This is a genomic window from Paenibacillus sp. HJGM_3 (assembly GCF_045062745.1).
Taxonomy (GTDB): domain Bacteria; phylum Bacillota; class Bacilli; order Paenibacillales; family NBRC-103111; genus Paenibacillus_AA.
On sequence record NZ_JBJGED010000041.1, the window covers coordinates 1 to 57,000 of the forward strand.

Annotated in this window: 57 protein-coding genes, 2 pseudogenes and 1 other annotated feature (1 of these 60 only partly in view); of the genes and pseudogenes, 17 read left to right on the forward strand and 42 right to left on the reverse strand. The window is 54.3% G+C overall.

The window, feature by feature from the left end; all coding sequences use genetic code 11:
- The 6 genes and pseudogenes from ACI5FR_RS30645 to ACI5FR_RS30670 all read right to left on the reverse strand — a co-directional run.
- Positions 1-1,404: pseudogene (locus ACI5FR_RS30645) on the reverse strand (helix-turn-helix transcriptional regulator); the annotation flags it as partial.
- A gap of 74 nt (positions 1,405-1,478) precedes the next feature.
- Positions 1,479-2,360: a carbohydrate ABC transporter permease gene (locus tag ACI5FR_RS30650; protein WP_405461587.1), complete on the reverse strand. Its 882-nt coding sequence runs from the start codon at positions 2,358-2,360 to the stop codon at positions 1,479-1,481.
- The gene (locus ACI5FR_RS30655) at positions 2,354-3,319 is read right to left on the reverse strand and encodes an ABC transporter permease (protein ID WP_405461589.1); all 966 of its coding nucleotides are present in this window, start codon (positions 3,317-3,319) and stop codon (positions 2,354-2,356) included. Before ACI5FR_RS30655 ends, ACI5FR_RS30650 begins: the two co-directional genes overlap by 7 nt.
- Before the next feature lie 95 nt (positions 3,320-3,414).
- Positions 3,415-4,866 carry an extracellular solute-binding protein gene (locus tag ACI5FR_RS30660; RefSeq protein WP_405461591.1) on the reverse strand — a complete coding sequence of 484 codons (1,452 nt, stop codon included), beginning with the start codon at positions 4,864-4,866 and terminating at the stop codon, positions 3,415-3,417.
- Positions 4,867-5,327: 461 nt separating this feature from the next.
- Positions 5,328-5,807 carry a DUF2231 domain-containing protein gene (locus tag ACI5FR_RS30665; RefSeq protein WP_405461593.1) on the reverse strand — a complete coding sequence of 160 codons (480 nt, stop codon included), beginning with the start codon at positions 5,805-5,807 and terminating at the stop codon, positions 5,328-5,330.
- Positions 5,808-5,819: 12 nt separating this feature from the next.
- Positions 5,820-6,164 carry a hypothetical protein gene (locus ACI5FR_RS30670; RefSeq protein WP_405461595.1) on the reverse strand — a complete coding sequence of 115 codons (345 nt, stop codon included), beginning with the start codon at positions 6,162-6,164 and terminating at the stop codon, positions 5,820-5,822.
- 204 nt (positions 6,165-6,368) lie between these two features.
- Between ACI5FR_RS30670 and ACI5FR_RS30675 the strand changes: the two genes are divergently transcribed.
- On the forward strand, positions 6,369-7,052 hold the full coding sequence (locus ACI5FR_RS30675; RefSeq protein ID WP_405461597.1) for a helix-turn-helix transcriptional regulator: 684 nt from the start codon (positions 6,369-6,371) through the stop codon (positions 7,050-7,052).
- Between the two features lie 179 nt (positions 7,053-7,231).
- On the opposite strand, the gene ACI5FR_RS30680 is transcribed toward ACI5FR_RS30675, so the two are convergent.
- The 15 genes and pseudogenes from ACI5FR_RS30680 to ACI5FR_RS30750 form a co-directional block, all read right to left on the reverse strand.
- Complete coding sequence (locus tag ACI5FR_RS30680) at positions 7,232-7,534, reverse strand: DUF2961 domain-containing protein (protein ID WP_405461599.1); 303 nt, start codon at positions 7,532-7,534, stop codon at positions 7,232-7,234.
- Positions 7,513-10,197 (reverse strand): glycoside hydrolase domain-containing protein, encoded by a 2,685-nt coding sequence (locus ACI5FR_RS30685; protein ID WP_405461601.1) that lies wholly within the window; start codon positions 10,195-10,197, stop codon positions 7,513-7,515. The genes ACI5FR_RS30680 and ACI5FR_RS30685 overlap by 22 nt, the downstream gene beginning before the upstream one ends.
- A 93-nt stretch (positions 10,198-10,290) precedes the next feature.
- A complete protein-coding gene (locus tag ACI5FR_RS30690) occupies positions 10,291-10,482 on the reverse strand; it encodes a LamG-like jellyroll fold domain-containing protein (RefSeq protein ID WP_405461603.1) in 192 nt (63 codons plus the stop codon).
- Positions 10,431-10,679 (reverse strand): annotated as a pseudogene (locus ACI5FR_RS30695) (LamG-like jellyroll fold domain-containing protein); the annotation flags it as partial. The gene ACI5FR_RS30690 and the pseudogene ACI5FR_RS30695, both read right to left, overlap by 52 nt.
- A 21-nt stretch (positions 10,680-10,700) precedes the next feature.
- Positions 10,701-11,354, reverse strand: a complete 654-nt coding sequence (locus tag ACI5FR_RS30700; RefSeq protein ID WP_405461605.1) for a LamG-like jellyroll fold domain-containing protein — start codon at positions 11,352-11,354, stop codon at positions 10,701-10,703.
- 414 nt (positions 11,355-11,768) lie between these two features.
- Positions 11,769-12,479, reverse strand: coding sequence for a VOC family protein (locus ACI5FR_RS30705; protein ID WP_405461607.1), 711 nt, complete (start codon positions 12,477-12,479; stop codon positions 11,769-11,771).
- A gap of 24 nt (positions 12,480-12,503) precedes the next feature.
- Positions 12,504-14,150 carry an RNA polymerase sigma factor gene (locus ACI5FR_RS30710; RefSeq protein ID WP_405461609.1) on the reverse strand — a complete coding sequence of 549 codons (1,647 nt, stop codon included), beginning with the start codon at positions 14,148-14,150 and terminating at the stop codon, positions 12,504-12,506.
- 203 nt (positions 14,151-14,353) lie between these two features.
- Positions 14,354-14,806: a VOC family protein gene (locus ACI5FR_RS30715; protein ID WP_405461611.1), complete on the reverse strand. Its 453-nt coding sequence runs from the start codon at positions 14,804-14,806 to the stop codon at positions 14,354-14,356.
- 113 nt (positions 14,807-14,919) lie between these two features.
- A complete protein-coding gene (locus ACI5FR_RS30720) occupies positions 14,920-16,302 on the reverse strand; it encodes an MBL fold metallo-hydrolase (protein WP_405461613.1) in 1,383 nt (460 codons plus the stop codon).
- Positions 16,303-16,371: 69 nt separating this feature from the next.
- A complete protein-coding gene (locus ACI5FR_RS30725) occupies positions 16,372-17,250 on the reverse strand; it encodes a sugar phosphate isomerase/epimerase family protein (RefSeq protein ID WP_405461615.1) in 879 nt (292 codons plus the stop codon).
- A gap of 60 nt (positions 17,251-17,310) precedes the next feature.
- A complete protein-coding gene (locus tag ACI5FR_RS30730) occupies positions 17,311-18,141 on the reverse strand; it encodes a carbohydrate ABC transporter permease (protein WP_405461617.1) in 831 nt (276 codons plus the stop codon).
- Positions 18,138-19,100, reverse strand: coding sequence for a carbohydrate ABC transporter permease (locus ACI5FR_RS30735; RefSeq protein WP_405461619.1), 963 nt, complete (start codon positions 19,098-19,100; stop codon positions 18,138-18,140). Before ACI5FR_RS30735 ends, ACI5FR_RS30730 begins: the two co-directional genes overlap by 4 nt.
- Before the next feature lie 105 nt (positions 19,101-19,205).
- Entirely contained in the window at positions 19,206-20,684 is a 1,479-nt protein-coding gene (locus ACI5FR_RS30740; protein WP_405461621.1) for an ABC transporter substrate-binding protein, read from the reverse strand.
- 296 nt (positions 20,685-20,980) lie between these two features.
- Positions 20,981-21,850 (reverse strand): arabinose operon transcriptional regulator AraC, encoded by an 870-nt coding sequence (araC, locus tag ACI5FR_RS30745; RefSeq protein WP_405461623.1) that lies wholly within the window; start codon positions 21,848-21,850, stop codon positions 20,981-20,983.
- A 102-nt stretch (positions 21,851-21,952) separates the two neighbouring features.
- Entirely contained in the window at positions 21,953-22,657 is a 705-nt protein-coding gene (locus tag ACI5FR_RS30750; protein WP_405461625.1) for a histidine phosphatase family protein, read from the reverse strand.
- A 627-nt stretch (positions 22,658-23,284) separates the two neighbouring features.
- Here ACI5FR_RS30750 and ACI5FR_RS30755 point away from each other — a divergent pair.
- Positions 23,285-23,890: a TetR/AcrR family transcriptional regulator gene (locus tag ACI5FR_RS30755; RefSeq protein WP_405461627.1), complete on the forward strand. Its 606-nt coding sequence runs from the start codon at positions 23,285-23,287 to the stop codon at positions 23,888-23,890.
- 168 nt (positions 23,891-24,058) lie between these two features.
- Here ACI5FR_RS30755 and ACI5FR_RS30760 read toward each other — a convergent pair whose 3' ends face one another.
- The 4 genes from ACI5FR_RS30760 to ACI5FR_RS30775 all read right to left on the reverse strand — a co-directional run bounded on the left by ACI5FR_RS30760 (position 24,059) and on the right by ACI5FR_RS30775 (position 26,160).
- The gene (locus ACI5FR_RS30760; RefSeq protein ID WP_405461629.1) at positions 24,059-24,526 is read right to left on the reverse strand and encodes a phage tail protein; all 468 of its coding nucleotides are present in this window, start codon (positions 24,524-24,526) and stop codon (positions 24,059-24,061) included.
- Between the two features lie 25 nt (positions 24,527-24,551).
- Complete coding sequence (locus tag ACI5FR_RS30765) at positions 24,552-25,031, reverse strand: GyrI-like domain-containing protein (protein ID WP_405461631.1); 480 nt, start codon at positions 25,029-25,031, stop codon at positions 24,552-24,554.
- Positions 25,032-25,234: 203 nt separating this feature from the next.
- Positions 25,235-25,657, reverse strand: a complete 423-nt coding sequence (locus ACI5FR_RS30770) for a DoxX family protein (RefSeq protein WP_405461633.1) — start codon at positions 25,655-25,657, stop codon at positions 25,235-25,237.
- A gap of 23 nt (positions 25,658-25,680) precedes the next feature.
- Positions 25,681-26,160: a GyrI-like domain-containing protein gene (locus ACI5FR_RS30775; protein WP_405461635.1), complete on the reverse strand. Its 480-nt coding sequence runs from the start codon at positions 26,158-26,160 to the stop codon at positions 25,681-25,683.
- Positions 26,161-26,266: 106 nt separating this feature from the next.
- On the opposite strand from ACI5FR_RS30775, the gene ACI5FR_RS30780 reads away from it, so the two are divergent.
- Positions 26,267-27,232: a helix-turn-helix transcriptional regulator gene (locus ACI5FR_RS30780; RefSeq protein WP_405461637.1), complete on the forward strand. Its 966-nt coding sequence runs from the start codon at positions 26,267-26,269 to the stop codon at positions 27,230-27,232.
- Between the two features lie 76 nt (positions 27,233-27,308).
- Here the strand turns inward: ACI5FR_RS30780 and ACI5FR_RS30785 are convergent, their stop codons facing one another.
- The gene (locus ACI5FR_RS30785) at positions 27,309-27,950 is read right to left on the reverse strand and encodes an NAD(P)H-dependent oxidoreductase (protein WP_405461639.1); all 642 of its coding nucleotides are present in this window, start codon (positions 27,948-27,950) and stop codon (positions 27,309-27,311) included.
- A gap of 293 nt (positions 27,951-28,243) precedes the next feature.
- Positions 28,244-29,110 carry a sigma-70 family RNA polymerase sigma factor gene (locus tag ACI5FR_RS30790; RefSeq protein WP_405461641.1) on the reverse strand — a complete coding sequence of 289 codons (867 nt, stop codon included), beginning with the start codon at positions 29,108-29,110 and terminating at the stop codon, positions 28,244-28,246.
- Positions 29,111-29,436: 326 nt separating this feature from the next.
- Between ACI5FR_RS30790 and ACI5FR_RS30795 the strand changes: the two genes are divergently transcribed.
- Positions 29,437-30,225, forward strand: coding sequence for an ankyrin repeat domain-containing protein (locus ACI5FR_RS30795; RefSeq protein ID WP_405461643.1), 789 nt, complete (start codon positions 29,437-29,439; stop codon positions 30,223-30,225).
- A 403-nt stretch (positions 30,226-30,628) separates the two neighbouring features.
- Here the strand turns inward: ACI5FR_RS30795 and ACI5FR_RS30800 are convergent, their stop codons facing one another.
- The 4 genes from ACI5FR_RS30800 to ACI5FR_RS30815 form a co-directional block, all read right to left on the reverse strand.
- Positions 30,629-32,743 (reverse strand): ABC transporter ATP-binding protein, encoded by a 2,115-nt coding sequence (locus tag ACI5FR_RS30800; RefSeq protein WP_405461645.1) that lies wholly within the window; start codon positions 32,741-32,743, stop codon positions 30,629-30,631.
- Positions 32,740-34,560 carry an ABC transporter ATP-binding protein gene (locus ACI5FR_RS30805; RefSeq protein ID WP_405461647.1) on the reverse strand — a complete coding sequence of 607 codons (1,821 nt, stop codon included), beginning with the start codon at positions 34,558-34,560 and terminating at the stop codon, positions 32,740-32,742. The genes ACI5FR_RS30800 and ACI5FR_RS30805 overlap by 4 nt, the downstream gene beginning before the upstream one ends.
- Before the next feature lie 91 nt (positions 34,561-34,651).
- Entirely contained in the window at positions 34,652-36,004 is a 1,353-nt protein-coding gene (locus ACI5FR_RS30810) for a Na+/H+ antiporter NhaC family protein (RefSeq protein ID WP_405461649.1), read from the reverse strand.
- Positions 36,001-36,291 (reverse strand): hypothetical protein, encoded by a 291-nt coding sequence (locus ACI5FR_RS30815; protein WP_405461651.1) that lies wholly within the window; start codon positions 36,289-36,291, stop codon positions 36,001-36,003. The genes ACI5FR_RS30810 and ACI5FR_RS30815 overlap by 4 nt, the downstream gene beginning before the upstream one ends.
- A 95-nt stretch (positions 36,292-36,386) precedes the next feature.
- On the opposite strand from ACI5FR_RS30815, the gene ACI5FR_RS30820 reads away from it, so the two are divergent.
- Positions 36,387-37,370, forward strand: a complete 984-nt coding sequence (locus ACI5FR_RS30820) for a metal-dependent hydrolase (protein WP_405461653.1) — start codon at positions 36,387-36,389, stop codon at positions 37,368-37,370.
- A 78-nt stretch (positions 37,371-37,448) separates the two neighbouring features.
- On the opposite strand, the gene ACI5FR_RS30825 is transcribed toward ACI5FR_RS30820, so the two are convergent.
- Complete coding sequence (locus ACI5FR_RS30825) at positions 37,449-37,694, reverse strand: alpha/beta-type small acid-soluble spore protein (protein ID WP_405461655.1); 246 nt, start codon at positions 37,692-37,694, stop codon at positions 37,449-37,451.
- Positions 37,695-37,821: 127 nt separating this feature from the next.
- Here ACI5FR_RS30825 and ACI5FR_RS30830 point away from each other — a divergent pair, with 127 nt between their 5' ends.
- Positions 37,822-38,001 carry a DUF5325 family protein gene (locus ACI5FR_RS30830; RefSeq protein ID WP_405461657.1) on the forward strand — a complete coding sequence of 60 codons (180 nt, stop codon included), beginning with the start codon at positions 37,822-37,824 and terminating at the stop codon, positions 37,999-38,001.
- Positions 38,002-38,016: 15 nt separating this feature from the next.
- On the opposite strand, the gene trpS is transcribed toward ACI5FR_RS30830, so the two are convergent.
- Together trpS and rpmG are read right to left on the reverse strand one after the other, a co-directional pair.
- A complete protein-coding gene (trpS, locus tag ACI5FR_RS30835) occupies positions 38,017-39,000 on the reverse strand; it encodes a tryptophan--tRNA ligase (protein ID WP_405461659.1) in 984 nt (327 codons plus the stop codon).
- A gap of 60 nt (positions 39,001-39,060) precedes the next feature.
- Positions 39,061-39,310, reverse strand: a binding site (T-box leader).
- Between the two features lie 15 nt (positions 39,311-39,325).
- Positions 39,326-39,475, reverse strand: a complete 150-nt coding sequence (gene rpmG / locus ACI5FR_RS30840) for a 50S ribosomal protein L33 (RefSeq protein WP_405461661.1) — start codon at positions 39,473-39,475, stop codon at positions 39,326-39,328.
- Between the two features lie 185 nt (positions 39,476-39,660).
- On the opposite strand from rpmG, the gene ACI5FR_RS30845 reads away from it, so the two are divergent.
- The 6 genes from ACI5FR_RS30845 (at position 39,661) to ACI5FR_RS30870 (ending at position 45,200) form a co-directional block, all read left to right on the forward strand.
- Positions 39,661-40,176 carry a MogA/MoaB family molybdenum cofactor biosynthesis protein gene (locus ACI5FR_RS30845; protein ID WP_405461663.1) on the forward strand — a complete coding sequence of 172 codons (516 nt, stop codon included), beginning with the start codon at positions 39,661-39,663 and terminating at the stop codon, positions 40,174-40,176.
- A 113-nt stretch (positions 40,177-40,289) separates the two neighbouring features.
- A complete protein-coding gene (locus tag ACI5FR_RS30850) occupies positions 40,290-41,570 on the forward strand; it encodes a DUF2515 family protein (RefSeq protein ID WP_405461665.1) in 1,281 nt (426 codons plus the stop codon).
- A gap of 62 nt (positions 41,571-41,632) precedes the next feature.
- On the forward strand, positions 41,633-42,703 hold the full coding sequence (locus ACI5FR_RS30855; protein ID WP_405461667.1) for a permease: 1,071 nt from the start codon (positions 41,633-41,635) through the stop codon (positions 42,701-42,703).
- Between the two features lie 42 nt (positions 42,704-42,745).
- Positions 42,746-43,174 carry a DUF1980 domain-containing protein gene (locus tag ACI5FR_RS30860; protein WP_405461669.1) on the forward strand — a complete coding sequence of 143 codons (429 nt, stop codon included), beginning with the start codon at positions 42,746-42,748 and terminating at the stop codon, positions 43,172-43,174.
- Between the two features lie 63 nt (positions 43,175-43,237).
- The gene (locus ACI5FR_RS30865) at positions 43,238-44,188 is read left to right on the forward strand and encodes an aldose 1-epimerase (RefSeq protein WP_405461671.1); all 951 of its coding nucleotides are present in this window, start codon (positions 43,238-43,240) and stop codon (positions 44,186-44,188) included.
- A 46-nt stretch (positions 44,189-44,234) separates the two neighbouring features.
- The gene (locus tag ACI5FR_RS30870; RefSeq protein ID WP_405461673.1) at positions 44,235-45,200 is read left to right on the forward strand and encodes a PfkB family carbohydrate kinase; all 966 of its coding nucleotides are present in this window, start codon (positions 44,235-44,237) and stop codon (positions 45,198-45,200) included.
- Between the two features lie 12 nt (positions 45,201-45,212).
- On the opposite strand, the gene ACI5FR_RS30875 is transcribed toward ACI5FR_RS30870, so the two are convergent.
- Positions 45,213-45,716 (reverse strand): hypothetical protein, encoded by a 504-nt coding sequence (locus tag ACI5FR_RS30875; protein ID WP_405461675.1) that lies wholly within the window; start codon positions 45,714-45,716, stop codon positions 45,213-45,215.
- Positions 45,717-45,862: 146 nt separating this feature from the next.
- Here ACI5FR_RS30875 and ACI5FR_RS30880 point away from each other — a divergent pair, with 146 nt between their 5' ends.
- The 3 genes from ACI5FR_RS30880 to ACI5FR_RS30890 all read left to right on the forward strand — a co-directional run bounded on the left by ACI5FR_RS30880 (position 45,863) and on the right by ACI5FR_RS30890 (position 48,187).
- Complete coding sequence (locus tag ACI5FR_RS30880) at positions 45,863-46,117, forward strand: alpha/beta-type small acid-soluble spore protein (protein WP_405461677.1); 255 nt, start codon at positions 45,863-45,865, stop codon at positions 46,115-46,117.
- A gap of 222 nt (positions 46,118-46,339) precedes the next feature.
- On the forward strand, positions 46,340-47,092 hold the full coding sequence (locus ACI5FR_RS30885; protein ID WP_405461679.1) for a DeoR/GlpR family DNA-binding transcription regulator: 753 nt from the start codon (positions 46,340-46,342) through the stop codon (positions 47,090-47,092).
- A 264-nt stretch (positions 47,093-47,356) separates the two neighbouring features.
- Positions 47,357-48,187, forward strand: coding sequence for a glycerophosphodiester phosphodiesterase (locus ACI5FR_RS30890; protein ID WP_405461681.1), 831 nt, complete (start codon positions 47,357-47,359; stop codon positions 48,185-48,187).
- A 228-nt stretch (positions 48,188-48,415) separates the two neighbouring features.
- Here ACI5FR_RS30890 and ACI5FR_RS30895 read toward each other — a convergent pair whose 3' ends face one another.
- From ACI5FR_RS30895 to ACI5FR_RS30925, 7 genes are all read right to left on the reverse strand, one after another.
- Positions 48,416-49,825, reverse strand: coding sequence for a hypothetical protein (locus ACI5FR_RS30895; RefSeq protein WP_405461683.1), 1,410 nt, complete (start codon positions 49,823-49,825; stop codon positions 48,416-48,418).
- A complete protein-coding gene (locus tag ACI5FR_RS30900) occupies positions 49,822-50,670 on the reverse strand; it encodes a phytanoyl-CoA dioxygenase family protein (RefSeq protein WP_405461685.1) in 849 nt (282 codons plus the stop codon). Before ACI5FR_RS30900 ends, ACI5FR_RS30895 begins: the two co-directional genes overlap by 4 nt.
- A gap of 114 nt (positions 50,671-50,784) precedes the next feature.
- Positions 50,785-51,381, reverse strand: coding sequence for a sulfite oxidase-like oxidoreductase (locus tag ACI5FR_RS30905; protein WP_405461687.1), 597 nt, complete (start codon positions 51,379-51,381; stop codon positions 50,785-50,787).
- A 423-nt stretch (positions 51,382-51,804) separates the two neighbouring features.
- On the reverse strand, positions 51,805-52,470 hold the full coding sequence (locus ACI5FR_RS30910; protein ID WP_405461689.1) for a Fic/DOC family protein: 666 nt from the start codon (positions 52,468-52,470) through the stop codon (positions 51,805-51,807).
- Positions 52,470-52,700 carry an antitoxin VbhA family protein gene (locus ACI5FR_RS30915; protein ID WP_405461691.1) on the reverse strand — a complete coding sequence of 77 codons (231 nt, stop codon included), beginning with the start codon at positions 52,698-52,700 and terminating at the stop codon, positions 52,470-52,472. Before ACI5FR_RS30915 ends, ACI5FR_RS30910 begins: the two co-directional genes overlap by 1 nt.
- Before the next feature lie 36 nt (positions 52,701-52,736).
- Positions 52,737-54,329 (reverse strand): type VII secretion protein EssB/YukC, encoded by a 1,593-nt coding sequence (locus ACI5FR_RS30920; protein ID WP_405461693.1) that lies wholly within the window; start codon positions 54,327-54,329, stop codon positions 52,737-52,739.
- A 21-nt stretch (positions 54,330-54,350) separates the two neighbouring features.
- Positions 54,351-56,174 carry a VirD4-like conjugal transfer protein, CD1115 family gene (locus ACI5FR_RS30925; RefSeq protein WP_405461695.1) on the reverse strand — a complete coding sequence of 608 codons (1,824 nt, stop codon included), beginning with the start codon at positions 56,172-56,174 and terminating at the stop codon, positions 54,351-54,353.
- A 328-nt stretch (positions 56,175-56,502) separates the two neighbouring features.
- Between ACI5FR_RS30925 and ACI5FR_RS30930 the strand changes: the two genes are divergently transcribed.
- Together ACI5FR_RS30930 and ACI5FR_RS30935 are read left to right on the forward strand one after the other, a co-directional pair.
- Positions 56,503-56,772 (forward strand): hypothetical protein, encoded by a 270-nt coding sequence (locus ACI5FR_RS30930; RefSeq protein ID WP_405461697.1) that lies wholly within the window; start codon positions 56,503-56,505, stop codon positions 56,770-56,772.
- Between the two features lie 19 nt (positions 56,773-56,791).
- Positions 56,792-57,000, forward strand: the 5' portion of a protein-coding gene (locus tag ACI5FR_RS30935) for a hypothetical protein (RefSeq protein ID WP_405461699.1). 811 nt of this gene lie beyond the right edge of the window; the window shows 209 of its 1,020 coding nt (coding positions 1-209); it begins with the start codon at positions 56,792-56,794; its stop codon lies beyond the right edge, outside the window.

Genomic DNA, 57,000 nt, shown 5'->3' on the forward strand with positions numbered 1-57,000 from the left:
CCGCAACTGTTTGATCGCGTGCTCGCGGTCGGACGGTTGACGCATACTGATGACCGCCAAGTACCGCCGATTCGTGACATGGAACACAACTGTTTTGCCTAGCCGCTTGAGAAGAACGTCCTGCAATACAGCTGTATGATCCTCGATGAGTGCCTGTTCTCCCGACTGGTTCGAACCCGGATACAAATGAATGCCCGCCAAGAGAAAGTATTTGTCTTGGAAAATGTCGACCAAGTACGGCTCGATTCGATGCTCCGCTTCCTGGGAATGGCTCGACTCCTGAAGGACGAGGAGAAAAGCGCTTTTTCTCATTTCCGTGCGAATGAACGCCATCTGGCTCTTAAACGATTCGTTCTCCTGCTGAATGGTCACGATCCCGGTTTTAATGTTCCGGTAAGGGGTCCCCCCTGTCTCCCGCCCGCCGATCAGCGCCAGGATGCTTCGTACCGCTTTAAACAAGTAATAGCTGAGAAGCGCAGCCAGTAAAACCACATAGGCGATGGCGATCCAAATGATGTTGCGGCTCGTGTTTGCAACCGTTTTCAAATTCGCGAATTTGTAGGGAGATTTGATGATGTAAATAAAGCCGTTGTACTCGGATTTGATCAGGGTGTATTCGAAATCCTTGTTCTTTAGTGTCGTTTCTGATTCCGTACCGACGTTCAGATCCTTCATCGCTTCGACGAGATCCCAATCCGGCTCGGTGTTCAAGACTACACTTCGGTTCTGATCCAAGACAATTAACGATGCGCCCTTCAACATGCTCCCGGATTGATAAATATGCTGCAGCAGCTTATCCATGTTCAGGAAAACCAGGACGTTCAGGTCGGATAATTGATTGCTCCCCAGGATGGCCAGCAAGTTTCGCAGGCTGTCGGTTCCTCTCTTGCCATACAATTGGGCTTGGAACACCCGAAGCGGATGAGGGGTGCTCGCCGATGTCTTCCAAAAGTCGGCCGAGTAGCTCTTGTTGCTCAATTGCTGGTCGAACAGCTCCTCAATCGAAATAGTGCCCACCCTCGTAATGGCCAGGCTGGAGGATTTGTGATACACGGCCACCTCCTCAATGTAATCGATCGAGGTCGTGATCTCGCCGATGTCCTTATACATGCGGGACGCTTCGGGCAGATCGACCGTACCGTCGCTATGCGATCTCCATGGTTGGTATGGCAGCATCTGAATGGAATAAATCACGTCGTTAATGTCCTTGAAGCTCTCGTCGAAGGATCGGATCGTATGTTTGACACTAAGCTTGTTGTTCTCGCTGACCTGGCTGTAAATGCTTGAGAGGGAGTTTTTGTACACGAGGTAATTCGATGCAAACATAATAATCACAACCGATAGCAACGCGCCAAATATTTTCAGCAGGTCTTTATTGGCAAACAAACTGATATTCAGCTTCATGCCCGCTCCCCAATTCACTCAGAATGGATACAGGTACCAAACAGATATGCAATCCTATTCGCCAAACGCTCGCTTTATCCTTTTTCCGAGCCTAACATGATGCCTTTGGCAAAATATTTTTGGGCAAATGGATACACCATCAGCACGGGAATCATGGAGATAAAGATGGTTGCATTCTTCAAAGCCTGCGGGGTCAAGGTTGCCTGCTCGATCAAACTTGTATCTTTGACGGTGTCAAAGAACAGCATTTCCCTGAGCACGACCTGGAGCGGATACAACTCTGCGTCGTTCAAATAAATCATCGGAATGAAAAAGCTGTTCCAATGGCCCATGAAATAAAACAACCCGATGGAGGCGAGTGCAGGCTTGGCCAGCGGAATCGTAATTTGGAACAAAATGCGGTATTCCGACGCCCCGTCGACAATCGCGGATTCGCGCAAGGAGCTCGACATCGACTCGTAGAAGCTTTTCAGAATGAGCAGCTCCATCGTCCATATCGCGTTCGGCAATACAAGCGCCCATATCGTGTCGATCAAATGCAGCTTCTGCACGATCAGATACGTCGGGATCATCCCGCCGTTCAGGAACATAGTCAGCACGATGGCGACGGTGAACGATTTTCGGCCGAAGAAGCCCGGTCTCGACAAAGGATAGGCGGCCACCGCCGTCATCAGGAGATTGATTCCCGTTCCTACGGTTGTATACAGGACCGTGTTCAGGTACGCTCTTGGAATGCGGGGAGTCTCCAGAATCTCCCTGTAAGCGTCCAAGTTGAGGCCCTTCGGCCACAAGAACACCCGGTTCTGGACGATGCTCGCCGTATCGCTGAATGAGATGGCCACGATATACAACACGGGGTATACGGTGGCGATCGCTACCAGGCTGAGCAGCAGCAGCAGGAACGCATCGAATGCCGTCATCTTGGACCGCGGCCACGAGGTGCTCTTCGTTACCATAACCCTCTCCCTCCCGCCTTGGTGGTCAAGATGTTGGTAAGGGTCAGCATGATCAACGCGATAATCGATTCGAATAATCCCACTGCCGCCGCGTAGCTGTAGTTCGTATCGAGCAGCCCTTTGCGGTACACATAGGTGGAGAAGACGTCGGCCACGTCATAGGTCATGGGACTGTAGAGCAGCAGCACCTTTTCGTAGCCGATGCGGAACATCGAGCCGCTTTTGATGACGAATAGGATCAGGATGGTAGGCATGATGCTCGGCAAGGTGATGTACCGTATCATTTGGAACCGCTTGGCTCCATCCACCCGCGCGGCTTCATACAAGGTCGGATCGATGCTGGCGATCGCCGCCAAATAGATAATCGCTTCATAGCCCATGTACTGCCAGATTTCCGACGAGACATAGATGGTCCGGAACCATTCCGGGGCCGCCACAAAATAAATGCCGTCCATTCCCATAGCTGTAAGCGCCTGATTGACGAGTCCATGCGTAGGGGACAGGAAGTCGATGATCATGCTGCTGACGACCACCACCGACAGAAATGCGGGGAGATAACTGAACGTCTGGACGATTTTCTTGAACCGCAGCTGCCGCACTTCATTCAGCAGAACGGCGAAGACGATCGGAAAAGGAAACGCCCATACTAATGTGAAAAACCCGAGCAGCAGGGTGTTCTTGAACAGCAACCAGAAGTCCGGGGAGTCGAAAAAACGCCGGAAGTGCTTGAGCCCGACCCAATCGCTGTGCCAGATTCCCTCGTATACGCTGTAGTCCTTGAACGCGATGAGGATCCCATATAACGGTCCGTACCGGAACAAGACGTAGAAGACGATGCAGGGCAGGAACAAGAGGAGCAGCTGCCGGTCGCGCTTGATGTGCCGCCATACGGCAGCGAATCGGGGTGGGGATACTTGCCTTGCTGTACGCTCTATTAGCTCGTCTCGATCGGATTGCAACGGGACTCCCTCCTATCTCAAGGATTGTCTTATGGAGCGGCGCCCGAACTCAGTACATCCGGGCGCCGCTCACCGTTCAAGCGCTTTTTCTCCGGCTATTTAGCTTCGTTGTATCGTTTCTGGGCCGCCGTGTAGGCTTCCATGAACTTCGATGCCCCTAATTTGTCCACGCTTTGCTGCCATTCCTTCCAGTCGGCTTCGCCCATTTCCTTCTTCATCACATATTTGGTGCTGAATTCGTTAGCCCCTTTTTCCAGGGTCACCCGGAATTCAGCGAGCGTTTTGGTCTCTTCGTCGGTAAACTTCAAGATCGGATCCGGCGCTTCGAACTTTTTGGCCTTCACGATTTTGTCCTGGGCTTCCTGTTCTTTCTCCGTGAAGTTGAAGTACACGTTGCGTTTGTCCGGACGCAGCACCATCGACTCGATCCATAACCCATACTTGCTCTCCAGGGCATAAATATCTACATTCGGGACATCCTTCAACTCCGGATACACGGCCTTGCCGTTCTCCATCTTGAACGTTTCTCCTTCAATCCCCATCGTCACGAAGGAGCCGCCAGCCGGGCTGGTCAAATAATCCAACAGCTTCAGAGCCACTTCCTTGTTCTTGCCATCCGCTACGACAAGGCCGAAGTTATCGATTCTCGGCAAGGACCGGATATTGCCGGTAGGGCCGACCGGATTGCCGTACCGGAGGTTGTATTCCGGCATCGTGGCCTTGACCTGGTTGGCGAACAGATCCAGGCGGCCGATCCAGTCAAACGTGACGAACGATTTGTTGTTCGTAGTCATCTTGGCCGTCCAGGAAGCTTCCGTATCCGTAAGGAATTCCGGATCGATCAGCCCCTCGTTATACAATTTTTTTATGAAATCCAACATGCTTTTATATTCGGGTGTCGTGTAGGCGAGCTTCCACTCTTTCGTATTTTCATCATAGTAGGCCGGGAAGCTGGATCCGCCGATTCCCCACCCGTACGCCCAATCCCGGAAAATGTTCTCTTTGGTTTTACTCGCGTAAGGATAAGATTGCGGGTAAGCTTCCTTGAGCTTTTTGAGCGCTTGGTAAAATTCTTCCGTGTTCGTCCATTCCTTGATTCCCAGCTTGTCGAAGATGTCCTTGCGGTAGAGGAATCCATGATTGACATCGCGCTGCAGGCCATAAGAAGGCCAAGTATACAGGTTGTTCCTCTCGTCCGTCCAGGACTTCATAATCCAGTTATTGTCGGGATTGTCGATATAGAGCTTCTTGAAGTTCGGCAGATCCTTCAGGTAGGGATTGATCGGAGTGAGCGCCCCCTGACCGCCCATCTTGTTCGCTTCGGCCAACGTGAGCCCGCTGAAAATATCGGGAAGCTTGCCGGAAGCCATGACGATCTTCAGCTTGTCTTTGTACACTTGCGCGGATTGGACTTGAATATCCAGGGTGATGCCCGTTCGCTTCTCGATTTCTTTGACGAACAAAGAATTGTTAAGATTGTCGGAGGGTCTATCCATCGCGACCATCCAGGTTAGCGTAGTTGGCTTGTCTACGATGGGCAGCTTCATTCCTCCGACATCTCCGACGGGTTGGGTACTGAGCGTTGCGGAAGATGCTGATGTTGCTTTAGGCTGAGGAGTTGATGACGTTCCCCCTTTATTCCCTCCACTGCAACCTGCGATTAAAGCGGATCCTACTGTTAAGGTTAAGATGACCCTTAAAGCCTTCCGATCCATTTCTTTTACCTCCCTTTTCCGATAATCAGCCTTGCGATTGGGTTCGCCCCAACCACACCTCTCATTATAAGGAGGTCTCTCTTGATGTAAATAAAGCGTTTTCATTTCCTTCGAGCCAGAGTCGCTATTTGTGATAATCCCTGATAAACAAAGGTTTTATTGAGATAGAAATTGCTCAAGCAGTAGAAAATGAAAAAGAATAAACCGGTTGCACCTTAGTCAAAGCGAAACGGCCTCCGTCCCATGGAATTCTGGACGAAAGCCGCTTTTTCCAAAAATCACCAAAAACCGTATTAAGATTTCCCCGATTCTGACCTATCCATTATGGGCTCACTGCCCACAGAATGCCGATAAACAAGTTGCCCGCCTAGCCATCCCCCGATCAGAAGAAAGATAAGCCCTAACAAGGAGAGGGAGACCGAGCTCATGAACCGCCACCCGGATGGAATTTCAACACCGAAGCGAATAAAAAAGCTACCCGTATACATCGCTAAGGACGTAATCATAATGGTCATATGACTCATTGCAGTGCGCTCGACAGTTCCCTCCTGAGGAATGGCCAGAAAGTCGATCAGACCCGTAATTAGCGCAGGTATGGACATAACAAGTCCGATTGCAAGATTATAAAAGGAAAAACTCCACCAGAACGAAGCACCTGTCCAAACTCCAAGCAGATCACCAAGCAACGATACCGGTAATAAAGCCATTGGAAAATGCGTGACTATAGGGTGCACCGGGTGCCCGAAGAACCTCAACTTGCCCCGTTGTTTCATTGGAACCCACCCTCACAAGATTCCAATAAGCAAAAGGACAAACGCGATAACGGCCGCTAAAGCATGAATCACAATTAAACTTTTAGGATGAGGCTTCCGGCGTAAATGGTAAGAAAACAACACGAATCCGCCGAGCGCTGCGATGAGGAATAGCACCAGGGAGATGATCGGAAGTGATCCTGCATTCCCCTGTATGACCCCAAGAATTAAAGTAACTAGCCCCGCCGCTGCAATTACGCCATGTATAAGCGATAGCCACATGGGCAAATCCCTCTGACGAAGCCCTAAAACCCCAAGCACCAAACCGCCAAGTGCAGCAATTGCAAAAAGGATAACAGATAAAACCAGCATCTTCACAATCCCCTCCATTAACAAAATTATGTAATTCACTATATTCAAAACCATACAACAATAAACCTAATTAATCAATAAATTAATTGTTTAATTAGGTTTATTGAGGGGCTTTATTCTCCGCCTCATCTTTATTTTTCAATGAATTACTTGTTTAATTAATCGTTTTTTGGCATATTTGTTTTAACGGTTTTTATGGAGGTAATCGGTGTGATTATTAACTCAACTCAGTTCCCAGGCCCTCGACGCGAGATTTTGAATCATCTGAAGCAGTTTGGCCCGGCAACCGTTGCGGACCTCTCCTCACGTCTGCGGATGACTGGAGAGGCTGTGCGTCAGCATCTTCTTCAGCTAATACAAGATAGGTATATTCAACGGCAATCGGAAAGGACCCAAGCCCCCGGTGCTGGCCGGCCTTCTTTATTTTACAGTCTTACTTTGGAAGGAGAGCATCTGTTCCCCAAAAGCTACGACGGGCTAACCGTGGAATTGATTGACACGATCACGTCGCAACTTGGAGAAGAATCTTTAAAACAGGTCCTTTCTGCCATGACGGAAAGTCGGGTACAACAGTGGGAATTTCGGTTGCGAGGATTAAATCTGAATGAACGAGTGGCTGCATTAAAGGATATTTATACAGAAAACGATTCATTCATCGATATTGAACAGGATGGGGAAGAAATATTACTGATTGAACGGAATTGTCCGTTCGCCAATGTTGCCATGAAGCGTCCCGCCCTTTGCAGTGTAACGGTTAACGTGCTCACAAGGCTGCTTGGCCTGCGCGTAGTCCGGAAAGAAACATTTCAGAACGGCGACGGCCGGTGCGTTTTCAGCATACTTTCCAATCAGCCGGTTGACGCCGGGTCCTATTCCTTTTCATTTGAAAAGTAGAACATTTTACACGATAATGCGGTTGGACATTCGCGTATGGACACGCAACTCATTCAACATCGCTTCAGGACTGATCCAAGGTTATACCTTCAACACGCCGAAAATGCTTATTGTATGTTAATTGGTCGGTCATAGAAAAAATCCGTACAATTACTGTACGGACTAAATGCGCAGCTGCGTTACATTGTCAGTTGCCTGACATATCTATCTACTAATGCAGACTTTATTGGACTGCGATGGATCTTCGAATTCTGTTCACCGTTAGCAGTTTCGATTTGCTGGCTCGTGACGCGAAGGTCCTTCTCGAATCGGATCGAATCGGGCAGATGCCAGCGGTACAATCCGTGCATCGGCACGTTATGTCCGTACCAGGGATCGAGTTTAGCCGTTTCTTTATAAAACTTGTATCCTAAGTACGGGGTATTATACGACTCCGGTTCATAAGTTGCCGAACGCTCTATTATTCGGTAGGCAGCTGCCATTTGGCAACCAGCAGCCGAGCGTCCTGATTCAACCTAATCTTTACTTCTTCGCTGACGGAAGCGACCGGCTTCTCGCCGTTCAGTTCCTGAATAAAGAGACTCAGACTGTGGCTGGCTTGCTTATCTTGGCCCATCTCATGATGATGGACGGCTTGCTTGAGATGATTCGTCAATTGGCTGGCAAGCGGCTGCTTCAGAGCACCTGATGCTTTATAGGCTTCCAAATCGCTTAAAGTTATGCCGGGGGTTATGAGCTGAACGATCATGCGGGCTGCTTGGTCGCGCCACTCGCGATATACCTCGGCATTTTTCGTATAGAGCCTCTCGTTAGTTACTACGACGTCCGCGTTCAGAACGGTTTCCGCCTGGGCCAGCAGGCTGCTTGCTGCTCCATCCGTTTTTGCCCGGCCGATTGCAAACTTCAATACGTTCAGAAGGTTGTAATCCTCCATGCCGTCCCGGAAGTTTTGGATCCGCTGCGATGCGATCGGACCGCTTGCTCCCGGATAGAACAAAGAGCCGTCACCGGGGGCGTTAGGGAACGTCATCGGATCCCAGGTGCTCAATATGCCGTCATTCATCGGGCCGTGGTTCAGCCACCGAGCGACGTTATAGTACAAAAAGCCGTCCACCTTCATTTTATGCGACATCGGTCCAAGGAGAACGCGAGTGTCGCTTGGCGCATATCCATTAAACCAGTTCGGAAGAGGATCTTTGACGCCCACATGGGTGTACCAGTACACTTTGTCGCCGCGTTCCTGGGCCTGCGCTTGGGCTTCATGGTTGATCGCCTGCACGCCGGGCACCCAAATATCCACGAGGCCGGCCAGGCCGCTGTTTACGCCGAGCGAGCTGTCTAAGTAGGTGGACATGATCGGCAGATCCGGGAAGCGCTGTTTGATCTGTCCGAAAATAGCCTTGGCCAAAGCTTGCTGATTGCTTTCATCAAAACCGTAAATGTAAGCTTTGTCCGCCAATTCGGCCTGCTCGTATTGCTCCATTGCCGTAGAGATGGTTTGTAAAATCGAATCGATCTGGGGCTGCCAAGTTTCCGGCTTGTTCAAATCAAAATTCATCGAGTAAGGCGGAAGGTAGAGAATGTTGAACTGGCGCAAGCCCCACTTGTTTTGGATTTTCAGCAATGTCTCGACAGTCGGAGGTTTTACACTATAGATGAGATCCGGCTCGATCTTGAACGTTTCGAGAAATTCGTTATACCGCTCTACCAGCTGTGCAAATTCGTCCGGATCGGTAATTCCGTACACTTGCTCCAGGATGTACCAGCGTTCCGAGAACATGGGCTGGGCAAAAGGATTCGTCGATTTTGTCGTGATCGATGTCTCCAGATCGGGTCGGTCCGGAATGGAGAACGGCCAGACTTGCGCTTGGATCTCCATTGTTTCGGCCTTCTTGCCTTCGGCGGAGAACCGGACGGTGATGAGATACGTTCCCGGATCGGCGTTACGCCCGGCGTACAGCTCGATCCAGAACGGCTGCATATCCCAAGCGGAAACATCCACGCTGGAAATATCCGACCGGATCGGGTCGGGGTTCCATCCCTCGTAGCCCTTCGGTCGACCTTCCAGAGCCGGCAGAGCGGTATTCTTTACATGGACCGAGCCGAGCGGGCTGATGGACGCATGCAGCTCGGATGCCGCAGCTTCCTTGCCTTGCGGGTCTTTGATGCTAACGATTTCTGCGCTTACATGCTGCAGAGCCTCTCCGTACGGCAAGACGACAGCTTGGATGCTCTCATATTCGCCTTCAGCGAGCGAAAGCATGGCCGATGCGGCTGAGCATGCGCACGGAAGATCTCGTGGATATACCAGGCTCATGGAATCCGCCGCCAGTAAGCCGAACGCGGATGAAGGACGGGCGTTTCTGGCCTGTACGATGTTATCCAACCTTCCGATCAGCAGGGATATCCGTTCTGCTTCAATTCTCACTTCGCGCAGGGCGGATGGGTTTTCCTTCGAACTGCCCGCCTGCTCCTCCAAAGCATGGAGCCGGCTGCTCAGTTCCTCCGCTTTGCCCCTCAGCGCCTGCTCTTCAGCTGCACCGCTTGCACGAATCTTGCCGGCAACGGTTAGAAGCGCGTTCTGAGCGGAGCGGATACTGTCCGTAATCTGCTGAAATCTGGCTTCGCGATCGGATCCATTTAGCAGCATCAGTTGCATGAAAGATACAAAATAGCTGCTTGATGCTTTGTCCTTGCCCACACATTCGAAGGTAATAAGATGAGTCCCTTGCGATAGATGCATCGTCTTCAACGCTTCGAAATCGCCGGGGCCGTTGCTTGGAGCATAAAAATTACGTTCTCCCACGGGTTCGCCGTCTATTTTGATCCTGTATGTTCCGTAGCTTGTCGCCTTGTAAGCCTGCAAATCAATCTCGTAATCGTCCGCCTGATACACATCAAACGCTACGGTTACATATTGGCCCGATCCGACGGAATTTCGGAACAGCAAAGCTCCGAGAGTAAGGCCGAGCTCCGAGGGCGGCATATAACGCGTACCTTGCGTAGCCTCCGTGACCTTCAAATCTTTAAAATTGTACAGCATTCCATAGTCCGGTGATGTCGACGAACCCTCTTCCGCTGCAGCCACGGAAACGCTTCCACACAAAAGACAGAACACCAACACATAACGGATCCATTTTCGCACTTGTCAAACCTCCCTTAGCTGTTGCCAATATGTTTGATTCGAGCTGAAACCGAAGTCCGTATAAACGGACATCGGTTTCATTCGTATTCTCTGTTAATTTCCTGCCATTACCTGAGAAATTTGCGAGGCCGTGAGCGGAATATTGTAAACTCGGATATCGTCCAGCCTACCTTTAAAGAACTCGTAGGTGCCAATATGACTGCCGATCGAGAATGGAACCGTGCTCGTGCCGTTCAATTGCCGCAGCCCGCGATCGAAAGCGATGTACCGGTTGCGGAGCCGCAATACCCGCTGCCAGACGTCAACGATTGGGCATCACCGTCGACGTAAATTTGGACCGTCTGTGCGGACCGGTTGATGACTGCGGCAACATGGTGCCAACTGCCGTCGCCATAGCCTCCTGGCGTAGAGGCAAGCACACTGTTTGCTTGAACGCCGTTGGAACCAAGACCGAAGGTCACCGCGCCGTTATCGTACCAGAGAAAATAACCGGACGCATTTCCCTAGTCGCCTTTGCTGACAATCCGTCTATGGGTGGCGGTCGATGTGCTGTTGAACCAACCGGTTACAGTAAAGCTTCCGCTCCCCGTATTCAGTGTTTTGTCTCCAGAGTTGCAGACGACGGCATAATCGCCTTCTCTGTTAAATTCCAGCGCATTGCCAAACCGTCCTGTCGTCCAGTGCGGTCCGGCCGGACCTGCCAATGCAACGGAGGAGCTGTAGTGGCTGCTGTCAGCCGATACGATTCCGCGCCCTTCGTCAAACTTCCATTGCCCGATCAGTCCGGGGAAGTTATACAGACTGCCTATCTCGGAAGTATTCAACGTACGGGCATATACCCGGACATCATCGACGGAACCGGAGAAAAATTCATTCGTACCGTTGTGATTGCCGATCGTAAAGGCAGTCGTGCTGGTCCCATTGAGCAGCGAACAGCCTGCAATGGACACCGAGGTGCCGCTTGCCGTTCCGCAATAACCCGCTCCCGAAGAAACCGTTTGTGCCGTACCATCCACAAAAATCTGGATCGTCTGGGCCGAACGATTCACGACGGCGACGACGCGCACATCGTCAAGTGTTCCTGGGAAAAACTCCGCGGTTCCGTTGTAGCTGCCGATCTTACCTATCGTATCCGCCGATAGCATCACTCCTTTCACTTATCACCCCCGTTGTACTCCTTACATTGTATTGCTTCAATTCGTATTATAATATTATTATATTTCGGATAAAGACGAGAGGCCGTCCAAAGGACCCGTCGTCCCTTGAACAGCCTCTTCTCCCCATCCATTTATCATGCGGGTCATTTGTTCTACTGGTATGATATCGTCTATAGCTCCATAAAAGGCCCATATGGGGATGTCTTTTAACTGTTCTGCTTTATATATCTGCCCACCAGAACTCATTGGTACAATTGCTGCAAACATCCGCGGATTATTGATTGCTAAATCCCAAACGCCATATCTCCCCGTGCTATAAGAAAATATGGTTACAGTCTATATCATAATTTGTAGTAAGTTCTTTTACCAATGCTATAACTGCATCACGTTCCATATTCCAGTAGTAGGCGTCTGTTACATCTTAGCTTCGATAATCTCCATGAGATGGCCGTCCGGGTCGGAGAACCGAATCGCATGGCCTAGTATGGCATCTTCCATCTTTGTATGGAGCGTGGCTCCTATTGCCTGCAAATGCTGATAGGCCGCTACCAGATTGCCCGACGGAAAATACAATAAGGGACTCGCCGCCGATATACCTTCCAACTTCGGGACAACGTTAAAGCAGGAGACGTTATCACCCAGCCACGCATGATAGAAGGCTTGTGCATTCTGAATGTCGCCGGACGGTACGGCTGCGCGGCAGATCCCGCTGCCGATCGGTCCACCGCTGCTCGCAATGGCGGCCGGATAGTTGAATGGACGCTCAGCTACTACAAATTCATTCGCGTCCCGATCCCTGCACACGAAATAGGGATACTGGATGCCGCTCTCGATTGATGAAACATAAGCGAAATTCATCTTCTGCACTTGGAGGTGCTGTTCGCCCAAATCTTCCGCAGTAACAATCGCAATTGGACGGGATAGCGGCTCGCGGATGTCGGCTTGACGGATATCGTCAATGAGCAGTTTGCGGCCATCGGCCAGCAAGAACATATACAGTTCTCCGTCAGCCAGTTCCTCAATGACAGGTACACCGAATAACGCACTATAGAAACGAATAGCACGCTTGAGCCGGCGAACCCGCAGCCGGAAGCAATCGATATGGATTTGGCCAATTGCTAACATCTCCATACTCCTCTCTATAGTCGCTTACAGGATCCACATCGGATTCGGCTCAATCAATCGGGGTACATTTCCGTCCGCATTCAATCGGTTTAGAATACACTCCAATGCGAACAAACCTTGAGACTCTGCGGATTGAGCCTGGCGCAGCCATTGTATGGTTGCGTGAGCCGGGAGTAGTCCTTTCAGGTGGCGGAAGGCTTGAGCAACCTCTTCATAGCGGTCGGCCGCCTCAGCGAACAAACCGATCATCTCTGTTTCTGACGGAGCTTTCTCCTCCCATCCGAGTCGCTGCTTCCGCAGATAGGAGGCGGCGTAACTCCGCATATCGCCCACATTCCGGACACAAGCCGCATGTCCGGCCGGATCGGCCCTGCCGTTCTCCCACGCCTCGACCCAGTAGTCATAGGCCCTTAGCCCATTCGCGTAACCGCTGAAGGTCGCTTCTTCTCCGCGTCCGTGTTTGACGGCCATCGTGAGCATGCGACGCAGGCGTTCTAGCTCATCGATTGCCGCCGATTCCTCAATAACGAATCCGTACAGGTGGCGATTGCGAAACGTCAAGTAAGGGATCTCCATCTCCGTGATTGTATCCATCGCATAGAATATTTGCCTTCCATCATCGTAGCCGTGATACAGGGCGAACTGGGTATTCACACCACCTGAGAAGATGGCGGGTACCCCCCGGTCGATTGAACCTCGAATCATGTCGAGCGTGAGGGTGTACAACTCCTCTTTCAACAGACCCTCCGGCATTCTCTCGTATCCGAATTTATCGATCAACGAAGAATGCAAGCCCAGATTCAACATGCTGTTCGGAAACAGGGTCGTCCCCATGTACATATAGACGCTGCTCAGATCGATGGTACGCTTCTTAAGATTGATCTGCCAGGCGTGCCCGGTCAACGCCATGACTTCATCGTAGCCGAGATGGCCTTTTCCTACATAGGGGAGAGCATGATAAATACAATTCCGGATGGACTCGTTATACAGTCCGGTACGGGAATGAAGGATTCCCGGCTTCGATAATACGGCACGTTTGCTTGATTGCATGGAAAACGCCCCTCCGCTCTGCAGCTTTTTTCGGGATCGGGACAAGGACATGTAAACGCTCGCCGTGCTGAGGGACAGATGACGCGAGATTTCCTGAGCGGTCAATTCTTGATAGAAATGAGCTTCGAACACGGCGCGCTCTGCCGGTGACAGCTGTTTGACCATGCTACTGATCGTCGTTAACACCTCCCTGCGAAGCAGAAGCTCGCAAGGGTCTCCCTCCCGGGAACTAAGAGCGTGTGCCGAAGGCGTCATCGCCGGCCATGCCGCCCTCGGTGATTCCATTCGTAGCTGCTCCTCCCGACTCAACGGGAGAAAATCCGATATAGGCCACTCCTTCCGGTACGGTCCCCCCCGCCGAACACTGCGCAAGGCTTGATTGCGAACGATCTGATGCAGCCACGGCAAGAACCTGCTGATATTCGCCAGGGTGCCGATTCTAAGAAATGATTTCATTATAGCTTCCTGCACGACGTCTTCGGCAAGATGAGGATCTCCTACGACTCCTTTGGCCCAGAGATAGGCTTTGCTCCTATGTCTTCTGACGAGCTCTTCAAAAGCGTTTCCGTCCCCATCCTTGGCTTGTGCAACAAGAAAAATATCCTCGTTCCTCTCATACATGTCATCACCTCCTCGCCCCTTAGTGAAATAGATCCCATTTGCCTTAGATTTCTAACCACAATTCCGTCATTTTTTATAAGCCTTTAATATTGGGCTATCTTAAATCCTGATGTTGATTTTTACTATAAGAAAACCGCCTCGTTGAAGAGGCGGCTTATTAAGCTATCGGACCCGTTAACAGTTTAATCTTCTTTAAACGTCACTTATTTATTACCGAGTTGTTCCGCCAAACCGATTAGAAGTCCTTCAGCTCCACGAATGTAGCAGAGCCGATACGAGTCCTCGTACTGAACCACTTCGCCAACGAGCTGAGCACCATGCTTAGTGAGTCTGGATACCATTTCGTCAATGTCTTCAACGGTGAACATGACCCGTAGATAACCGAGGGCATTCACAGGAGCAGTTCGGTGATCTGATATTGTAGGCGGCGTGAGAAATCGCGAAAGTTCAAGTCGGCTGTGGCCATCTGGGGTAACCATCATAGCAATCTCTACACACTGTGAACCCAGCCCGGTTACGCGACCAGCCCATTCACCTTCGACAGTAGCTCGCCCTTCGAGCTTCAAGCCAATCTCCTCGAAGAAAGAGATTGCGTTATCAAGGGATTCTACAACGATGCCAACATTGTCCATTCTTAGTAATTTGTTTTTTGCCATAGTTTTATCTCCTTACGTGTACAAATTTATTACCTGATCTTTATATTTATTCTATCAGGAATTACTAATTCCTTCCATGCGATTAACAGAACCAGGTCAGGGCGACAACAATCTTAAGAGCCTAACGGAATCGGGACGAATTTCCACTGCACATTCTTGTCGATATCCGCGTTGCCGGTCAAACCGACGCGCCAGTCCTTATCCGATTGCGCGTTCAGCCGGCCCCGGACGGCTTTATTTTCGATGTACTGCCACGCCGCGTCCTTGTCGGTCAATTTCCATTTGACGGTGTCGCTCGTCTCGGTGCCCGGCGCTTGATAGACGTCGGACCCGTCAGCCGTTACAGCCAATCTCGTCCCGAATTTCATGTTCTGGATATAGTAGTACCCTTCGCCTGCATCGATCAGCTGCCAGCGGATATGATAGCCGCCCCACTGCGAGTCGCTCAGCGCCACATCCGAGCCGATCGGCTTGTCGTTATACAACCGGCGCAGGCCGTTCGTGTTCTTCTCATCGCCTTCGTGCTCAATGAAATAATACGCCGTCCCTGTATCTCCGGGCTTCCAATAAGATTGCGATTTCGTCGTCCAGTCGTTCGTGCCGTCGGTCGACAGCGTCACATCGGGTCCCTTGACGCCGTTTTGCCCTGTCGTCCAATAGGGAATCTTCCGCTCTTGCAGCGTGTTTACGATCGTGACGGCAATGTCATGCGTGCCGCTGGTGATCAACACCTTGGAAACGCCGAGCCGGTCCAGGAACGCCCTGCTGGCCGACCACTGGTCGACGTCCTTGATCCCGTGGTGGCCGATTTTCAGCACCTGAATCCCGTCCAAATCGCCGTTTCGATCGGCCATCAAATCGGATTCGGACAGCGACTTCGCGTCGCCCATCATCAGAATGGATTTCGTCCCGTACGTGATTTTGAGCATGAGCGAAGCGTCATTGGGATTCGTAAAGTCGTCTTTTCCCCCGTCGATTCTCCTGGTAAGGGGACCGATCGCTTTGACGATCAACGGTTTATCCTTGTAGGTCGTGTTCACAATATAATCGCCTTCCTTGAGATATTCGACGGTTAACCCGCGGCTCTTGGCGGCGTTCTGCAAGTTGGCGTAGTCGGAGTTGGTTCGATTGACGGCCCCGTCCGGATAATAGATCTTCGTGTTGTCGATCGGAAACCCGGAATAGAGGAAATCGAAGAAGCCGCCGATATGATCGACATGCTGGTGGGATCCGACCAGGTATTTGACCGAATCGATGCCCAGCTCGCCAAGCTTAGCGTCCAATTGTTCGCCGTTCTGATTGTCGACGACCATCACTTCACCGTTCGGCAGCTCGAATATAAACGAATCGTTCCGCCCGTCATCCTGCGACAGCATGTGCACGTTTAATGTACCGCCCGATTTCGATTCGGTCGAAGAAGATTCGCATGCGGACTGTACCAATAAGCCAACGATCAGAAATAGGGCAAGCATTATCCGGAAAGCACGGAATTTCATCGAATCACCTCATTTCACATCATGAAAGCCCCGAGAATAACCCGGGGCTTTATTCATTTTGCGTCTCGATTAGCCGTTCTTCAGCACGAATTGAGCCGTCGTGTAGGCGTATTGCAGCGCCGCGTCGCGCATGCCGTCAGGCAGCGTCCGCACCGAATTGTGCGCTTCGTACGTGAAGTCGCCCGAATAGTCGACTTCGCGCAGCGCAGATACGACTTCCTTCCAATCAATCGTGCCCAGGTACGGCAGCAAATGCTGGTCATGCATGCCGTTGTTGTCTTGTATATGCAGCGACTTCAGCCATGGGCCCAGCATGCGGATCGAAGGCGCCTGACGCAGACCCTGCCGATGGCCGTGACCGGTATCCCAGCACGCGCCGAACAGCGGGTGGTCGAGCTTCGTAAGCAGCTCCGCCAGCTGTTCGGGAATCGCGCAATAGATTCTGCGGTAAAGCCCCGTTTGGCCGCTGGTACGGTCGAAAATGTTCTCCAGGGCGATCCCGACGCCTGTCTCTTCCATGACGGGAAGCAGCTTGCGATAAAACTCGACGTTGTAATGGAGCACCTCCTGATGCGACTCTTCCCCTCGGAGCGACAGCGGGCTCGGGTGGAAGACGACCCACGGCACGCCCAGAATGCCCGCCATCCGAATCGACCGCGAAGCCATCTCGAGAAACGATTCGACATTGAGGCCCATGACCATTTCGCTAAAAGAGCCCCCATGGACAGGTCCGTGACTTTGCGTAAAGCGCACCCCGTGGGCATCGGCTATGGCCCGGATGTTTTGCGCCCACGCCTCCTCTTCTTGCCAGGTCATCTTGGCAACAGTCTCCTGATAATCCCAATAGTTGAAATCCAGCGCCAGGAAACCCGCTTCCTTGACTCTGCGAATTTGTCGATCGATCGGGTGATCGATTTCGAAAACGTTCAATGAGGTGGAAATGTTCATGTGTGTATAAGCCTCCCGGATGATGTGAATGGATAGGATCGAATGTCCAGCTCTCTCTTTCTAGCTTTTGACGGCTCCCGAAATTCCCTCGTAGAAATAACGCTGCATGAAAATGAACACCAGCATGACGGGGACGAGAGAGATCGTCGCGCCTGCGGCCATCCCGGTCCAATCGGTGCGGTACAATTGGGTAAAGTTCAGCATGCCGACCGATAGCGTCTTCAGCTCGGGCTTCGTAATGGTCAGCACGAGCGGCGTCAGGAACGAGCTCCACGTCCAGATGAACTGCATGATCGACGCAGTCGCGACGATCGGCATCGAGTTCGGCAGCGCCACGCGCGCGAACGTCTTCACGAAGCCGGCGCCGTCCATGAGCGCGGACTCCTCGATTTCTTTCGGAAACTTGGAGAAAAAGGCGGCGAACAGCAGGATAAACAACACGTGCGCACCCGACGACTCCGCAAAAATCAGGCCCAGATACGAGTTCTTGATGCCCAAATATTGGACGAGCTGGTACAGCGGGATGATTGTGTAGCCTTTCGGAATGAACTGAAGCGCCACGATAAATCCGATCATCGCGGTTCGACCGGGAAACGCCACCGTCCCGAGTGCATATCCGGTCAGACAGCTCAAGATGACGACGATCACGACGGTCGATACCGTGATGATGGCGGAGTTTCCGAAATAATGGGAGATCTTCGCCACTTCCCAGGCCCGGGTGTAATTCTCCCACATGAACACCTCGGGAATCGGATTAATGGCTGCTTTATAAAAGGTGGTGTTGTCTTTCAGCGAAGACGATACCATCCACACGAACGGATAGATCCAGACAATGCCTACGGCGATCAGCAACACGTGAATGATCAAACGAGCCGTTTTGGAGCTTGTCATCCTTCTCCTCCTCTTCCGGCGAGCTTGCTTTTCTTACCGTCGCTTCCCGCTTTCATGCCCAGCCAGCCGAAGAACAAGCTGATCACGAGCACGAACAAGCCGAGATAGACGCCCGCAGCCGATGCGTAGCCGACTCTGGCACCGCCAAAATCAGAAGCGAACGCATATTTGTATATGAACAACTCGATCGTTTCCGTATGATGATACGGGCCGCCATCGGTCAATGTTTTGACCAGGTCGAAAACATGCAGGCTGCCTCCGACGGTCAACAGAAGAATGGTTGCCGCAACCGGCTTCAATAGCGGCAGCGTAATCTTCATCAGCATTTTCCAATAGCCCGCTCCGTCAATTTTCGCGGCTTCGTACAAGTCGACCGGAATCATTTGCAAACCTGCCAACCAGTAAATCATGACGACTCCGATATGCTTCCATGAACCGACCACGATGAGCATGATCATCGCGAGCACAGGGTCCAGCCAGAACCGGATCGGTTCGTCGATCCACCCGATGCTCTGCAGGAGCTGGTTCGTGAAGCCCTGAATCCCAAAAATATTGTTAAACATGATGCCGATGATCGACGAAACGGTGACGACGGGCAGGAAATAAAGTGTGCGGTAAATCGATTTTCCCTTCATAGCCGGGTCGTTCAGCACCAGTGCCAGCAAAAACGAGACGACTACCGTCAGCGCCGTGGCGGAAAGGCCGTAGATCAAGGCGTTCTTAAAGCTGTTCCAGAACATCTCGTCGCGAAGCAGCTCGGCGTAATTGGCGAAACCGACGAAATGCTTGAGCGGCCCCAGGCCGTCCCACTCGTAGAACGAATAAACATAGCTCATCACGATCGGGTACAGGGAAGCAAGCAGAAAATACAGTAACTGAGGCAATATAAATATGTAGGCCCACATATACTTACGGCGAAGCTGCGGATTGACCTTCGTTCGTGTTTTCCCGATCCGCATGCAATCCCTCCTGATTCTTCGAAAAAGAAAGACACGGCTCCCCGCCGTACCTCGGACAGTCTGGGACTGTGAGAAGCCGTGTCTCTTTTTCTGTCTTGTTGGTCGTTACTTGTTGTAGTTTTGTCCCGGCACCCAATCCGAGAAAATAAAGTCTTCCGGCTTCACGGCGCCGCCCGACCCGTCGATAGCCCGCTTGAGTGCCGCGTTGTTATCATCCGTCAGCTTTTGGAGCGGTTTCTCCAAATCCTTAAGCTGACCCTGCAGGTAACCGAGGAAGATCGTGCCGATGTTCTCTTTCGGCGCGAAGCCGCTGTATTGCGCCATCACGTCGGTCGCGGCCGGATTGTGCTTGTAGACGGTCGGCGTTAGCCGCTTGAAGTCCAACATCATCTTGGAGATTTTCTCATATTGCTCGAACGGCGGTTTTGCATCCTTTATGAGTTCAGGTTTTTTGGAAGGCAGTGTCTGGCCGGTTTTGATAACTTCCGCGTACATATTCTCGTTCAGATACTCAAGGAATGCCTTCACTTCGGGCCAATGCTTCGTATCTTTCGAAACGTAGAGGTATTCGCCGGAACCGCCCTCGAAGTATTGGAACTGCGGACCGCCGTTTTTGGACGGGATCGGCACGACTCCCCAATCCTTGGCCGTGAATACCTCGGGGCCGCCTTTATCATCCGCGCTCAGGTATTGGCCGCTCCAGTTGCCTCCGACCATGAAGGCGACCTCGCCCGTTTTCAGCAGCGAGTAGGCTTTACCCGTATCCGCGTCGATCGTGGCGGGATGCAGCACTTTCTCGTCATACGCCTTCTTGAGGTATTGCATCGTTTCGATATAGCCAGGCGTGTTATAGTTGTATTGCCCCGTCTTGTAGTTGAATCCGGATTCCGGCGTAATGGGGGCCGAAAGCTGGTTCAGCAGGTACGACGCCATATAGTTCGTCTTTGCTCCGAAGGTTAGGGCGTACGTCTTGCCGCCGGATTTCTTGCCCAGTTCTTTGCCGAACGTAAGAAATTCGTCCCACGATTTGGGGATGTCCGCTTCCTTGTAGCCGAGACTTTCCAACACTTTTTTGTTGTAATACATCATCAGCGCGCCATGCAGGGAAGAGTACAACGGGAATGTGTAAACGACTCCTCCGATGCTGCCGTAACCTTCCGCGAACGTACCGTCCGTGTAATTGCCGTAAGTGGTCTTCGGGAATACTTCATCGAGACTGTGGACTCTGCCCAGCTTGACCAGCTGCGCGATCGTATACCCCGTCGGTCTGACGAAGACGTCCGGCAAATCGTTGCCGGTGATCGCCGCCTGGAATTGCGCAACGTCGCCTCCGCCTTCCGGCATATTTTCCAGCTTCACCGTAATATTCGGATACTTCTGCTGGAATCCGGCGATCACGGTGTTGAACGTGTCTTTCCCCAGGCGGTTCCACATCGTGATCGTCACGGGCTTCGTCGACGCCGAAGCCCCGCCCTTCGCTGGCTCGGAGGTAGCATTGCCGGAACTATCTTCCTTCGAGCATCCTGATAGAATACCGCCGACAATCATCATGACTGCTAGGATACTAAGACCGAATTTTTTCATGATTCGTGTTTCCTCCTCATGGTATTTAATGATTCAACTTGGCTTGCATTCCTTATGAAGCGCTTACGAGAAATCAATCTGCATGCCGGATTGATATGGATTCATTGTAACAACGAGCTTTCAGCCAAGTAAGTGACGAATCCGCTATTAACCTGCACGATTCGGCTGACTCTAACGGCTTTGTAAAAGGACGGTTAAGGTGTGTTAAACCGCTGTAAACAAAGGATTATCGTACAAAAATAAAAAATCTTTCAGACTGAAGCCTGAAAGATTTTTTACGTTACACTCCGATTCGGCTATGCTAACGAGCTCTCTTTCATTCCTTCCCACCTGTTCCGTTTCCGGTACATGCCGGGGCTGGTGCCGTAGAAGGACATGAACTTCCGGGTGAAGAACGCCGGCGAATTAAAGCCGACTTCCGTCCCTATATCCAGAATCGATTTGTTCGTGGATAGAAGGAGTCTCGCCGCCTGCTTCAGCCGATGCTTCTGGAGGATGTCCGTGATCGAGTGACCGACCTGCTCCTTGAACAAGTGCGTCAATCTCGACGGAGACAAGCACACCTTCTGGGCAAGGTCGTTCAACTGAATTTGCTGCGCGTAATTTTGCATGAGATATTGAACGACTTCCTGGATCCGCGGATCCAGCACAGCTTGCTCTTTCTCCCTCTGATACCTGGAGAGCAGCAAAATGATTTCCTCCAGGGCGTTCACGGCCAATTCTTCCGACATCGGACCGACGGACTGGTTGTGATGCAGCAAACGCTCGAACGCTTTGTGCACATAATCCCGGATATAAGAATCGTCCAGCCGCAAATAGAGCACGCCGTCCACATTCTCGGTGAAGGACAGCCAGCTGTAAAAGCTCGGCCGCGGGGTGAAATGGCACCACATTTTCTCCCACACGCTGCCCGCAGCGGTGTAGTATTCCTGCGGCGTTCCGGGAGCGATCAGAACGACGTCGCCGTACTTGCATTCGTACGTATGAGAAGGGCTTTCGACAATACCGGTGCCGGAAACGGTGTACATGATCAGCCAATCGCGCGTTCCTTTGGGCCGATGACAGAAGTAACCGTGCTCCTTGCGGTATAATTCCGTCGAGAGAATGCCGGGCGGCCGGTTTTTGGGCGTTACGAAATCTGCAGGATAGTAAGGTTTTCCGCTCAAAAGACCTCATCCTTTCCTCGCCGTACTGAAAGCGTTTTTATTGACCTCCGTTACTACTATAACTTATCTTAGAAGATTACGAAAACCTCTACGTGTAAAAAATCAGTAAAAATTCGCAAGGATGCCTTGGCTGCTGACCGACAGATTGGCCTCATACAGGTGGGAAACGTCGCCGACGCCCAGGCATCGCGGCACCGCCCACTGCTCGGACCGGGCATCCATCAGAATCGTCGTCACCGAGCTGGGCGCCAGCCAACATCCCGACCACAGCATCGGAAGCGGCATTTCCAGCAGGTGCGCCAGCCATGCGAGGCCGAACCCCATATGGCAGAACACGGCGATTTTGCGCTCGTTCGGCTGCAGAATGCGGTAACGCCCTTCTTCCCTGCGGAATCCCGCTGCCTCCATGAAGCGGTCCGAATGGGACCGAATTTCAGCAAAGCCCTCGCGGATGGCCGGGTTGCGGAAAGGCTCAGCCTCGTGAAAATTGTCGCTCGTCAAGAACGGCTTCCAGCCGCGAATGATTTCTCCGTCCACATTCCAGGCGGGGATCGGACGGCCCTTCGTATCGACCGTTTGCCAGTTCTGAATCTCGGCCAGCCAGTCCTGCGTTTCGAACGGCAGGCCTGTCAATTCCCGGGTGTAATTCATCGTATGTTGAGCTCTCTGCAACGGAGAGCAGAAGATACTGTCGATGTTTTCCCGGAGCATCCGATTCGCCAGCGCTTTGGCCTCCAGGTGACCGCGCGGCGTGATGGTATCGTTTTCGTAATCCGGATCAGCGTGCCTGATGATGTAAATGCGCATGCGTACACTCCTTCAGTGATGGTGAAGATCAGGGCTTTGTTTGTTCCCCGTGCAGAGGCCGATCGGCGCGACAAATCGGTGAAGCCATAATCGACAGCAGCATCATCCGAGCTCTCCTTGCGCTATGAGCCATATCTCGTTCATCGATGCAGACCCCCTGCCTGAAATTATATAGAACCGGGTCGGGGCGATGTAACGTCGATGCGGCTGTGAGTCTTCACGATTCCGCTATTTTTCCTGTGCAGGATTGTCTTCATGGGTTTAAGAGTGTCTCAGTGCCTAATCTTTACCCGTCAACAATCGTCTCCCGAACTGCAGGCGTGCTTCAAGTTCGATCCTATACTTGCAATCTTCGCAGCAATGCATACCTTTTCGGTTTCGTTTCACGAGGTCGTAAGCTTGGGTTCCCTCGAAGACCTCAAACTCACTTCTGCAAATATAACAGGTCGAATGCAAACGAAATCTGTTGAATTGTTCCTGCATCGAAATCCCCCTCCCGTCAACGACGACAAAGTCCAGTACTATTGACGTGTTAACCGCAACGCGATATAACTAAATAAAATCTAAATAACACACTGTATTAATTATTTTAATACAGTGTGTTATTTAAGACAAGGGGCAATACCAGTGCCGAAAATCGTGGACCATGAACAAAAAAGAAAACTGATCGCCGAATCGGCATGGAATATTATTGAAAATAAAGGGATCGAGCAAGTGTCAATCCGCGCCGTTGCCGCTGCAGCAGGGTTGTCACCAGGCGCCTTGCGGCATTATTTTTCTACACAGGACGAGCTGTTGTTATTTATTGTGGATTATTATTTGACGAAAGGAGCTGACAAGGCAGAGGGGCTGGAGATAAGCCGTATTCCGTTGAAAGCCGCTAAGGAAGTGCTTTTAGAGCTGCTCCCAATGGATACCGAAAAACGAACTGCAACCGGCGTCTGGTGGGTATTCGCCATCCGTTCCCTCACAAGTTCGACGTTGCGGAAAAAAAAAGACGAGCTCACGGATGGACTTCACCACCTGACTAAAACGGTCCTCGATCTTCTGGCTAGTGCAGAGCTTCTTCCCCCGTCGATAGACATAGAACTCGAAACGCTTAGACTGGCCGCGGTCGTCGAAGGCTTGACGATCCTCGCATTGCTTCGCCCCGAGCTATACACACCAGAGACGATTGAGCGGATCGTCATCCTCCATCTCCGGGAGCTTTGCATGCGCAATACGGATGAATAATTAAGTAGAATCAAGCCATACGATGTTACGTTACTTATGTACGGCAGTTCTCCGCGTTGCCTGCAACGGCAAAATTAAGGGCCATCCTTCAGCGGATGGCCCTTTCTTTCTTGTGCTTGCTGCAATGTAATTATATTGTCTCAACATTGATCCAGTAAATGGATTGCTTTAATATTCTCCTTTAATGACGAAGAACGAACCTCGAATGGTGCCAGCCAGTTTGGACTTCTGTCTTGCAAATTTGAACTTCTTCTCTTCCAACTCCTTAGGTACTTCCATCCCCTCAGAGAGCTTGAATCCAACGGCCCGCTTCTTAGGATCATCCACCGTATACAGGACGTTGACCGCCAGACCATCCTCATAAAAGACGAAGGCCCAATTGATATTTTCTACTTGAAAACGCGATGTTTCTAGAGGTTGGGCCGCAAACTCAATCCCACGTTCTTCTTTCAAAATTCGGTTCACATAATCAAGCGTCTCCTGGCTTTCGCTGGCTGGTACGACCGTAAATTCGTGCTTGTATTTGTTCATGAAGTAACGGGCTTCATTCGCACGCAGACCAGCTAGCGCTTCTGCTACTGGTGAAGATTCCAGACCGACCGTAGACACATTTTTAAAATCGACAATAAAGGACATGCCTCATACCTCCTGCTGATATTGTTTACTTCTTCACAACCGGAATCCACATTTCACCATAAACGAAGCCGTCTCGCTGGCCCATCTCAACCGTCGCATTGGGCCCGCCGACATAGGCGTAATTTTCGGCGGCTGGCAGGACTTGTCCGAAGGCAATGCCAGTAAGCATACTACTCAACTCATCAGCCGACTTCCCTTCGCCTTTAACGACGAGGTATTGTCCCTTAGGAAATTGGATCACTCGGTGTTCTTCCGGTACCGATGAATCTGTCATGACGCCGGCATAATACATCATCTTGTGATTTACCGCTTCGTTTACGGCAAAAATATAGTCGTTCGCAGCAATACTCTTTAACGTGTCAAGCCTTCCATCCTGCTCCACGGTCCGCCAAAAGTTTTCCTTCTCCTTGTTCATGCCGGCATAGTCCGTGTAATCGCTCTTCAGCTCTGTTCCAATCCCAAGAACGATGAAGCTGTCTTTTTCCTCAAAGGTATACGTTGCCATCATCCCAGCTCCTTTTTGAATGGATCAATTGTTGGTTGATTCGCTTGATGGGTTTATCATAACCATAAATCATGTCAAAATATGATACAGTTTAGAGGGCAACCGATTGTCCTCTCCCATTGCGCTCCAACCTAATAGTAGTACTTTAGGTAGTAGAAGTCTATCGGAGTCACGAATGGGCTGGCGTTAATATGGACACCCCATTAGAGTCTGCGGCTTTTCGGACGCAGCGCCCAGGAGGCGATGCCAAGCGCGGCATAGAAAAGCGGAAGAATAATATGGAATCCCCCATCGCCGTAATCATTAGCGAACACATGAGATAAAGCCGCACCCGTCATTAGAAAAAAGATACCGCTATAAGCCCATTCCTTAAGCCGGGGGAAACCTGGGATTACGATCGCAATAACTCCAAGCAATTTCCAGGCTCCGAGAATGTTCGTGACATATAACGGGAAACCAATATCGGTCACTAAATCGACATTGCCGCCATATCGCATCAATTGCCCGATCCCGCTTAATGTAATAGAGAATGCGAGAATGATTGTGACCGTCCAATAAGCGGCTATCCTTCCAGTAGGGCGGGATTCAACCTTCGCGATTTTTTCATTACCGATCATAGTACTCATGCCTATTCCTCCTTTGATCTCGTTTACTTCTTCACAACCGGAATCCACATTTCCCCATATACAAGGCCGTCTCGCTGGCCCATCTCAACCGTTGCATTGGGCCCGCCGACATAGGCGAAGTTATCGGCTTCCGGCAAAACTTGACCAAAGGCAATGCCGGTAAGCATACTGCTCAACTCATCAGCCGTCTTCCCTTCGCCTTTAATGACGAGGTAGTGTCCCTTAGGGAATTGGATCACTCTGTGTTCTCCCTGTACCGATCCTTCCGTCAGGACGCCGGCATAGTACATCCTCTTGCGGTTTACCAGTTCGTTCACAGCAAAGATGTAGTCATTCGCAGCGACAGCCTTTAAAGCGTCCAGCCTTCCATCCTGCTCCACGGTCCGCCAAAAGGTTTCCTTCTCCTTGTTCATGCCGGCATAGTCCGTGTAATCGCTCTTCAGTTCCGTTCCAATACCTAGCACGTTAAAGCTGTCTTTTTCCTCAAGGGTATACGTTGCCATCATCCCAGCTCCCTTTTTTTAATGGATCAAGTCATTTGTTTTTTTACTTGATGGGTTTATAATAACTATTAATCATGTCAAAAAGTGATACTGTTTAGAGGGCCCTATGAAAAAAGTAGAACGGATTAACATCATCATGCGGTACATCAACAACCGCGCCCATTTTACCATTTCGGAAATCATGCATGAGTTCAACATCTCCCGATCGACGGCGATTAGAGATATAAGGGAAATTGAAGCGATGGGAATGCCTTTAGTCGCCGAAGTCGGGAGGGACGGGGGTTATTTTGTGATGCACAATTCCGTCCTGCCCACTGTCCGCTTTACCGATAATGAGATCAAAGCTCTGTTTATCGCCTTCATGGCCACACGAAATCTACAACTTCCTTATCTCAAGAGTCGCCACTCTTTGGCGGAAAAATTGCTCGGCCTCATCTCTGAAAACCAGCAGGATGATCTTGTTCTGTTAAATCAAATCTTGCTCTTCGAAGGTACCAACCCCCACAATCCGGACCTGCTTGATCTATCGGATCTGCCCCATCCTATGCTAGAGCACCTCATCCAAATCCTTCTTGTAGACAGCTACTTGGTGGTTTCCGTCGAAGAAGGAAGGGAAATCAAGTCTTATCCCATCTATCTCATGCGCTTATATCGTGAAAAAAGCTCTTGGCAAATTGAAGGCTTCGACCTGGAGGAGGAAAAGAGGCGGATTATTCCTGTCGACAATCTCACCGATGTCAAACCCTACCCCGAGAAAAAAAGAATAAGCAAGAAGAAGATTGAAGAACAACTAAGCAAGCAGGAAGAAGCCATCAACCTAGTCCTCGAACTTGGTCCCAAGGCGATTGCCCAGTTCAAAAAGTATCATCCATTAAAAATTACAATTTCGTACACGAATCCTTATCAAACCACGGCTATTTTAAAGACTTTCATCGATGTTCATCATCCGGATGAATTGGCCGAAGTAACAAATTGGCTGCTTTTCTTAGGTGGAGATATCAAGTTGAGGGAAATACCGAAGGAAGTTGTAGAAGGATTACAGGAGAGAGTGGATATTTTAGGGAACAAGTAATGGACCATAACCGTTCGGACGCAAAAAAAGAGCCTGAACTTTTTCAGTATCAGACTCATTCTTTATTCAACAGTCGTTAGAAGTTCCCGGCCATCTCGCACGCCCGCATGATTGCCTTTTCTTTAATCATTGGCGCTTGGTCCGGGGCGACGGCCATACCTTCAACAAAGATGCCTTCAAAGTCAGGTATGCCAAGGAACTTCATAATGGTAGCCAGATGGCGATGACCCATTTCAAAGTCTGCACTAGCTGAGCCTGGAGACAGCTCGCTTCCGCTCGCTTGAATGTGAACGGCTTTTTTATCACCCAGCAGACCGACATATCCCTTACCTGGAATATACGTAAAGGTTTTACCTGAAACGCAGATGGAGTCGATATATGCTTTCATAACCGGTGGATAGGAATAATTCCATATCGGATTTACAAATACGTATTTATCAGCAGCAGCAAATTGATTGACCAGTTCACCGAGACGACTTACTTTCACTTTTTCTGCATGGGTCAAACTTTCAAATGCAGCGCCTGCCCCTAATTTACCCCAACCGCTAAAAACATCGGCATCCAGTTGCGGAATATCCATTTTGTATAGATCAAGATGTACAACTTCATCATTCGGATTTGCGGCACGGTAAGCCTGTATAAATTCGTTTCCTACCGACATGCTAAACGATTTTTCATGATCTTGCGGATTCGATGTGATATACAATACTGTAGCCATCTTTCTCTACCACCTTCATTTTTGTTTGGGAAGCCAAAATTGAGCATGACGAGAGCTAACTTAGCCGGACCACTCACACTTTCTTGATTACATGGGAAGCACTCCTTCATTGTTCTGATCGGTGCCGTCGGTTCAGGCCCTTCACTCCCATGACGGATCGACTCAGGGGAACGTGACAGGAAGCGAACAGAGAAAAGCAGAAGCCCCCTCGTGCGAGGGGACTTCTGCCATTGATAAGTAGATGTGAAGCTTCACGTGATGTCGTCAACCATCTTTCCGTCCGTAAATCTCTCTTAGTCTCCCAAGACCGCCAGGTCAAGCCGGTGGATGCGCACGGGGTCGGAGATCACACTTATTTCTGCGATTTTGTCCGCCTTGACCGTGAGCATGATTACGAATGACAGTTTGCCACGCGGGGCTACGATGATCCCCACGGTACCGTTCACGAGGGCCGGCTGTGCGTCACGACCGCGGCCTGCCACCACCCGCTTGGCCACGATCCGTACGTCGCGAACCTCTCTTCTTATGCCGCCGCGATCGTCCAAGAGCACGATCTGCGGGTCAAGTATTTTGAGCAGTGCATCGAAGTTGCCTGCACGCGCGGCCGAGAGGAAGGACCCGATCAGTTCCCGCTGGCGTACCAAATCGGCCTTGGGATTCTTCTTCACTCCTTGCACACGGCGGCGTGCACGGCTCGCGAGCTGCCTGGCTGCTGTTTCGGTTCTGCCTACGATGAGAGCGATCTCCGAGAACGACACCGCAAATACATCATGCAGCACGAACGCCACGCGCTCGGCGGGGGTCAACCGGTCAAGCACCACGAGCAGCGCAAGCCCGACAGAATCGGCTAACAGCGCTTCGTACTCGGGGTCGCTTCCGTCTCCGCCGCTCGTCATCGGCTCGGGCTCATCCGATTCCAAGGGCATCTCACGCCTCGATTTACGCGAGCGAAGCATGTCCAGGCATATCCGAGCGACTACCGTCGTCAGCCACCCGCCCATATTCTCGACACCACTGGTATCGGTTCGGCTGATACGCAGCCAAGCCTCTTGCACGGCGTCCTCCGCTTCGCTCAGAGAGCCAAGCATCCGATAAGCCGCCATCTGCAGGCGACCCCGGTGCGCCTCAAATTGCTCAGCAAGCAAGCTATGGTCGATCATGGATCACCTACCTTTCCCTAATACTCCCCTATATATTGACGTATAAAACCCTCCTGACGTGACAAAAAAATCAGGGCATTCGATTCGAAAGTCACCCACTGAATAAAGCCTTCATCTGAAAGCATATATCATGATCGTGCAACACACAAAGACCACTTTCGTGAGGGGTCTTCAACCTTTTTCAGGAGGGATGAACATACGAACCATCAACAACCCGGCAGGACGTCGAAGACCTTCGCCGGGACGGAACAGCGCCCGCAGCGCTGACCGAACACACCACATTACTATGTACTCTGCTATAATTAGAATTAACAAATTTAGGAGGGATGAGCATAGTGATCATTTCCGAAAACGAGCCTCTTGCGGTCACCTTGGTCGAGGCAATCCGCACCGGCGATGTCCCGGGATTGCAGAAACTGCTCACCGGGAATCCGGGACTTGCTACGGCGAGAATTATCGGAGGCGATACGTGCAACGGGAACGTGTCGCGTACGCTGCTGCATGTGGCTACCGACTGGCCCGGCCATTTTCCTAACGGTGCGGCGACGGTGGCCGAATTGGTCAAAGCTGGTGCTGAGGTGAATGCTCGAATCACCAGCCGCCCTCATGGTGAGACACCTCTTCATTGGGCTGCGAGCAGCGATGATATCGAGGTGCTCGACACGCTTCTTGATGTCGGCGCTGATATTGAGGCGTCTGGTGCGGTCATCGCCGGTGGAACGCCGCTGGACGATGCAGTGGCGTTTGGGCAGTGGAAAGCTGCACACCGGCTGGTTGAGCGCGGTGCAGAGTTCACGCTCTGGCACGCGGCCGCGCTTGGACTGTTGGATGACATGGAAGCCCACTTTGCTGGGACCACACTTTCGCGGCGATATCCGTGGGGAGCCAGCCACAATCCACCCCCGGATGAAGTTACCGTCGCCTTCTGGTGCGCTTGCCACGGCGGACAGCGGCACTCTGCCGAGTATTTGCTCGAACGAGGGGCCGAACTGAACTGGATTTCCGTATGGGACGGACTGACCCCTTTGGATGCAGCACAACGAAGCGCTACAGTCGAAGTGGTTCAGTGGTTGCGCAACCGGGGCGCTAAATCCGCCAAAGAACTGCATCGTTAAGATATCGTAAATAGTCCCCTCCTGGCCATCGAATGGGGACTCGGGGATCCTATTTGTAGTAGGAAAACACGACAGGTTAGAGGATGCAATGCATCCAGCGCACTGGCAGCTTGCGGGTCGGTCAGATGCGACAGCTTCTCCAGCACATAAAGCTCGCCGAAGCCGCTTGCGCCGACTTTGCAGCCGCGCGTGGCCCATAACAAAACCTCGCACAGCAAAGGTCCTTTCCAAGTGCGCTGCGGGATTTTCCAAAAAACTTGCCGTTACTTGTGATACGGTTCACTGTGTTTGATCTTGAACTATTGGAATTATGAATCCTCGAATCCCCAACGCCTGCCGCTTCGCCAAAAAAGCGCCCTTAGCGGGCGCTTTGCATTTGGCGTCTCGCCAAAATGCAGCGCCATTACCGGGCGTTCTGCATTTGGCGTTGATCCTTATACTGCAGCTCGAACAAGCGGTGATAGTACCCCTTCTGCGCCAGCAGCTGATAATGGTTGCCGATCTCCCGTACCTTGCCCTTGTGCATGACGATGATCTGATCCGCGTGCTGGATCGTCGACAGCCGGTGTGCGACGATGAGCGTCGTCCGGTCCTTCGAGATCGTCTTCAGCGCGCTCTGCACGATGAGCTCGGTCTCGGTGTCGATGTTCGACGTCGCCTCGTCGAGGATCAGGATGTCCGGGCGGAACACGATCGCCCGCGCGAACGACAGCAGCTGCCGCTGGCCGAGCGACAAGTTCACGCCGCGCTCCCCGAGCGGCGTGGCGAAGCCGAGCGGCTGCTTCTCGATGAACGGCGTCATGTTCACCATCCGCGCCGCTTCCTTCACTTGCTCGTCGGTGATCGACGCTTCGTTCAGGCGGATGTTCGAGGCGATGTCGCCGGTGAACAGGAACACGTCCTGCTGCACGATGCTCACCGTCCGGCGCAGCTCCTCGAGCGGGATGTCGCGGATGTCGACGCCGTCCAGCTTGATCGAGCCCTTCTGAATATCGTAGAAGCGGTTGATGAGCTGGATGATCGAGCTCTTGCCGGCGCCCGTCGCTCCGACGAAGGCGATCGTCTGGCCGGGCTCGATCCGGAAGCTCACGTCCCGCAGCACCCACTCCTCATCGTTATATGCGAACCAGACATGATCGAAGACGATTTCGCCGCGGGGACCGTGAGCCGGCAGCGACTTCGGCTGTTCCGCGTCGACGATCGTCGGCTGCTCGCCCAGCATGTCGAAGATGCGCTCCGCTCCGACCATCGCGGTCTGGATCTGGTTGTATTTCTCCGCCAAGCTCATGAGCGGGTTGAAAAACTGCCGCACATAATGCGTGAAGGCGTACACGATACCGAAGGTGATCGTCCCCTCGAGCACACTTGCGCCCCCGTACCAGATGAGCAGCGCGATCGCCAGGTTGCCGAGGAATCCGATCGCCGGCTGGAACACCGAGTTGATGACCGTGCCGCGCATCCCGGCTTTGTAGTGCTGCGTGTTGAGATCGTCGAACTGCTCCCATTGCTTCTGCTCGCGGATGAACATCTGCGTGATCCGGATGCCGGAGAGGTTCTCGGCGAGGAACGAGTTCAGCCGCGCGAGCAGGAGCCGCATCGTCCGCTGCGCCTCTCGCACGACCATCCGGTACCAGAACGTCATCCCGAACAAGAGCGGCATGACGACGAGCATGAGCAGCGTCAGCTTCAGGTTGAGCGAGAACATAATGCCGAGAATGCCGATGAGCACGATCAAGTCTTTGACCAAGTTCACGACGACCTGCGAATACAGCTGGTTGAGCGACTCCGTGTCCTGCGTGACCCGAACGACGAGCCGGCCGACCGGGTTGCGGTCGAAGTACGTGGAAGACATCCGGCTCAAATGCTCGAACAGCTGTTGCCGGATGCGGAAGATGATATGCTGCCCGGTATATTGCAGGAAGTTCGTCTGCAAGTAGTTCAGGACGGAGCCGATGACTACCGCCCCGAGGAACAGACCGCCCAGCACGAGCAACCCGGTGTAATCCCGCTGATGGAACTCGTCGACGAGAGAGTCCGGCATGAGCTCGGCCGGCAGTCGCACATCCCCCGCCACCGCGGTGAGGCGGCCGTTCGTTTCCGTAACGAGATCCGGCGTCTGCGTCTGTTCCGGCAGCCAGCCTCCCCGTACGAGGAAGGAGTTGCCCTGTTTCTCGACGATCTGTGCCGCTTCCACGCCTGCGGGCAGCTCGCCGGGCCGCTCGCCCGGCTGCAGGCGCACATAGGCCCGGTCGCCAACTACGAACGGGTCGCCATAGCGCTCGAGCGTATCGGCCTGCCCCGATGGGACCGACACCATCGGGCGGTTCAAACCGTTGATATGATCGTCGATCGCGACTTTTATAATGTACGGCCGCGCCAGGTCGGTGACGACGATCAGAAACGCCATGCAAATGCACAGCGCCACCATCTTCCAATGCGGCTTGACGTAAGCCAGCATTTTGCGCATCAGCTGCGAGTCTTTGACTGCGACCAGCTGTTTTTCCGAATGAATGCTCAACCGACTTTCCCCCCAGCTCTACCCTTCGACTCCAGCTTCGTGTTCGCCAGCATCGGCTCCATGAACTCATGCTGCTCGGCCGCTTCATCCAGAAGCTGCTTGTGATACATATCCGCATAGAGGCCGTTCAAGGCGAGCAGCGATTCATGCGTACCACGCTCCACGATCTCGCCTTCCTCCATCACGACGATCTGATCCGCCGCTTTCACCGAAGAGATGCGATGCCCGATAATGATCGTCGTCCGGTCGTTCATGACCTCGTTCAAGCCTTGCAGGATCCGATCCTCCGTCTCCGTGTCCACCGCCGACAAGCTGTCGTCGAAGATGAGCACCGCGGGCTTTTTGATGATCGCGCGGGCGATGCTGACCCGCTGGCGCTGACCGCCGGATAAGGAGATGCCCCGTTCGCCGAGCGCCGTCTGGAATTGATTCGGGAATTCTATGATGTTGTCGTACACTTGGGCGATCTTGGCCGCCTCTTCGACCTCCTCGTCCTTATACGGCTTCGGGTCGAAGCTGATGTTGTCGCGGATCGTGGAGGAGAACAGGAACTGGTCCTGCGGCACCATCCCGACCTCCCGGCGCAGCACCTTGAGCGGAATCTCGTGAATGTCCCGCCCGTCGATGAACAGCGTCCCGAGCGGCGGGTTATACAAGCGGACGAGCAGGTTGATGAGCGTGCTCTTGCCGCTGCCGACCCGGCCTACGATCGCCAGGCTGCTCCCCTTAGGAACGTCCAGATTGATGTTCTTAAGCGAGAGCGTATGCGCCTCGGGATAGCTGAACGACAAATTGCGAATCTGGATATGGCCTTCGAGCCGTTCGATGCTCATGTCCGCTTGCTTGTCGTCCGCCACATCCGGCTGCGTATTCAGGATCCCCAGGATCCGGGTCTCGGAAGCCCGCCCCCGCTGCATCGTATTGACGACCTTGCCCAAGTTCTCGATCGGGCCCATGAGCAAGGACAAGTACGTATTGAACGCGACGAATTCTCCCAGCGTGATCGTCCGCTTCAGCACGAGAATGCCGCCGAACACGACCGACACGAGGAAGCTCAGGCCTACCACAGCGGAGCTGGAGGCGCCGAACAGCGAGTTCGTGCGCACTAGGCGGCGGTTCATCGCCACCGCGTTCTGATTGTCTTGCCGGAACAGCCCGATTTGCTGCTTCTCCTGCACGAACGCCTTCACGACGCGGATGCCGGCCACGAACTCCTGCACGCGGCTCGTGAGATCGCCGATCGTCTCCTGCACCGCCGTCGATTCCTTTTGAATGCGCTTGTTGAACCGATACGCGAGTACGCTTAGCAGCGGCAGCGGCAGCATCGTGATGAGCGTCAGCAGCGGGTTCACCGTAGTCACCATGGCCACCACGGTAATCGTGATTAGGAACGCCGCTTCCAGCGTATTGAAGATGCCCGACATCGTCACCTCGCGGATAACGCTGACGTCGCTGATCGCGTGCGACATGAGGTCGCCGATCCGCTTGTTCTTGAAATATTGTGCGGACAGCGTCTCCCAATGGCGGAACAGGTCGTCCCGAATGCGCTTGTCGAGGATCCGGGACAGCCGGAACAAATAGATGCGGGAGGTGGAACGGAAGAAAGCGATCCCAAGGCCGGCCGCGGCCATCCACAGGGCGATTCGCACCGCGCCGGAATACGTCAGCTCCGACTGCTCCAGCCGGTCCGTGAATTGCCCGAGCAAGTCCGGGATGACGAGCTGCAGCAAGCAAGAAATGGACAATAATGCAAAACCGAAAAGATATGAAAATTTGTGCTGGACAATGTGTCCCCACAAAATGCTTCGTCGAATCATCCGCGCCCTCCTTAGAAGTTTGAATCCCATAAAGTAAGATTACATGCCTCTAATGGAAGAAACCATGGATTTAAGCGCCGTAAATAATGGACTATCTTATCAAAGATTTTACCGATACACTCCGTTTCTTTTTCCAATCATAGACAGTGGAAACCGCTACAGTCGCTATCGGAACCGTCCAGAGAAACACGGCATAGGGCAGGAACGCCAGCACGTCGACGCCCAGAATTGTGGCGCACAGCAAGGCGAGCAAGTTCCAAGGTACCAGGGGAGCGAAAAGCAGGGTCGTATCCGAGACGACCCGGTTCAGCTGCTCCGGCGTAAACGTCTTGCGCCACGATGGCAGCAAATTGCGGCCGCTCATCATAATCGGCAGCGTCTGTGTGCAGCAGACGAGGCAAAGGACGAGCCCAAACAATCCGACACGCACTGTCCCGGCGGCAAGCGCCCGGCTCTTTCCTACGATCGACTCCCACAAACCGTCCGCGAGCTTCGTATGCTGTAAGGTGCCGTTGAAGGCGCCGGCCACGGCGATCAGGCTGACAAGCTCGATCATATGGACGAGCCCTTTTCCATGCAAGGACGGTTGCGAGATGTCGTCATAGCCATACGCTATATAGTGCAGCCATACCTGCGGGTCGAACGCCTGAGTAGCCATGCCGACCGCGATCGCCACGGCGATCGAGAGGAGGAAGGCGTTCCGTGTCTTCCAGCGCAGCAGATTGGCGGCGAGCAGCGCAGCAGGCGGAAGCAGCAGCCACGGACTGTAGGCGAACGTTCCGGCGTACATCGTCCCGGTAGGGTGATCGGCCGGCAGCGACCAGCCGCCCTGCCCGTCCATCAGGATGTAGGCGATGGCTGCCGCCACGACGCCGATGAGCGCCGTCGGCAGCAGCTCCGGCGAGAGCGGGCGGAGCGACGTTGCGGTCGAGACGCCGACCAGCTTCCTAGCGCTCGAGAACGGGGAGCAGCGCTCCCCGACGAAGGCGCCGGAGACGAGCGCCCCGGCCGCCGCACCCAGCGGGACGCCGAGTGTCGCGCTGACACCGATCAGCGGGATGCCGACGAAGCTGAGCGTCCCCGTCGATGTGCCGAGCAAGAGCGCGACTGCGGTAGAGAGCAGGAAGCTGCCGGTCAAGAACCAGGCGGGCGGAACGAGTCCGATGCCTAGATCGATCATATAAGGAATCGTGCCGCATGCGGTCCAGGCCGGAATGAGTATTCCGACGCACACCAGGATCCAGATGACTTCCCGAGTCTCGATCATGCCTTGGAACAGCGGCCTCGCCACATCGCGCCATGTGAAGCCGTGACGGCGAATGAGGAGGAGCAAAGCGGCGAACCCTGCGAGAAATCCGATGACGAGAGGCATGTCCAACGCGGAGGCCGTTGCAAGCCCGCCCAGCGTGCACACCAACAGGGCGATCCACTGAGCTCTGCTCATAGCGTGCTGCGAAACCGCCACACGTTTATTTTCGCCGGTCCTCCCTCGATCCAACGGTGCAGCCGGTTCCACCGGGACTCCCGATCCGTCTCTTGCAGCCGCTCTTGCCGGAACTGCGCAACATGCTCCTCCGTTTGCACCTCCCAGATTTCGAGGAAGAGGCAAGGCTGATCCGCCGATTCCAGCCACTCTACGCCCTTCTGGTCCGCCTGCAGCTCGCGCACGAAGCTTATGTATGCCTCCCGGAATTCGGGGGACACTTTATACTCGACAAAAACTTTATGCACGTGCATTACCCCACTTTGATTTATTTTTTCAGAAAAAACATGGTACAATAAGTGTATCACCAATTGGTCCAGACTTGATAGGAGGAGACTTTTATTTGGACACAGGTACTCATCTAGTCGTAGGACTCGGCCTCGCGGGGCTCGCCCATGTCGATCCCGTCGTCGCGTCCGACAGCGTCACTGCAACCGCCGTCCTGATCGGTACTGTAGTCGGTTCCCAGATACCGGATTCCGACGGACTGCTGCGTCTGAAGGGCAATGCCGCTTATATTCGCAATCACCGTGGGAAATCGCACTCTCTGCCGGCCATCGCCATCTGGACGACGCTCGTCACACTTGTCATGACACTGCTGTTCCAAGGAGCTTCCCTCTCGCATGTCGCCCTGTGGGTGTTCATCGCGGTCGGGTTTCACGTATTCTCCGATCTGTTCAACGCATACGGCACCCAAGCGTTCAGACCCTTCACGGAGCGCTGGATCTCGTGGAACATCATTCACATCTTCGACCCGATTATGTTCGCGGCTCACGTGGTAGCCATTTTCCTGTGGTCCGTCCATCTCGGCCCGCCTGAGGTCATTTTCCCGACGCTCTACGTGCTGCTAGCCGGTTATTATGTGTGGCGTACGGTCGCGCATTGGATGGTCCACCGCCGTGTAAGGCTGCAGGATCCTCAATACGATCCGGCGCACCGCTACCTTATCATTCCGACCATTCACTTGTACGTCTGGAACGTGGTGAAGGTGAAGGGCGACGGTCATTACGAGCTCGGTGAATATAAGAACAATATGCTCCGCTGGATCGACAAGGTCGACTTCGAGCACCATCCGGCGGTCGAAGCTTCCCGTACCCATCCCGATGTCAGCGCCTTCTTGTATTTCACCTCCTACGCCTGCGCGGAGCTGAGGGAGCACGCCTGGGGATACGAAGTACGCTGGGTCGATGTCCGCTACCGGCACCGGAAGCAATATCCGTTCGTGGCCGTTTTGCTGATGGATAAGCATTATCGCCCGATGGATTCCTATGTCGGCTGGCTGAACGAAGGCCGGGTGGGTAAAAAGCTCAAGATCAACGCCTACTAGGGCTCCAATAGGAGCATACAGAAGAAGCTCAAGGGAATCGCTCCCTTGAGCTTCGATTTCGATGGATCAGTTGGTGTATTAGAAATTCCGCATGCCCATACCGGTCATGCCGCCGCCAGACATCGACTGCTCCGCCATTTGCACGAGTTGCTTGGTGATCGATCCACCGATCGAACCCATGTCGCGGCTAGTCATGTCGCCGTAATAGCCGCCTGCCGGAAGCGTGATGCCGAGTTGGGCTGCGGCTTCGAATTTCATTTGATCCAAAGCTTGGGCTGCTTGAGGCACTAAGATTCGATTGCTGCTGCGAGATTGGCCTGCCATGAGAGTACTGCTCCTTTCAATCTGCGTGATATTGGTTGAGCTGCAAGCTTGCAAGCTTAGTATGTTTCGCAGATGAAGGAATATTCATTAATACCTCACAATGTGAAGAAAGTCCGGAGGTCCCTCTATGAACCGTTCGTTAGCTCTTCTGTTCGCCCTGCTCTGTGTGGGTCTGCTCTGCGGAGTCAGCCTGTCCATCGCTTATCGCAGCGTATGGGGTGCGATTCTCTGCACCGTCGCCGCGATAGGCTGCATGGGGTACGGCTTCGCGCTCAGCGCCAGAATGCGCCGCAAGCGAGGAGGCTGACTTGGACCGGATCAGTTAGGGAAGAACGAAGCCCATCTTCTCCTTTACTTTCCGGACGGTCGCTTCCGCGATGACGGAGGCGTTCTCGGCGCCTTGCTTCAGCACCGCCTGCAGCTCGCCGGACGAGCGAATCTCCCTATACCGCTTCTGGATCGGTTCCAGGGTCGCGACGACGACCTCGGCCAAGTCTTTCTTGAACGGCCCGTAGCCTTGTCCCGCATACTTCGCCTCGATGTCGCCGAGCGAGAGATCCGAGCAGCTGGCATAGATGCTCATCAGGTTCGACACTTCCGGCTTCGACGCCGGATCATGCGTCACTTCGCGGCCGGAGTCGGTCACGGCGCGGCTGATCTTCTTGCGGATGACATCCGGCTCGTCCAGCATCGCGATGTAGCTGCCCGCGTTCGGGTTGCTCTTCGACATCTTCTTGGACGCGTCGTCCAGCGACATGATGCGCGCGCCGACCTTCGGAATGTAGCCGTCCGGGATGCGGAACGTGTCGCCGTACCGTTGGTTGAACCGGTGCGCCAAATCCCGCGTCAGCTCGAGATGCTGCTTCTGGTCGTCGCCTACCGGGACGAGCTCGGTATCGTAGAGCAGGATGTCCGCGGCCATCAGCGACGGGTACGTGAACAGCCCCGCTCCGATCGATTCCTTGCCGCTCGACTTGTCCTTGAACTGCGTCATCCGCTCCAGCTCGCCCATGTACGTAAGGGTCGTCAGCAGCCAGCCGAGCTCGGCATGGGCGCGAACGTGCGACTGCAGGAAGACGTTCGACTTGGCCGGATCGAGGCCGGAGGCGAGGAACAGCGCCGTGACGGACTCCGTCTGCTCGCGGAGCGCCGCCGGGTCTTGCGGGACGGTGATCGCATGCAGGTCGACGACCATGAAGAAGCATTGATGCTCCTCCTGGAGCAGCACGTAATTGCGCAGCGCGCCGATGTAGTTGCCTAGCGTGAGCTGGCCGCTCGGTTGAATTCCACTTAATACGCGTTTCATCTGGAGAACCTCCAATTTTTATTTGAAAATCCAATTCCGAACAACAAAAAAAGCCCTCGTCGAAGGGACGAAAGGCCGCGGTACCACCCTAATTTGTTTTCTGTCGGCCGGTGCGCCGCCAAGTACAGAAAACCTTGAAGTTCCGGTAACGGGGAACCGCCGTTCCGCCTACTGACGCCGCTCGCGTAAGCGACGATGTTCGGCTTCAAGCTCCAGGACCCATTCGAATGACGCGCCGTACCGGCTCTCAGCAGCTGCCGGCTCTCTGAAACGGCTGCGCCATCCTACTCTTTCCTGTCATTGCCTTAACCTTCAAAGGAACCTCTTAGCGAGTTTCACGGTGAAGCGTGTATTTCTTCAGGCGCGGGCAGTACTTGTTCATCTCGATCCGTTGCGGATGAGTCTTCTTGTTCTTCGTAGTCGTATAGTTACGGTCGCCCGTCTCCGTGCAAGCCAGAGTAACGATAACGCGCATCAGGATACACCTCCTTTACATAGTACGCAAACTGATCTTACGACACAATCGCATAATTAATATAATACCAGCCTGTCGCCGTCCCGTCAAATAAAGATTGCCGAAAATCCGCGTAGCCACGCTATTGAAGGGCCGTTTCAAACGAAGTATAGTGGTATCAGCAACTACATAACGGAGGAACGCCAATGTCTACTGAACAACATCGCCGGGAAGCGCCCGCCACCGTCCGCTGCATGGTCATTACTGTCTCCGATACGCGCACGCCGGACACCGACAAGAGCGGCCAATTAATGAAGCAATTATTGGAAGAATCGGGCTGTACGATTGTGGATTACCGGATTGTGACGGACGATTACGGGCCGATTCAAGATCTCATTCGCGACGCAGCCGCTTCTCCGGATATCGAGGCCGTGCTGCTGAACGGAGGGACCGGCATCGCCCTGCGGGATACGACCTACGAAGCGGTTCGCGACGTGCTGGACAAGGAGATGCCCGGATTCGGGGAGATCTTCCGCTACTTGAGCTTCGCCGAAGACATCGGCCCCGCTGCCATCCTGAGCCGCGCGGTCGCCGGCGTATGCGGCAATACGGCCGTCTTCTCCATGCCGGGCTCGACCGGCGCGGTGAAGCTGGCGATGACCCGGATCGTCGTACCGGAGCTGAAGCATGTGATGCGCGAAATTTACAAAGACCGCAAGTAAACCGTTTTTCATTCCGCTAACAAGTCGCCGCCCCTCTCGTCATAAGGTCTAATAACGGACCGCTTGGCGTTCGGGGCGGCGATTGTTGTTTGCAGCGGGAGGTGACGGGAACGATGGGCGAAAAAAGCAGGAACGAGTCCAGGTGGCCCCAAGGAAGCTTGGTGAAGCGCATTCTGAACATGCCCGGTCTGGCATTCGATTACTTGAAAGGCAAAACCGCCGGCCTGCTCCTCTCCTCCGAATTGGCCGAGCAAGGGGAGGGCATCCGCCTGGACGCCAAGCTGCTCACCCGGCTGCGTCAGGCCTACGCTGCCTTGCCTGCGAACGGCGCCCCGAACGCGGCGGAAGCGGAACATCGGCCACTGGTTCGCCGGATCCGGGAGGAGACCGCCAGGCTGAACTGCAATAACGTCACGCGGACGCAAGCCTACTACGACATCTACTGCCGTCACCCGGAGCTGCATTGGGCGCTGCTCGCGCACATGGTATCGCGTAACGGCGGGTGGAGCATGACCGACCTGAAGGGCGAGTTCGTCCCTCGTCTGATGGCTGCCGGCCGAGCTGAGGAGCTGTTCGCCTTCCTGGAGCGGGGGAACGCGCTGATTTTCTATGATACATACCCGCAGCTGCGCTTGTATGAGCTTAGCCTTGAACGGAATGCCAGCCTGTTTCACTTGCTGCCGGCCTTCGACGTGTCGGTCTTCATGAAGCCCATCTGGGACTTGTTCTGGCAAGAACGGTGCAGCGAGCTGCTGACCATAGGGCTGATCGTCAACGAGCAAACCTATATCGAAGGCAGGGTCGCGCAGAAGGAGCCCTACAAGTCGTTGCTGGACTCCCATCTGCTGCAGCTGCATGCCCTGCTTCAGCTGAATGTCATCGCGTTCCCTTACGGCGCCGCCGGCGCTTCGCCCCCGAGGCTGGCCGGACGCGTATTGGAGCGGTTCTCCGACCTCGAGGAACGCATCGGCCTCGGCCGGAATCTGTACGCGCTAGTCTTCGGCGTGCCGTCTGTGCGGGAAGGGATCCTGCGCTTCGCCGCCTCCGTCCCGCATTCCGGCTCCAGAGCCGACTATTGGCCCCAGCTGTTCGCTCCGATCCGTCACGCTCCTCCCGCACCTAAGTACGCTGAGAAGCTGAACGGCTGCTCCCTGGTGAAGGCCACCGATCCGCTCTACAGTCCGATCCTTGCCGACGCCTGGAAAGATCGGCCGCTGCAGCCCCCGGAACTGTATGACTGGTTCGTCTCCGAGACCGGCTACAAGACCGCCGAAGCGCTCCGCCATTTCACCGACATCGGCATTCCCCGTTCGTTCGAAATGACCAACGAAGCGTGCTTCGCCCTGAACAAGCTCGAATTGGCGGTTCTCGCGAGCGGTTACTCCCAGTCCTAATCTTGTCCGCAGGCGCATACCTTAATAGGGATCTTCATCCTGCACGCGAAGGAGAATGCCGCTTGCATACGTTAGGGCGCTGGAGCGCACACATCGTGGTCGGACTGGCTTGCCTCTATCTGACGGCCCTCATCCTCACCCGCCGCGAGCCGCCCGATCTCGCTTTTCTGGCCGCCTTCAACTGGACCGGCTTCAAAACCTTGCTCATCGGCATCCTGCTGGAAGCGATCCCCTTCGTCCTGCTGGGGGTCCTGACGTCCGCCCTGCTGCAAATCTTCGTCTCCGAGCAGACGGTACGGCGGCTCACCCCTCGCAATCCCGTACTCGGCACTTTGTTCGCCTGTGCGCTCGGCCTGATCTTCCCGCTCTGCGAATGCGGCATGATCCCGATCATCCGCCGCCTTATGGTGAAGGGGATGCCGCTCTACATCGCGGTCGTGTTCATCTTGGCCGGACCGATCCTGAACCCGGTTGTGTTCGCCTCGACATACATGGCGTTCCGCGCGCGGCCCGAGATCGCTTATTCTCGCATGGGGCTGGCCTTCCTCATCGCGTTCGCCATCGGCTTGCTCGTCTACCGGTTCTACAAGCGCAATCCGCTTCGAGGTTACCATCCCCATACCCCGATGAGCTTCGTACGGACCGCACGTCCTGCGCATGCTCCTGATCATACACACGAACATGGTCATACTCACACGCACGTACACGGTGCACAGCCTGAGATCCCAAACCGGCTCGCTTCCGTGCTCTCCCACGCTTCGGACGAGTTTTTCGAGATGGGCAAATATTTGATCTTCGGCGCGATGCTGACCGCCTGCATCCAGACGATGCTGCCAAGCGAGAGCCTCGCTTCGATCGGCCAAGATCACTGGAGCTCCAATCTGTTCATGTTAGGCTTCGCCTACGCCTTATCGCTCTGTTCTACATCGGATGCGTTCGTAGCCTCGTCATTCGCAGGCACTTTCACCGCCGGGTCGCTGCTCACGTTCCTTGTCTTCGGACCGATGCTGGATTTCAAAAATACGCTTATGCTGTTGTCCGTCTTCCGCGTCCGCTTCGTCCTGCTGCTCGGCGGAGGGGTTGTGGCGCTGGTGCTGCTTGGGGCGGAAGCGTTCGAACGACTGCTGCTTTAGGAAGGAATCCGGTCTGGCCATTATAATGGGAGGTGTTGCCCCATGTCCGCCCGCCCTTTTCTGTGGGTTCATGCCGTCATCAAAGCCGGGATCTTGCTCGGCTTCGCCGGGTACATCTCATTTTTGGTCAAATCCGACGCCCTGTTGCTCTACATCGCACCGGGCATGACGCCGTTCGTCAAGCTGGCCGCAATCGCCTTGGCTGTCGTGGGAGTCTATCAGCTATACGAGGCGTTCCGCCAATACCGGGGCGAGCCGCCGTCCTGCGATTGCGAGGACGAAGGACACAGCCATGAGCCCTCCCGTTCGGTATTCAAAAACCTGCTGTTCTATGGGTTGTTCGCGGTGCCCCTTGTGCTCGGCTTCTTGCTGCCGGATGCTTCCCCGGGAACGGATCCCCACCATGAACATGCGGTTCAGCAGCCGAGACAGTCGGAGACGGTTCCCCACTCCCACCCAACAAAACCGTGACAGCGAAAAGGCGAGTTTGATAGAATGGACTTTAGTCCATTCCATAGAAGGAGCCATTGTCCAATGCCGATTACCCAGCAAACGTGGCAGGGCGTTCCCGTCCATGTCCTTGAGAACGACCAATTCTCCGTCACCCTCTGTCCTTCCCTCGGAAGCAATATGATCCGGATGTGGGATAAAATCGCGAAACGCGAAGTATTGCGGGTTCCGGATACGCTGCAAGCGATTCAGGAGCAGCCCGGGCACTTCGGCATTCCGATGATGATGCCGCCGAACCGGATCCGCCATGGCGCATTCGATTTCGATGGCCGACACTACCAGCTCGCGATCAACACCCCGCAGGGGCATCATATTCACGGCATCCTGCGCAGCCGCCCCTGGCAAGTGATCCGAACCGGGGAAGCCGACGGGCGGCTGTCGATTACGACGTCGTTCCGCACCACGGACTACCCGGAGCTCGACGAGCAATATCCGCATGACCTGACGATGGAGGTGACGTACACCCTTTCCGACTCCGGTCTGCTGCAGGAAGTCTCCGCTACCAACCATAGCGGCTTATCGGCTCCGTACGGGTTCGGCGTCCATACGTGGTTCATGATCGACGGCGAGCCGGAGCGGTGGACGTTCCAGCTGCCGACCGAAGCGATCTGGGAGCTCGACCCGGATGCGATGCCGACCGGCAAGCTGCTGCCGCTAGGCGGTTTCAGCTCGATGGCCGAGGGCATCAATCTGGCCGGACGGACACTCGATACGGTCTTCCAGATCGGCGACAACCCGGTCGTGTCCGTGCTGTCGAAGCCCGGCTATTCGATCCGCTACTCCGGCTCGGATGCGTTCAAGCAGTGGGTGATCTACACGAAGGGTGAAGCCAAGGATACGATCTGCATCGAGCCGTACACATGGGTTACGAATGCCCCGAACGTGCCGCTCGACGCCTCCGTGACGGGGATGAGCGCCTTGGCGCCCGGTGAGACGCGCACGCTGTGGATCGATATGCAAATTACGCGGGATTAAACGGAATAACACGAGAGATTAATTGGAAGAGGAGCTTTCATTAACAATGAGTGGATATGCAACGGTTATCGGAACGGTGTTCATCGATTGCAAAGGATTCCCGTTCCAGACTTACATCCCGACCGGCCGCAACCTCGGCCGCATTCAATTCGTGCACGGCGGCGTTGGCCGCAATATCGCCGAGAACCTGGGGCTCATGGGCGTGCCGACACAGCTGGTCTCCTCGGTGGACAACACCGGGTTAGGCATGGAGGTGCTGCAGCGGTTGAACAGCTCAGGCGTACGGACAGAGGAGATGGCCCGTGCCGATCAAGAAGGCATGGGGATGTGGATGGCGATTCTGAACGAGCGTGGCGACTTGGCCGGCTCGATCTCGCAGATGCCGAATTTGACCGCTATGGCGGAGCACTTCGCGCAGCATGGGGATGCGATCGTCCGCTCGTCGTCCCACATTCTGCTGGAGCTGGACTTGAACGCCGAGCTGTCCACCGCGGTGGTGGAGCTGGCGGCGAAGCTGGGCAAGCCGGTGTACGGCATCCCGGGCAATCTGGACGTCATCCTGCAGAAGCCTCAGCTCTTGACCCAGCTGGCATGCTTCATATGCAACCACGTGGAAGCGGAACGGCTGCTCGGCCGGTCGTTCATCGAGCTGAGCGAGAGCGAACAGCTGACGACGATTCGTGAGCTCGCGCGCAAGCTTGGCCTCCCGCAGCTCGTCGTCACCCTCGGCGAGGAAGGCTCGGTCTATTATGACGGCACGGTCGGCGCCGACGGAGAAGCCGGGGTTCAATCCGTGTACCCGGTCGCGGTCGAGGATTCCAGCGGTGCCGGGGATGCCTACTTCTCCGGTACGGTCATGGGCCTAATGCGGGGTCTGCCGCTCCGCCAAGCTGTCGTCTGCGGCACCAAGGTTGCCGGCTGGACGATCGAGTCGCCGGAGAACAATTGCAAGACGCTTCGCGACAAACTGTCCGGCGATGCGGTGATCGCAGCCCTGCCGCTCACCGTTTAGTATGCCGTTCGTCTAATGTTCGGTGCCGACGGCGCGGCGCAGCCGGTCGGTTAGACGGCGGACTACCGCTTCCGTGTCTTTCATAAGCGGGCGGTAGTCCTGGCCGTCGATCACTTCGAGAAACTGCTCTGCGGCCCGCAGCACTTGTTCGCGGTACGACCGCAGCGGGAACCGGTACAGCTCCTGCTCCCGATAGCTCCGATCCTCCGCCTGCTCCACCAGCACCCACTCTACCTCGCCTTCCTCCTCCAGCACTTGGGTCCGGAACAGAATCGCTCTGCACTCCGGGTCGCCGCACCCGCACACGAAGAACGGAACCGACGTCCAGTCGCCGATCTCCGCCCAGCGGTTCGGCATCGTCGGCTCGAAGCCGCTGTATAGCAGCGCCGGCAAGCCTACGTCCACACACATCGACTCGTCTATGATGATTTCTCCGTCCGCCTCCACCTTCACATCGGCCTGTACGATTTGCAAGTCCGGCTCCAGCTTCATCCCTTTGATCTCCAATCGAAACATGCTCATTCCCCCACTCTCTAAGGCCTCTCCATCATGTTCCTCCTAGTATACCAGAACAACTGCCGTGGCTACATTTTCCAATTCCTTGTATGCGTAGAATTTGCCAAAATGCCCATAATACGTATCAATACGGGAGGTGATAGCAGATGGCATACAACCAACAAATGATGCAACAATCCAGTCAATCGAGTCAATCGTCGGGACGCCTCGTCGTTCCGCAAGCTTCCACCGCTCTGGACCAAATGAAATACGAGGTCGCTCAAGAGCTGGGGATTCAAATCCCGCAAGACGGTTACATGGGCTATATGGCAACACGCGACGCCGGCGCAATCGGAGGCCATATCACTCGTCGCCTTATTCAAATCGCCGAGCAGCAATTGAGCGGCCAGTTCAACCGATAATCCCATGAACGCGAGCACCTGGCTCCGACCGGTCATCACCCGACTGGCAGCGGCCAGGTTTTTTCTTTGTTCCGGACCGTTCATCCGCACGGATAGGGTTGACCGCCGAGAGATGAATCATTTACCATAGAAACAAATAAACATTTATGAATATTATCGTGCACATATGAGCAACCCATTTTGATCCATCCATAATCCTGGCCAAGGAGGCATTTTACATTCATGTTGCCCGTAGAGCGCAAGCAGCGCATTGTCGAATTCGTAAAGCAGCGGCAGGTCGCCTCCGTAAGCGAGCTCGCGCAAGCGTTCCAGGTCACGATACGCCGCGACCTGGCCGAGGCCGAACTGGAAGGGCTGCTGAAACGGACGCACGGCGGGGTCATTCTCGATCAGGGCGCCAACGTCGAGCCGTCTTTCTCCGAACGGGCGAGCGACCAGCTGGAGCAGAAGCGGCGCATCGGCAAGTATGCGGCTTCACTGATCAACGACGGCGACCACATCATTCTCGACTCGGGCACGACAACGATTCATATTGCCCAGCAGCTCGTGCACCGGAAGAACTTGACGATCGTGACGAACGACATGAACGTCGCCGCCGAGCTGCGCGACTGCCGGGACATCACCGTGGTCGTCACAGGCGGGACGCTGTACCATTCCAGCTTCATGCTGAACGGCCTATATACCGATCACGTGCTAGGTACGATCCATGTGCAGAAGGCGTTCATCGGCACGCCGGCGATCCATCCCCAATATGGGCTGACCCACCCGGAGGAGAAGCTCGTGCCGACGAAAATCGGGATGATCCGGGCGGCCCAAGAAGTCATCGTCGTCGCCGACGACACGAAGATCGGCAAGCGGTCGCTTCATCAGGTGGCGCCCATTCAGGCGATCCACACGTTCATCACCGGAACGGAAGCCTCCGAGCTGCATGTCGAGGCGTTCCGGGAAGCCGGCGTGCGCGTGCACTGCGTCTAGCCTCCGCGGCTTCTCGGTGATCCGCTGGGAAGGAGGTGAATTACTATGACTATGAACGCGCCTATACACAAGCATCGGCTGTGGCAAAAAAAAGTGCTGGCGTTCCAATGGCCCGACACCACGGAACAAGAACCAGCACCCCAGAAATCACCCACAAAGTGAAGTAAGCCTCCGAAGAGTATACCTAATACTTTGCGGGGGACCCCGAATATAACAACTGCACTCTATAGTATATCGTAAAAAAAGAGAAAGAAGGGAATCGCAGTGGCTCATAATCCGCAAGCGGATCGCGTCTACTGGCAGGCGCATCGCGGAGGCGGGGCGTACGAACGCCCGGACAATACGATGGTTGCCAATCTATACGCCTGGAGTTTGGGCGGCATCCCGGAAGCCGACATCCGGACGACCCGCGACGGCGTCATCGTCTGCCTGCACGACGAGACGCCGGCTAGAACGACGACCGCTCCCGACGAGAAGAAGGACTTGCCGATCTCCGAGCTCGACTACTCCGACACTCTGGCGTGGGATTCCGGCGTGAAATTCGATCCGCGCTTCGCCGGAGAGCGTATTCCGTCGCTGGTGGAAGTGTTCGAACAGCTGCGGGTCGACCGGGAACGAAGCGTGTACCTGGATCTGAAGCAGGTCGATCTGGACCAGCTAGGAGCGCTGATCGACGAATACGGCGTCAACGGTCAGGTCATCTTCACGCACAACCAGCAGGCGAACTGCAAAGCGATGAAGCGAATCGCGAACGGCGTGCGAAGCATGCTGTGGATCGGCGGATCGGCGGACGCGATCCGCGAGAAGTTCCTGGCCGCGGCGCGCACCGGCTTCGACGGGCTGGATCAGGTGCAGCTTCACCTGAATTCGAAGTCGCCTACCCCCGACTGGATGTACGACCTCGACGCGGCGTTCCTTCGGGAGGCGCTGCAGGCTGCCGCGGATGCCGGGGTTGACTTCGAGGTGCTGCCGTTCCAGTTCGACGACCGATCGCTGCGGCAGCTGCTCGATCTGGGCATTCGCTGGTACGCCACGGACGAGCCGATGCGCTTCTCGCGTATCGTGCAAACCTGGGCGGAGCCGTCGGCGGTTTAACCAGCTGCTGGACCGGACATATCCCCGCCATTATTCTTAAACACCAAGGGCCGTCCATCTGGACGGCCCTTAAGCATGCCTCGTTCTCGAATAGATGAAAAAAGTTCCTTTATTGACCCAAAAATCAGGTCTGTGCATAAATTAGAGGAAAAATTTGCATCTGTGCCTTCCATTCACTCATGCAATCGGCTTCGCAGAACCAATAGATGAACTTTTTTCATTTATTTCTTATAAAATAAGTCTCATAGATCCATTAGATGAACTTTTTCCCCCTATTTCAGGATCATTCTCCAGTTTCTCTCCTAAGATCGCCTTGGCGATCTGTCCGATAATAATGTCCTCAATCTCCGGAACGAACGGCCCGCTCAGTCCGAAGAAAAAGTTGCAGGTCGCCTCATACCCGCCTTCCCGAATCATCTGAGCCGTCGGGATATAGCAGAACACACCGTTCGTGTAGCCCAGCACTAGCGTCTTCCCATTCCCGAACATGCGCTTGATCATGAGCGCGTATTGGGTGGACACTTCCCCTTCAATAGCTATAATCCGGACGTCGTCGGCCAACTGCCAGATCGAGATGTACAGCGGCAGGCTGTCCTTGATTGTGCCGTCCTGGATCGCTTCTATGGTACGCAAGGCGCTCTTCCTATAAAAATCAGCAGCGGCTGGATCGTTCGCGATCGCTTCGAATTCCTCGATCGGGGTATGTTCGGTGTAGACCGTTGGATCCAGCAGCACCGACCGGAATCCGGTACTCTGCACCGGGCTGAAGGAGCCATGCTCCAACAACTCGGCCACTTCTTTGGCCAGATCGACTCCGGCTTCCTCCATTTCGCCCATGGTGCACGATTTGAACCCGTCTCCATCAGCGCTTTTCATCGGCTTGATCTCGCCCGCGCAGCCTTGCAGGAACATTGCGATTGCGTCCGGATACGCGGCCTCCAGCCAGTTCGAAGCGGCACCGGCGAAATCGCCCGAGAACAAGTAATTGGCCGAACCCGCTGCCGTCGTATGACACCCGTAGTTGTACAAAATGCCCTTCACCCGCTGCTCGGCATCCACCAGCTTCAAGACGAACAAGTCCCGGTCGATCTTCCCCTCGTAATAGGGCTTCCACTCCACCCCGCCTCGACCGTCCGGCCGTCTCCGGCTCACGCCGAAATCGGACTGCACGCACCCAAGCAGCAGCTCGCCTTCGATCAGCCCGTCGTAGCAATCGCGCACCATACTCAGCAAGGTCGCTTCGATGAAATCGTAGTAGGCTTCATCCTCCGTATATACGAGCTCCCGCTCCGAAGACGGCCACTGCTCCTGCCCCATGCTGTAGCCGCCCTTACGCAGGCTCTCGTCCCGCCCGGTCAAGTAAACCGAATGATGCGTATGCGAGAAATTGATCATCACTTCGGCCGGTTCTAGTCCGAAGTCCCTTTTCAGAGCCGCCTTCAGGTCCACCACGAAGCTGCGGTCGGAGCCGAGCGTATCGATCGTCACCATCAGCAGCGACCGGTCCGTCTGCAGCAGCGCCGCCTTCATCCGGATCGGATCGTGAACCCCCTCGGACTTGTGCGTACGTGCTCCGAACCCGTGCATGAATACCGGATGATCCGGTGTAATATCCGCTTGTGCTAATGCGAATTTCATGGCGTTTCCTCTCCTTTCGCGCTGTAAACGAGTGGGTTCAGGGGGCTGGCTGCCAGCTCGCCTGGCGCCTGGCCGGGGCACCAGCGCATCAGATCGTTCCGTCTGGCATTGCTGTCCGGGTCCAGCAAGCGGGTGCCGTCGGCGTAATAGATGATCGTCATCACCTCGCGCATCCGATCCGTCGGATTGCCGGGCGCGCTGTGCAGCGTCCAGCCGTAATGGAACGTAGCGTCTCCGGCCTTCATCGCCCCGTAGTTTTTCTTGGGAATTCCATGCGCCTCTACGTATTGCTGAAGGGTTTTGTGCGATTCGTCGGAAATTTCCAGCTTGCTGATGTATCCTCGCTTATGGGAGCCGGAAGCGAAGGTCATGGAACCGACCTCTTCCGGAATGTCGACTAGCGGCATCCAGAGCGTGATGGTATTCGTCGTGTCCAGCGGCCAGTAGATTTGATCCTGATGCCACGGCGTATGCCCGCCGCCCGGTTCTTTGAACAACGCTTGGTCGTGATAGATCCGCACCCCGCTCACCCCCATGAGATCGGCGGCCAGCTTGGCGAACCGGCGGGCCATCACGAACCGTTTGACATTTTCATGCGTTTCCCAGATGTTGGAGATTTGAAGAAAGGCTTTCCCGTATGTATCCCTCTCGTGGAGCGGTTTGTTCTGCGTATTGAGCTCCCGTACCGCCTGGACAATCGCATTCCGGTAAGCGGCCAACTCGTCGGTTGACGCCACCTGGCGCAATAAAATGTGCCCCTCGTTTTGGAAGCTCGACACCTGCTCCTGCTCCAGCTGATACGTTTCAGTCAACTCGCGATACTCCTCGACATGTTCGTTCGGCACTTTGTTTAGCCTCCATTCGGATTGAACTCTGGATACGAATGTGTGGGCGTTTACAAACGACAGTTGAAGCCATCCACCGGTTTCTCCGATGGACGTTTGGCAGGCTAAGCTCGGTTAGTCAAAATCGTAGCGCTGCTCTTTAAAGGGATCGCCATACATATGGTAGCCATTGCGCTCCCAGAAGCCCGGCTTGTCCTTCGCCATGAACTCGATGCCGCGCAGCCATTTGGCGCTCTTCCAGAAATACAGGTGCGGCACGACCATCCGGACCGGATACCCATGCTCGGGCGTGAGTATCGCCCCGTTGTGCTTGATGCCGAAGAAGCTCGTCTCCCGCAGGAAATCCTCGAGCGGCAAGTTCGTCGACCAGCCGTGTTCGGCATGCAGCATGACGTACTTGGCCTCCGGCTTCAGCTTCACCCGCTCCATAACCGTCGCCACTGCGACGCCCTCCCACGTGTTGTCCAGCTTCGACCAAGTCGTGACGCAGTGGATGTCGTTGCGGAATTCCTTCCGGGGCAGCGCCATGAACTCCTTGTAGCTGATCGAATGCTCCTGCTCCACGAGGCCGAACAGCTTCAGATCCCACAGGCCCATGTCGCGGTAATAAGGGATATCGCCGTAATGGAGCACGGGAAACCCTTGGGTGACCGTCTGCCCCGGAGGGACGCGGGTCGAATCTTCGGGAGACGGGTTGGATCGGAACAGCATGCAGGCAAACCTCCTTATGTTGAGAAGTACTGATGCCTATAGAATGCCACTGGTTCCATTATATCAAACCATGCGTCCGCTGCGAGGGGAGAATCGGGCTTTGATGTTGATCCGCTGCCCGGAGGAGTCTCGCTGAAAGGGAAAACCTCCCTCATTTTCTTGCGGATAGTCTCATTTCGCCCTCATGAGAGGGAAAACCTCCATCTTTTTCGGCCAAATCTCGTCCAAAACAAGCTTTACTCTCAAAAAAGAGGGAGCTTTTCCCCCTCGCACCCCTCAAGTCGCTTAAATCGAACGAAAGAGAGGGAGAAAATCCCTCTCGCACTCGATGAAAAAGCTTCAGCGCAGGACTACGAGCTTGAACTATGCCGCCCTCCACACGAAACAGCCTTAGTCACTCGACTAAGGCCGCTCCTATAACCATCACCGTTCCATCGTTTTGCCGGGCGGGGGAAAGGACCGGGCCAGCTGCGGATCGGGCAGCGGATTGGCAATGCAATTTTTCATCACCGGAGCCAACTGCTTGCCGTCGTCCACGAGCGACATGGCGCGGACATCGGTCAACTGGCGCTCGGGAACCCGCGACCAGTCCAGCCGGAAACCGCTGTTCAGGGCAAGCGTCCGAATGAATTCGCGCTGCGACCGGCCGTTGCCTTCCCGGAACGGATGGACCTTGTTGATCGCCGCCATGTATTGCGAGGCTCGTTCGGCGAAGGCGTCCCGGTCCGGAAGTCCGGTGAGGAACCGCTCCTCTTTCAGTTTATCCGATACTTGCTGCAGCGCATCGCGGATGTCTCGATGATCCCAATACCCCATGCGCATGTCCAAGTTGTCGTAGTATTTGGTCATATTGACGATCCGGAAATCCCCGGCCCAATCGTACACGTCCTGGAACAAATGCTTGTGGATCGCCTGCAGATGCCGGGTGTCGAACGCGCCCGGAATCGGTTTTTGTTCCAGCTGCACGAGCCGGAACATGACATGGTCGGTTTCCGCCCGGTGCAACCGGAAATTGTCTTGGATGTCGAACTTGTTGCGCATGACGGGGATATCCGGATACAGGTACGGATCTCTCCACTCACCGCTCATCAGTTCTCTTCCTTTCCGGGACGAATCCATTTAAGCACTTCTTCCTCCGTCAGCTCCCCCTTGGCATACCGGATCATGATGTCCTCGGTCTCCTTCGACACGGTCTTGCCGTCCATCGCCAGGCTGGCTTTGGCGTTGTTCACAATGCGGACGGCATCAGCCTCCTTCGCCTCCTGCTGCTCCTGTTTTTGCTTCAGCCGCTTTTTCTCCATCTCATCAAAATGGTTCATTTTCGTTCTCCTCCTCCTGGTTTAGGTTAGACCGCGTTATTTCGGCAATTGGGCCGTCAAGGCCTCGATTTCGAGTCTGAGCTGCTCGATTTGGGCGTCGCGGTCCTTATAGCTAAGCGAGGTATTAATGTATAAATTCCCCACCTGAGCTTTCTTCACATAGATCTTCGCTTTGATGTCGCCGCTGCTCTCCGCATATTTCCAGGCATCGGCGGTATTGCCTAGATCGGCGTAAGCCATCGCTACGTCCGCCTGGTCGTCTTTGGACAGCGTGAACAGATCCTTCTGCTCGATCACCTTTTTGGCGTCCTTGGCGGCGACCGCTTTTTCGAACCGGACCTTCGCCACCAGCTTGTCGTCCCCGCTTTTGAGCGCATAGTTGCCGGCCTCGTCCAAATTGTTTTCTTTCAAAAAAGCTTCGGCCACGATCCGGTTTTGACGTTTGTCCAGCTCGAACTTGTTCCTCAGGTCCAGGATCGCTTTCGTATCGTTCGCAACCACGGCTTTTTCGAATTTGACCAGAGGCGCGTCAACCTTAATTTGCTGGATGGCGAGCGTATTCTTCTTGTCGACGAAATCCTGAACGACCAGGCCGATTATGTCCTTGTCGGGATACACATCGAGGGCCATCAACCCGGCCCCGCGTTTGTACAAGGCAAAGGCGTAAGCATATTTATCCGCATCGGACAGCTCCTTGGGATCGATCTGCTGGTAGGTGAGAATCGCCTCCTTATACTTACCTCCGGCTCCGTCGCGCAGCGCCTTCAGGACCTGCTCGTTCACGACGGGCGTCGATACAGCAGTCTGGACTTCAGCTGCCGCGGCCCCCGCGGTTTCTCGGCCGCTGTCATAGCCCATCGAGTAGACGGAAAGCCCGAGACTGGCCATGACCGCGAGTAAACCGGCCACGCCCATGACAATCCATTTCCGGTTGACCTTCAAGCCGGTCTGAATCTGCTCCTTCTTCATCGCCGCGACTTCTTTGTCGATGAGGTCCATGCGGTCCCGCTGGTTGGCGGCAGCGAGCCGCAGATCCTCGAACGATCGGCAGCGCAGAATCGTCATCAGGAATTCCTGGGCCCCGGGGGCGGGCTTCTCCCGGGCGGCGCCGATCCCTTTGCTCTTCATCGTCTGGAACGAGACGGAGCTGAACAGCATCAGGATCAGCCGCTTCACCTGATCGAGCAGATCGTCATCGTGGAATCCCGCCGAGGGCAGCATCGTATCGATCCCGGCGAAGATCGCCTTGATGCGATTGAGCGGATCGACGTACAAGTTGAGCGGCTCAAGCGGAATCGTCAGTTCCCGGTCCCGGTATAGCTCTTCCGCATATTCCCCCAATTGAACGAGCGATTCCGCAATCCTCAGCTTCGAGTCCAGCTTGTTCGTCCGGATTTTCTCGAACGGCTTGAACCCTTCTTCGATGCCATAATAGAACACATAATCCTGGCGGGACTCGTCTTCGAACTCCACATGCTTCAGCGGGAACAGGTGGTCGCCCGGCAGCTCCTTCAGGATGTCGAATTGCTGTGGAGAGTCGGCGAGCGTCCTCTTTTTGGGCAATTTGAATTTCACCAAATCTTTGTTGACGGTCAAAGTGCCACCGTTGAAATCAAAATGTTTGGCCATTCCCTTTCCCTTCCCTATGCATTAGGCTTCAAATTCCTCGGCAATCCTCGCGTACCTGGGCACGTAAGGCAATCTGGTGCCGGATGCGGAGTCCAAGTAGTCGAACCGGCTTTCCTTCTCCCGAAGAAGTCCTCCAAAAAATTCGAATTGGAACGTTTTCCGGATTCGGATCGGATTCGTCCCTGCCGCGAGCAGCAGCCCTTCTTCGCGGGGCATGCGCATGATTTCGTCGGGTGTCATCAGCGGACGCTTGGCATAACTGTGCGAGGTAGAGTCCGATCCGCCCGACTTCCTGCTCTTCGATACGGACCGAGAATCGGTCCGGATCGTGGTATCTCCCAGAAGATCCGAAAAATACTTGGCCGTCATATGGTCGCCCGCTCCGAGCAAAAACCGGATGGAGTTGTTCCCGATGATCGCTTCCGCCTTCTCCTTGGAATATTTGTCGATAAGCTGGCCGATCGACTGGACGATCGTGCTGCAGGAGATGCCGTAGGACCGGCAGGTCGCGAGCACCTCCTCGTAATTCGGAATTTTCCCGATATTCGGGAACTCGTCCAGCATAATGTTGACAGGCCTCGGCAATCGGTTGTAGTGTCGGTCGGCCAGCCGATATAGCTGCTGAAACAGCTGGGTGAAAAAATTCGAGATGAGCATTTCCCAGGTCGAATCCGCTACCGGAAGGATGACGTATACGATCGTCTTCTTCAGGCCGATCGCTTCGAGCTTGAAGTCGGATGCCGACGTAAAAGCCTGAACTGTCTTGGAATTCCACTTCGACATCGTAACGGCGAGCGAGATGAAGATGCTGGACCGGACTTTGTCCTCGGCCATCCGGACGACTTGATAAGCCATACTCGCGGGATGGTCCGCAGCCAGTCCGGCGAAAAAAGCATCCATATCTTCGGGAGTGCGGCCGTAGGTGGTCAGGATATACCGGACCATATCCATGTTGGCGTCCTCCGGTTCGCATTCCGATTTTACGTAGAGCAGCAGAGTGGTCAGCAGGGCGATTTCGGCTTTTCCCCAGAAGTCCATCTTCTTGTCGCCGCCCTGGGAATTGAGGAACAAGGCGGTCGCCACCCGTTCCGCATCCGTCTCTTGCTCGATGTAATCGATCGGATTGTACCGGTCGCTTACGTCCATCTCCTTGAAATTGAGCAGACGCACTTCATAGCCTTGCTCCCGCTTGAGGGCGGCCGTACTTTCATAAATTTCGCCTTTAGGATCCGTGACGACGATCGAACGATGCCGCTCGTGAATGATGTTGGTCAAGATATAGGACTGCGTCTTGCCGGATCCCGGCCCCCCAACGCCGAACACGTTTCGGTTCGGAATGGACGTCTCTTCCGGCAGGATGACGGGTTTGTTGTTCAGCGTGCCGAAGAGAAGTCCGGGCGAATTATCCAGATTCGGGTGGCTCGCGGAGCCGGCTTTTTGAATGGAGGCAGCCGAGGTCCGCTTATTCCATGTTTTCCTCACGAAAGCCCTGTCGTTGAATACTTCGTGGGACGCCGCCCATCGTGCGGAACCGTAAGCTCCATAGGCGGAAGCCTCTTGAAACGTACGGGATTTGCTCACAGTCCGGTAGACGAACAGGCCGGCCAATAGCCAGACGGCCAATGGAAGCAGCTGCCAGCTCCAAAATTCGGGATGCGGGAACGCATCTCCGAGCAACTGAAGCGGATGCCACATCGACTGCGTAATTTGCTCCAAGTCCGGACTTTCTGCGGCCGGCTTCGACATCCAGGCCAGCGCGGCAATGACGAACCATTCGACAACGATCGCCGCCAATAGACCCAGGATCATGGCCCCAGTCGCCTGTTTCACCTTTTGTTGCCCCATCTCAACACCTCCCATTAGGTCGGGCAACCCGATTGGGAGCTTCAGGCGCTCCTTTAACTTTTTACAAAACCGATCTAGGTCTAGCAAAAATACCCAGAGACTGGTTCATTATACCATTGGCAAAACGCCATCCGCATCGACCGATAGCTGTGATTTTGACCGGCATCCGGGTCCCGATTTTCCATAATTCGACATATCCAAAAGGGTACATAGCTCATACAAAAATGAAAACATCGCCCGATTGTAACACGGCCCCCCTAACGATAAAGTTAGGAGTTGATCAAGACCATTCGCGGCCCGGAATGAAGACAAGGAGGACAATCAGGCAATGAGAGTGACACGAGGCGCTTTTCTAGTAGACGATCCGTTTCAAAAAATAACCGAGTTTCTCGACAAACAGGTGGTGAACGGGTTTCTCAATCTGGCGATCCCCATCGCCATCTTATCGATTATCGGCCTGACCTTGGCCGCCTACATGTCTCATGACGAACATTCGAAAGCGAAATTCAAGTCGGGCCTCTTCTACGTGTGCGGCGTCACCGTCGTTTTGCTGCTCTCGCGCGTCATTGTCGGATGGTTGAAATTCAACATCCACTGAGGGGGGATTTACGCTCAAGATGGAAAAGCGATACAAAATCCCGAATCAGGTGGACAGCACGTTTCACGTTTGGAAATTTATTACGTTGCTCGACATCCTGGTTTTGACGCCCTCGGCTGTGTTTTGTATTTTGGTGGTCTGGCTCGTGGAAGGGCTGTTGGAGATCCGGCTGGTGGTCGGCTTACTGCCGGTCGTAGTTACCGCAATCGCCGTCTTCGTCCGTCCCAT

Bases quoted from the DNA above. Each gene is read 5' to 3' on its own strand.
- ACI5FR_RS30735 (WP_405461619.1), bottom strand. From the start codon at position 19,100: ATGCGGATCGGGAAAACACGAACGAAGGTCAATCCGCAGCTTCGCCGT.
- ACI5FR_RS30805 (WP_405461647.1), bottom strand. From the start codon at position 34,560: ATGATTCGACGAAGCATTTTGTGGGGACACATTGTCCAGCACAAATTT.
- rpmG (WP_405461661.1), bottom strand. From the start codon at position 39,475: ATGCGCGTTATCGTTACTCTGGCTTGCACGGAGACGGGCGACCGTAAC.
- ACI5FR_RS30765 (WP_405461631.1), bottom strand. From the start codon at position 25,031: ATGGCAACGTATACCTTTGAGGAAAAAGACAGCTTCATCGTTCTTGGG.
- ACI5FR_RS30780 (WP_405461637.1), top strand. From the start codon at position 26,267: ATGAAAAAAGTAGAACGGATTAACATCATCATGCGGTACATCAACAAC.
- ACI5FR_RS30925 (WP_405461695.1), bottom strand. From the start codon at position 56,174: ATGGGGCAACAAAAGGTGAAACAGGCGACTGGGGCCATGATCCTGGGT.
- ACI5FR_RS30810 (WP_405461649.1), bottom strand. From the start codon at position 36,004: ATGAGCAGAGCTCAGTGGATCGCCCTGTTGGTGTGCACGCTGGGCGGG.
- ACI5FR_RS30930 (WP_405461697.1), top strand. From the start codon at position 56,503: ATGAGAGTGACACGAGGCGCTTTTCTAGTAGACGATCCGTTTCAAAAA.
- ACI5FR_RS30865 (WP_405461671.1), top strand. From the start codon at position 43,238: ATGCCGATTACCCAGCAAACGTGGCAGGGCGTTCCCGTCCATGTCCTT.
- ACI5FR_RS30880 (WP_405461677.1), top strand. From the start codon at position 45,863: ATGGCATACAACCAACAAATGATGCAACAATCCAGTCAATCGAGTCAA.
- ACI5FR_RS30785 (WP_405461639.1), bottom strand. From the start codon at position 27,950: ATGGCTACAGTATTGTATATCACATCGAATCCGCAAGATCATGAAAAA.
- ACI5FR_RS30860 (WP_405461669.1), top strand. From the start codon at position 42,746: ATGTCCGCCCGCCCTTTTCTGTGGGTTCATGCCGTCATCAAAGCCGGG.
- ACI5FR_RS30660 (WP_405461591.1), bottom strand. From the start codon at position 4,866: ATGAAGCTGCCCATCGTAGACAAGCCAACTACGCTAACCTGGATGGTC.
- ACI5FR_RS30665 (WP_405461593.1), bottom strand. From the start codon at position 5,807: ATGAAACAACGGGGCAAGTTGAGGTTCTTCGGGCACCCGGTGCACCCT.
- ACI5FR_RS30650 (WP_405461587.1), bottom strand. From the start codon at position 2,360: ATGGTAACGAAGAGCACCTCGTGGCCGCGGTCCAAGATGACGGCATTC.
- ACI5FR_RS30845 (WP_405461663.1), top strand. From the start codon at position 39,661: ATGTCTACTGAACAACATCGCCGGGAAGCGCCCGCCACCGTCCGCTGC.
- ACI5FR_RS30825 (WP_405461655.1), bottom strand. From the start codon at position 37,694: ATGGCAGGCCAATCTCGCAGCAGCAATCGAATCTTAGTGCCTCAAGCA.
- ACI5FR_RS30830 (WP_405461657.1), top strand. From the start codon at position 37,822: ATGAACCGTTCGTTAGCTCTTCTGTTCGCCCTGCTCTGTGTGGGTCTG.
- ACI5FR_RS30895 (WP_405461683.1), bottom strand. From the start codon at position 49,825: ATGAAATTCGCATTAGCACAAGCGGATATTACACCGGATCATCCGGTA.
- ACI5FR_RS30720 (WP_405461613.1), bottom strand. From the start codon at position 16,302: ATGAAATTCCGTGCTTTCCGGATAATGCTTGCCCTATTTCTGATCGTT.
- ACI5FR_RS30770 (WP_405461633.1), bottom strand. From the start codon at position 25,657: ATGAGTACTATGATCGGTAATGAAAAAATCGCGAAGGTTGAATCCCGC.
- ACI5FR_RS30715 (WP_405461611.1), bottom strand. From the start codon at position 14,806: ATGGCAAAAAACAAATTACTAAGAATGGACAATGTTGGCATCGTTGTA.
- ACI5FR_RS30750 (WP_405461625.1), bottom strand. From the start codon at position 22,657: ATGCGCATTTACATCATCAGGCACGCTGATCCGGATTACGAAAACGAT.
- ACI5FR_RS30910 (WP_405461689.1), bottom strand. From the start codon at position 52,470: ATGAGCGGTGAGTGGAGAGATCCGTACCTGTATCCGGATATCCCCGTC.
- ACI5FR_RS30920 (WP_405461693.1), bottom strand. From the start codon at position 54,329: ATGGCCAAACATTTTGATTTCAACGGTGGCACTTTGACCGTCAACAAA.
- ACI5FR_RS30870 (WP_405461673.1), top strand. From the start codon at position 44,235: ATGAGTGGATATGCAACGGTTATCGGAACGGTGTTCATCGATTGCAAA.
- ACI5FR_RS30705 (WP_405461607.1), bottom strand. From the start codon at position 12,479: ATGTTAGCAATTGGCCAAATCCATATCGATTGCTTCCGGCTGCGGGTT.
- ACI5FR_RS30790 (WP_405461641.1), bottom strand. From the start codon at position 29,110: ATGATCGACCATAGCTTGCTTGCTGAGCAATTTGAGGCGCACCGGGGT.
- ACI5FR_RS30915 (WP_405461691.1), bottom strand. From the start codon at position 52,700: ATGAACCATTTTGATGAGATGGAGAAAAAGCGGCTGAAGCAAAAACAG.
- ACI5FR_RS30740 (WP_405461621.1), bottom strand. From the start codon at position 20,684: ATGAAAAAATTCGGTCTTAGTATCCTAGCAGTCATGATGATTGTCGGC.
- ACI5FR_RS30875 (WP_405461675.1), bottom strand. From the start codon at position 45,716: ATGTTTCGATTGGAGATCAAAGGGATGAAGCTGGAGCCGGACTTGCAA.
- ACI5FR_RS30885 (WP_405461679.1), top strand. From the start codon at position 46,340: ATGTTGCCCGTAGAGCGCAAGCAGCGCATTGTCGAATTCGTAAAGCAG.
- trpS (WP_405461659.1), bottom strand. From the start codon at position 39,000: ATGAAACGCGTATTAAGTGGAATTCAACCGAGCGGCCAGCTCACGCTA.
- ACI5FR_RS30680 (WP_405461599.1), bottom strand. From the start codon at position 7,534: ATGGCAGCTGCCTACCGAATAATAGAGCGTTCGGCAACTTATGAACCG.
- ACI5FR_RS30710 (WP_405461609.1), bottom strand. From the start codon at position 14,150: ATGTATGAGAGGAACGAGGATATTTTTCTTGTTGCACAAGCCAAGGAT.
- ACI5FR_RS30905 (WP_405461687.1), bottom strand. From the start codon at position 51,381: ATGCTGTTCCGATCCAACCCGTCTCCCGAAGATTCGACCCGCGTCCCT.
- ACI5FR_RS30725 (WP_405461615.1), bottom strand. From the start codon at position 17,250: ATGAACATTTCCACCTCATTGAACGTTTTCGAAATCGATCACCCGATC.
- ACI5FR_RS30775 (WP_405461635.1), bottom strand. From the start codon at position 26,160: ATGGCAACGTATACCCTTGAGGAAAAAGACAGCTTTAACGTGCTAGGT.
- ACI5FR_RS30850 (WP_405461665.1), top strand. From the start codon at position 40,290: ATGGGCGAAAAAAGCAGGAACGAGTCCAGGTGGCCCCAAGGAAGCTTG.
- ACI5FR_RS30795 (WP_405461643.1), top strand. From the start codon at position 29,437: ATGAGCATAGTGATCATTTCCGAAAACGAGCCTCTTGCGGTCACCTTG.
- ACI5FR_RS30730 (WP_405461617.1), bottom strand. From the start codon at position 18,141: ATGACAAGCTCCAAAACGGCTCGTTTGATCATTCACGTGTTGCTGATC.
- ACI5FR_RS30760 (WP_405461629.1), bottom strand. From the start codon at position 24,526: ATGTCCTTTATTGTCGATTTTAAAAATGTGTCTACGGTCGGTCTGGAA.